The sequence below is a fragment of the Pseudarthrobacter enclensis genome (assembly GCF_001457025.1).
Taxonomy (GTDB): Bacteria; Actinomycetota; Actinomycetes; order Actinomycetales; family Micrococcaceae; genus Arthrobacter; species Arthrobacter enclensis.
Genome location: NZ_KQ758599.1, coordinates 397,705 through 453,016, shown reverse-complemented (window position 1 = coordinate 453,016; position 55,312 = coordinate 397,705). Strand labels below are relative to the sequence as shown.

Here is a 55,312-nt window from a genome sequence, read left to right as displayed (position 1 = left end):
GCAACCCGTGCCACATCATCTGCAAAGTCCGCCCGGAACAGGCCTTCGCCCGTGGGTATTTCAACCTGCGGCGTGAACCTCGTCAGGCCGAACGAGTACAGCAGCAACCTGGTTCGCGTCTCCCCCGCCGATTCAGACCGCGCATCCAAAACGTCCAGCAGGTCGGCGGCCCGCCGGCTCCCGCGCTTCACAGGGCTGGTGTCCAGCAAACGCCGCATGCCGTCCAACGACGCGCCCTTGCGCAGGGCGTGGTCACCGATCACTGCAGCCTGGGCTCGGGGCAGGATGCGGGCACAGTCCAGGACGGTCCGTTCGATGGTGGTGGTGAGGATCTCACGACCGTCCGGCGTCCATAACGAAGCCAGGTCGCCCGGTGCTAGCGGAAGCCGGTGGGTCCTGACGTCCTTGCCCGCGCTGGTCCGCGAGTTGGAGTACTGAGTTGTTACGTGGACCTTGGTCCCTGCGTTCCACACATCGCAACGGTGCAGCATTGCGGCGCTGACGTGCGAGTAGCGGGCGTAACCACCTGTGGATTCGTAGTGCGCCATCACCAGCAGCCGGTCCTGGTCCCAGGGCTTGAGCGCGCCCCAGTACGTCCGCCGGACATAGGCACCCCGCCGCAGCCGGAGGATCACGCCGGCCTCCACCGCCGCCGCAACCAGCCGGCTTTCCAGCCGGGAATCCGCCAGTTGCCCGGTGGAGGCCACCGGTCCCCGGGGCCACCGTTGTTCCACCAGGTCAGCAATTTTGTTGGGTTTCATGCGGCCAGTATGCGGAACCCGCACGCCCGGTAGCATCCCGCCAGCCCGCCTATGTGGACAACGCGCTCGCCACGAACGGCCCTGGCCCGCATGACCGGTGTTGCCCGGCACCGGTCATGCGGGGTGGGGCCGGTCTGGCGGGTAAGGGCCGGTTACGCCGGAGGGCCCGCGTGTCAGCCGGCCAGGAACCCGAGGTACCGGCGGGCGGCCCGGTCAAACGCCGCCTGCGCTGCCGTTCCCATCGGCGGGACCCCGTCGAAAAGTCCGGGTACGACGGCGGCGCTTGCGCCCGTGCCTTCCCGCGCCCAGGTGCCCACCACCTTTCCACCGGCCACCAGGGTTTTCTTGAACACGCCGTTGCCGCCGGGAACGATGCTGTTGAAGTGTTCCGGGGCCAGGACTGCGCTTCTGTCCGTGTAGCCAAGTACCAGTTCATCAAAGCCCGGCAGCAGCAGGACCGACCGGGCCCCGGGAACACCGGACTCCAGCAGCGACGCCGTCTCCGGAGACAACCAGTAGCTGGTGCCGTCGACGTCCAGCTCCACCACAGAGCCGCGGATGTCCGCCAGGGCGGCCCGGACATCGGTCAGCGGCAGCTGTGTCCACCATGCAAAGTCGCGCAGGGTGGCCGGTCCGTGGCTGCGGAGGTAGCGCAGCAGGAACTCCGCCCGTGCCTCGTCGCGCTCCAGCCGGCGGGACACCGGGATCCATGCGTCAAACGCCACCAGCAGCTGCTGGTTGCCGGAGAGCGGCCCCTGGACCAGCCACCCGTGCCGGCACAGCGTCCCGAGGATGTGGATGCCCCGCTGCCCTTGGGTGGGCTGCCCGGCAGTTTCAAACGCCCCGAAGAGTTCCTGCCGGCTCAGCGGCCCGCCGGTGGCGATCGCAGCCAGGGCCAGGTCCCGGCACTTCTCGACGTCATCCCAGGTGATGCCGAGTTCCCGGTGCCTGCCGGCGATGCTCCTGGTGAGCCGCTCGGCGGTAAGGTCCAGCATCCAGGCAAGGTCCTCGGGCGCCACCAGGTGCAGGGTTCCGCGCATGGGCCACGACCTGACGACCGAGCCGGAGTCCAGGGCCGCGCGCACCCCGGCCAAGGTGGATCCCGGCAGCCGGACACCCACCGCCCACAGTGCGGCCTGCAGGTCCTGGCCCTGCATGGCGGTCATCCAGCGCACCACATCGGCGGCAGACGCGCCGCAGCGGCCAAGGTCCAGCAGGCCCTGGGACGCCAGCCGCAGCCTGCCAAGCAGGCGCGCGTCCCGGGACTTCAGCGTCAGTGCAGCCATGCACCTCATCCTAGGGGCGGCATTCCGGGCCGGATACGCCGGATAGGGTGGAACCATGACTTTGGGGAGTTTGTGGCAGTTGTTCGCGCGTAAAACCAGGTTCTGGATGGTGGGGGGAACCGCCGGAGTCGTCGCCGGAACCGCGCTGGGCTGCCTCTCCCTCACCAAATTCATGGGCAACGGGCACTCCGAACCCCGGCTGCTTCTTCCGTCCCTGGCCCTGAGCCTCGGCGGCGGCTATGCGGTGCTGTTTCCCGCCCTCCGGGTGGGCTACCATGACCTGCGGATCCACCGCGGCTGGCGGCAGCACCCCATGCCAGGCCGGGTGCTGTGGGTCCTGTCCCTGGCCGTCGCCGCCGCAGGACTGGCCACGTGCATCGTGGCGGGGATGTCCAGTCCGCTGGCACCCGGACTGCTGGTGTGGCTCTTCATGGGCGTTTACCTTGCCCTGGCCGGCTGGTCCGTGGCCCTCATGGGTGCCGCGCAGTCCCTGCGCCAGGTACCGGCGGATGCTCCGCCGGGAACGGTTACAGCTGCAGGCCGATAAGCAGCGGCTCGGGGTGGAGCCGGATGCCAAACTTGCCTTCGACGCCGGCACGCACCTCGCGGGCCACGGCCACCATGTCCTCGGCCCGCGCCGGGCCCCGGTTCGTGATGGCCAGCGTGTGCTTGGTGGACAGCGATGCCCGGCCGCCCGAGACGCTGTCCGGTTCAAGTCCGAAGCCCTTGCCGAAACCGGCGTGGTCAATCAGCCAGGCGGCGGACAGCTTCACCATGCCGTCCCGTCCTGCCGGGTAGCGCGGTGCGGTTTCCGGCAGGGACCCGGCCACATCCTCCGGAACGATCGGGTTGGTGAAGAACGATCCCGTGGAGAAGGTATCCCGGTCAGCCGGATCCAGGACCATGCCCTTGGAGGCACGCAGCCGCAGCACTTCGCGGCGGACGTCGTTGGCGTAGGCCCGCTGGCCCGTTTCCACGCCAAGGGACCGGGCCAGTTCCGCGTACCGGATGGGCGCGCTCATGCGGCCCAGCGGCAGCTGGAACTCGACCGTGAGGACGACGTAACGGGGTGACCCGTTCACGGTGGTCTGCTTCAGGATGGAGTCCCGGTAGCCGAACTTGAGCTCGGAGTTGGTGAAGGTCTGCACGGCGTTCCGCTCACGGTCCCAGGTCCGGACCGCTGCGATGGTCTGTGAGACGTCGGCGCCATAGGCACCCACGTTCTGGACCGGCGTCGCACCCGTGGAACCGGGGATCCCGGAGAGGGCTTCGATTCCGGACCAGGCGTGGCGGACGGCGTGGTCCACCAGTTGGTCCCAGTTGTGGCCGGCCTGCACCACCACGGCCACTCCGCCGCAGGAGTCTTCGGCGTTCACGGTGAACCCCTCGGAGGCGATCCTGATGACTGTCCCGGGGAACCCGTCGTCGGAGATCAGCAGGTTCGAGCCGCCGCTGATGATCAGGACCTGCTCCCCTGCGGCGTCGGCGGCACGGACCGCGTCGATGATCTCAGACTCGGTCCGGGCCTCGACATACTGGCCGGCAGGGCCTCCGACGGCGGACGTGGTCAGGGAGGAAAGCAGCGTGGAAGTCACCTGTCCACGTTACTTGAAGATACTTGCCTGACGCAGTTCCGCTAAGTACCGGCAGGCTTCCGGGCCACCGGTGACAGGACGAAGCTGACGGCCAGCATCACCATGACGGCCAGCAGGGAGTGCAGGATGCCCACGTGCTCGGCCAGCAGGCCCAGGAGCGGCGGACCGCAGAGGAAAGCACCGTAGCCGATGGTGGACACCACGGACACCCGGGCTGCGGCCTTGGCGGGGTCGTCGGCGGCGGCGGACATGCCTACCGGGAATCCCAGGGACGCGCCCAGGCCCCAGATCGCCAGCCCCACGAAGGCCAGCCAGGGCGACGGGGCGAACACGAACAGGCCCAGCCCGAAGACCGCCAGCGCGGCGCACCAGCGCATCACCGGAACCCTGCCGTAGCGGTCGAGCACCAGTGTTCCGGCGAACCGTCCAATGGTCATGAACGTGACGAACAGTCCGTACCCGGCGGCGCCGGCTGCGTCCGTCTGGCCATGGCCGTCCGCCAGTGCAAGGGCCACCCAGTCCCCCGCTGCCCCTTCCGCCAGGGCGAGGCCGAGGACCAGCACCCCCAGCAGCAGTGTGCGGCGGTCGCGCCAGGCCTGGGCGATCTTGCGCTTGTTGTCGAGCGGGGCGTCTCCCGGGCTTCCCGCCTGGATGATGGGGATTGGCCCGGTGGTGGGGTCCTCGAAGTGGTCCGGGGTGTAGGTCCGCTCGGCCGCGACGGGGGTGCTGTCGGCACGGAACCAGGAGGCCGCCGTGGCTACCGAGACGGCGACCACCAATCCCGCCGCACCGAGGTGCCAGGCCACCGGCAGCGACACGGCGGCGGCAGCGGCGCCCAGCCCCGCCCCTGCCACGGTGCCCAGGCTGAAGGCGCCGTGCAGCCGGGGCATGATGTGCCGGCCCACGGCCCGCTCCACGGCCGCGCCTTCCACGTTCGAGGCCGTGTTCCAGCTGCCGGTCCCCAGCCCGATGACTGCCAGTCCGGCCGCTGTGGCCACCGGACTGGCCAGGACGGTCGTTCCCAGGCCGGCGAGCAGCAGGCCGCAGCCCACCATGATGCTGCCGGTCCGGATGGTCTGCTTTGAGCCGAGCCGGAGCACAATCAGCCCGGAGGCGGACACGGAGGCGAAGGACCCCAGCGTCATGCACAGCAGGAGGACGCCGACGTTGCCCGGGGTGAGGTCCAGCGCGTCCCGGATGGCAGGGAGCCGCGATACCCAGGAGGCGAAGGCGAGGCCGCTGGCGCCGTAGGCCACCACGACGGCGTTGCGCCACCGGGTGACGTCGGGTGAAACGGTGGCGGCTGCTGTCTTGGCCAAAGGGGGACGGCTAGGAGAGCTTGACGAGGGCCTGGGCCTTCATCAGGACTTTTTGGCCCGCCGAGACCACGGTGAGGTCCACCCGGGCGGTGCCGGCATCGGCGTCGAGCTTTCCAATGGTTCCGCTGACCTCGATGGTGGCGCCCGGTTCCGTGGTTCCGGTGGTATCCGCCACGACCACCGGTTTGGTGAAGCGGGTCTGGAAATCGACGACTGCGGCGGGATCGCCTGCCCAGTCGGTCACCAGCTGCACGGCCGCGCCCATGGTGAACATGCCGTGCGCGATCACGCCGGGCAGTTCGACGCCCGTGGCGAAGGCCTCGTTCCAGTGGATGGGGTTGAAGTCGCCGGATGCGCCGGCGTACTTGACCAGGTCGGTGCGGGTGACGTCCACGGTGCGGGCGCCGATGTCCTGGCCGGCTGCCAGGTCGGTGAATTTCGGGCTCATGGTTACTGTCCCTCTCCGCGGACCAGGATGGATGAGGTGGTGGTGGTGACCGCTTCGCGGGCATCGCCGTCGCCGAGGGCAAAGATTTCCGAGCGGGTGGTGATCATCGCTCCCCCGCCCATGGCGCGGACGCCGTCCACGTGCAGCTCTGCGACGAGGCGGTCCCCGGCAAGGATCGGCCGGTGGTGGGTAAAGCGCTGGTCGGCGTGGACCACGCGGGAGAAGTCGATGCCGGCTTCGGGATCCTCGATGAGCTGGGCGTCGGCGCGCTGGGCGATGATGATGGCGAAGGTGGGCGGTGCCACGAGGTCGCTGTGCCCGAGGGCCTTGGCGGCGTCCACGTCGAAGTGTGCAGGGTGGGTGGCCTTCACGGCCCGGGCGAACTCGCGGATCTTCTCGCGGCCAACGTCGTACACCTCTGCGGCAGGGTAGCTCCGGCCCTGCAGATCCGGATTGATAGTCATGGCCTCAAGCCTATCGTCCGGGTTGTGGCGGGCCGAAAACGGGTCCCGCTTCCCCGGGCCGTCGGCTCCTAGCGGCGGATGTTCTTGCGGATGGCCTGCCCGCGGACCACGATGCCTGCCACGTGCAGGACCAGTCCCAGCCCGATCAGCGGCAGCGAGGCCATGGCCAGGCCCTGGTTGCCGCTGGTGTTGCCCACCAGGTTCAGGATGATTCCGACGGCGATCAGCCCCATGGCGCCGAAGACCAGGACTTTGTAGCGGGTTGGCGCGGTGGCCCAGAATTCGTTCAGCACCCAGCCAGTTTACCGGGCTGCCGGCCCTGCAGGCGCGGCTCCCGCCGGCCGCGGCCAGGCCGCACGGGCGTGCTAAAACAGCGGCTCCTGCACGGCGGGCACCGGTGACGCGAAGTGTCCCGGTTCGATGGTGCGGCCCGCCAGCTGTGCCAGGCCCACCACAAACAGTGCGTCGGTGCCGTCCAGGCGGGCCAGGACGTTGGCTCCGCTGATCGCGGCGACCGTGAACCCGTGCCCGCCCGAGTCCAGCGGATAGGGGTAGGCGTGGCGCTCCGCGGCACCGTAGAGCCCCGCCGCCTGGGCCGGCCGTGCCCAGGATTCGTCCCGCACCGTGAAACCGTCGTTACCGGCGCCGGCCAGCAGCTGCCGGACCGCGGCCGCATGCCGGCTGTTGATGGCGTCCAGTTCAGCGGCTGTGCGCGGCTGCAGCAGCGCGGCGGTCTTGGCTGCCGAGCGGACCTGCTGGGTCAGCCCAAGCCCCGCAGTCACCAGGTCCTCGAGGATCCGCACCACCCGGCCGTCGTCGGTCTTCGCGACATAGCGGGCCACGGCCGCGCCTTGTTCGGCCAGCCTGTTCCATTTGCGCGGGCCCGAGGCGGTGCCCACCTTGGTGGCGCCGCCAGCGAACGTGGCCACGTACAGCCAATGCTCCTGCATCAGGTACTCCCGCAGCCCGGGGGTCACCCGGCCGCCGCGGTGGAAGTCGTGCATCAGGCGGGACTCGTCCAGGACGAAGCACCGCCCACACTGCCTGCCCTTGACCGCAGGTGCGGCGGCCGTGCACAGGATGTGGTCCCGCCGGGTGGACGAACGGACCACGACGTGGCCCAGGCAGGACGTGGCCGGGCCCGCCACCCGGAACCCGAGCCGCGCGCCCGGATGGAGGGCAAGCTGCGTCAGGCCCCGGTCAGGCGACTGGAGCCGAAGCACCGGAGCCCCGGCGTCGTCCGCGGCTTTGGCGGCGGGAGGTCCATCCCAAAAGACCCCGTGGACCAGATGCGGGGCATCGGTCACGGGGTCCGTGGGCAGGGCGGCTGCGGACACTACAGTGCCGGCTTCACCCCGAAGGCGACCGCGAGCTTCATGATCTTTTCGGCGCGGCCCAGGCGGGGCAGGTCCGAGCCGTCGCGGATAACGCGGCCGTTGGCTTCGAAGTCGTTCATGAAGTCGGTGGCCCAGGCGACGTCCGACGGGGTGGGGCTGATGACCTCATTGATGACCGGGGTCTGGTCGATGGCCAGGCACAGCTTGCCTGTCATGCCCATCATCACGGTGATGCCGGTCTGTTCCCGCAGGATCGGGTGGTTGGTGCCGACGGTGGGACCGTCGATGGGACCGGGCAGGTTGCCCACGCGGCTGGCAACCACCAGCTTGGCTCGCGGGTAGGCCATGGCCTCGGGGGTGGCGGCCATGCCGGTGTCGCGGCGGAAGTCGCCGGAACCGAAGGCAAGGCGGAACGCGCCCTGGGCCTTGGCGATGTTGTTGGCTTCCTCGATGCCGACGGCGGATTCCACCAGCGGGATGACCGGGGTCTTGCCGTCCATGCGGTGGAAGCTCTCGGTGACCTGGTCAGCCGATTCCGTCTTGGCGAGCATCACGCCCAGCAGGCCGGGGGTGCCGCGGAGGCCGGCGAGGTCGTCAGCCCAGAACGGGCTGGTGGCGTCGTTGATGCGGACCCAGGCCTGGCCGCCGCTGGACAGCCAGTCCACCACGTTGGCCCGCGCGGTGTCCTTCTGTGAGGGATCGACGGCGTCCTCGATGTCCAGGATGATCGAATCTGCGCGTGAGACGGCGGACTGGTCGAAGAGTTCCGTTTTCATGGCGTTGACAAGGAGCCAGGAGCGGGCGATCTCTGCGGGAATGCTGCGTTCAGGCCGTACAGTCTCGGCGGCGGTGGTAGACGTCATGGTTTCTACAGTATCTGCCCCGCAACCGGCGCACCGAAGAAAAGGGCCCCCTTGTGAGGATCAATACGAACTAAACCCGATATGACCGCTTTCCCCGTGACAGCAGGTAGCAGCAAGTGCCGTTACGGGGCCCCATAACGGCACTTGCTGCTACCCAGTTGGGCAGGCCCCTCAGGAACTGCTCAGGGGATGTTGCTGCCCCGTGCGGTGACCCAGAGCCGGTACCAGTCGGCCCGGCTCAGTGCCTGCGCCACCCTCGGGGCGTCGGAACAGGCGCTGATCCTGCGCGGATTCACCGTCCCGACTACCGGCGCGATCCCGGCCGGATGCTTCATCAGCCACCCGAGCAGGATCGCCTCGCCCGTAGTGTTGTGCTGCTCGGCAAGCCCACCGACCAGCCGGGCCGTGGCGGCCTCCGCCGTCGTGGGGTTCTCCGGCTCCGCGCCCGTGTAGGTGCCGCGGGCCAGCGAGCCGTAGGCCTGGAGCGTGATGTTGTTGCGGGTGCAGTACTCCACCGTCCCGTGCGGGAAGCTGTAGTCCAGGTGCTCGGCATGGTTGACCAGGACCTGGCTCTCCAGCCACGCCCGCTTGAGCAGGCTCATCTCCAGCTGGTTGGCCACCACGGGCGTCTCCAGCCGGTCCTGCAGTGCCTCAATCTGCGCCGCGGACATGTTGGAAACGCCCAGGTGCCGGACCTTGCCTTCGGACATCAGCTGCCCGACGGCGGAAGCCACCTCCGCGGGGTCCGCCAGGGGATCCGGGCGGTGCAGCAGGAGGACGTCCACATAGTCAGTCCGCAGCCGCCGCAGGCTGCCGTCCACCCGTTCAAGGATGGCGTCCCGGCTCAGGTCGTAGTGCGTCTGCAGCCCGCGCTCATTGAGCCTGATGCCGCACTTGGTCTGCAGCCGGATCCGGTCCCGCAACCCGGCAGTGCCCGCAAGGACCTCGCCGAAGACGGCTTCGGACTTTCCGTTCCGGTAGATGTCCGCATGGTCGAACAGGGTGATGCCGGCGTCGAGCGCCGCCTGGACGGCAGCTGCTGCCTCGTCCACGTGGCCGGGGCCATGTGGTTCGTCGGTCCAGCTGCCGCCCAGGCCCATGCAGCCGTAAATCAGTTCCTGCATGCCGGCTTCCTGGCCGCGCCGGGCAGCGGCATCAGCGCAGCCACGCCGTGGTGTTGGCCGGCAGCTTTCCGTCCTCCAGCGGCGCGCTGGTGACCAGCACGTCCCCGGCGGGCAGTTCTACGGGGGTGCCGCCGAAATTGGTCACCGACTGCCAGCCGTTGGGACGCTTGAAGTGCAGGACGTCCGGGGCACCGTTGTCCACCCACTCGAGTTCCTCGCCGGTCTGCAGCTCCCGGCGGAGTTTCAGCGCGGTGCGGTACAGCTCAAGGGTGGAGCCCTGCGTCCCGTCCTGGGCCTCGACGGCGTACTTGCTGAACCAGTCCGGCTGCGGCAGGTGGGATCCGCCGTCGCCGAAGCCGAAGGACGTTCCCTCCACCTTCCAGGGCAGCGGGACCCGGCAGCCGTCGCGGCCGATCTCCACGCCCTTGTTGCGGAAGAAGGTGGGATCCTGGCGCTCGGACTCCGGAATGTCGGCGACTTCCTGCAGTCCGAGTTCCTCGCCCTGGTACAGGTAGGCGGATCCCGGGACGGCGAGCATCAGGAGCGTCGCTGCCCGGGCCCGGCGTTCACCGAGTTCCGCGTCCAGCTGGTCGGCGGGGCCGCCGGCGAGCAGCCAGTCCTTGCCGTCCTGGCCCTTGGCGCCGGCCTTCTCCTTGGCGATCTGCGGCAGGCCGTAGCGGGTGGCGTGCCGGACGACGTCGTGGTTGGAGAACACCCAGGTGGAGGAGGCGCCGGTGGCCGCGGCCTCAGCCAGGTTCCTGGTGATGATCTCCTTGTACTCGGCGGCGTCGAAATCGGCCTGCAGCAGGTCGAAGTTGAAGGCCTGGCCCAGGCCCTGCGGGCTGGCGTAGCGGGCGCGCCGGGTCGCGTGCACCCAGGCTTCGGCAACAGCGGTGCGCGGCGGGTTGTACTCGTTGAAGACCTCGCGCCATTCGGCGTAGACCTCGTGGACTTCGTCGCGGTCCCAGAACGGGTGGGTGCCGTCGTCGAAGCCGTCCACGCCGGTGTTGGCGGCGCTCAGCTCCAGCTTGGACAGCAGCGGTTCGGTGAGGTCCTTGGTGAGCGCGTGCGCCACGTCAACACGGAAGCCGTCAACGCCGCGGTCGGACCAGAAGCGCAGGGTCTTGAGGAAGTCGTCGCGGATTTCGCGGTTGGACCAGTTCAGGTCCGGCTGTTCCTTGGCGAAGATGTGCATGTACCACTGGCCGGGGGTCCCGTCGGGTTCGGTGATCCGCTCCCAGGCCGGTCCGCCGAACACCGAATCCCAGTCCGACGGCGGGAACTCACCGTTGGGGCCCTTGCCGTCACGGAAGATGTAGCGGTCGCGCGCCGGGGAGCCCTTGGGCGAGGCAAGGGCTTCCTGGAACCAGCGGTGCCGGTTGGAGGAGTGGTTGGGGACGATGTCCGCGATGAGCTTGATGCCCGCGCCATGAAGGGCGGCCGCCATCGCGTCGAAGTCCTCCAGCGTGCCGAGCTTGGGGTCCACGTCGCGGTAGTCGTCCACGTCGTAGCCGCCGTCGGCGAGGGCCGAGGGGTAGAACGGGCTCAGCCAGACGGCGTCGATGCCCAGCGCTTTGAGGTAGGGAACCTTGGCGGTGATGCCTTTCAGGTCGCCGATGCCGTCGCCGTTGGAGTCGGCGAAGCTGCGCGGGTAGATCTGGTAGACGGACGCCTGCCGCCACCAGTTGGGGTCGGCCAGGCGGTCGGAGTCGGACAGGGTTGCCAGCGTGGCAGTGGTGGACAAGGAACGATCCTTTTCATCGGTTCGGATGTTTTTATTTTGAATCTAAATTTACTTCCCCAGCCATTATCTGTGCGGTGCAGGCTGAGGTCAACAGCCCTGCCCGGCCGCGGCGGGAGGCTGCCGCGCGGGCCACGCAGCGGTGGCGCGTGTTCGGCACGGCAGCTCCCGCCCCCGGCTAGGCCCGGGGCTCCAGCGCCGCGGCCACGGGAAGCGATCCGTCGCGGAACCCGATGGTCCGGCCCGCGGTTTCGGGCAGGTCCAGCACGGCCGCAGCCACGATGGCGGTGTTGGCGCGGGAGGTCTCCCCGCCGCCTTCCTTCGGCGGGTCGACGTCGATGCGGCCCGTGCCCGCCTTCTCCGTCAGCGTCCCCGGCCCCAGGATGGTCCAGTCGAGCCCCGTTCCGCGCAGGTACTCGTCCGCCGCCGCCTTGGACTCGGCGTAGGCGAAGAAGCTGTTGTCCTCCGGCACGCCGTGGTCCCTGCCGGCTCCAAGGTAGGACACCATGACATACCGGTTGACGCCGGCCTGGGCCGCTGCGTCCATGGATCGGATCGCCGCGTCCCGGTCCACGGCGTAGGTTCGTTCGGGATTTCCGCCGCCGGCACCGGCTGACCACACCACGGCGTCGTGGCCCTGGAGCGCCTCGGCGATGGCCGCCGTCGGAGCGTTCTCGATGTCGAGGATCCCCGGCGTTGCGCCGGTGGCGGCGACGTCGGCGGAGTGGTCCGGGTTGCGGATGAAGGAGGTGACGCTGTGGCCTTCGCCGGTGAGGATGGTGGACAGGAGCAGGGCCACTTTGCCGTGGCCGCCGATGATTGCGATTCGGGTCATGGACCCATTCTGCCCCTAGGCCAGGCAGCGGTAGCGGAGATAGACAACGCCGTTGCCGAACCGGCGTTCATCAAGGAGTTCCAGCCTGGTCACCAGACCCTGCGGGAAGAACGGCACTCCTCCCCCGACCGCCACCGGGTTGAGGAACAGCGCACACTCATCCACGAGGCCCGCACGGAGGGCCTGCGTCGCGAGGGTGGCCCCGCCGATGCTGATGGTCCGGACAGCCGTGGCTTTCAAGGCCCGGATGGCTTCCGGATCGAAGCGGCGCTCAACCCGGGTCCGCGGTGTGGCGGCCTGGCCCAGGGTGGCCGAGTAGACGATCTTGTCCGCAGCCTTCCAGATCCGCGCATAGTCCCGGATGACCGGCGGATCCTCCCGGGTGCCCAGGGTTTCCCAGGCGGACATCACCCCATACATGCGCCGGCCGTACAGGTACGTTCCGGTATCCCGCTCCAGGTCGTTGACGAACGCATGCACTTCCTCGTCCGGGGTGCTCCAGTCGAAGTTTCCGTTGCTGTCCGCCACATACCCGTCCAGGGAGGCGATGCCGCCGTAAACCAGTTGTGCCATCGGCTAGTGTTCCGCCGCCCGGAACGGGAGGGGTTCCAGCAGCGCCGCCTGGAGGTCCGGGCTGAGGCCTGCCGGGATGTCAAGGTCCACGTTCAGGGCCAGCAGGGCACGGCTGAAGAAGTTCCGGGCAGCGGCGGCCAGCGTGATGTCTGCGATGGCGCGGTCCGTGAAGCCCAGGTCCCGCAGCTGCCGGGCGTCCTCGTCGGTCATGGCCACGGGGTCGGTGCTGAGCCTGACCGCGTAGTCCATCATGGCCACTTCATCGTCCGGCAGGCCGGCGTGGCGGTAGTCCCTGGCGATGGCGGCGAGTTCCGACTCCTCCATGATGGACAGCGTTTTCTTCCCGTGCGCCAGGCGGCAGTGGGTTGACCCCAGGGCCTGCGCCGCCGCCAGCGTCACCAGCTCGTAGCGCCGCAGGCCCAGCGAGGAGCTGATGGCCCCGGTCAGGGCTTCCCAGGCAAGGTAGGCCTCGGGGTTGAGGCTCATGGCCCTGGTGTGGCTGGGCACGTATCCGAGGGACCGGATGTCCTCCGCGTAGATGCCGGCCTGCGGGCCGTCCGCTTCGGCGTCGGGGATCAATCTGAGAATGGTCATGGCTGGTCCTGGAGGGCGGGGCGCTGGCTGGTGCGCCCATTGTTGTCCTGCTCCCGGTATTTGTAAACAGGCCGTCAGCGCATCAGGTACGCCGCGTCACCACGTATTGCTGGGCCAGCGTCCAGAGGTTGGAAACAGTCCAGTAGACCAGCACGCCAAGGGGGAAGAAGACGCCGCCGGTGGCGAACACCACGGGCAGGACCACCAGCAGGATCCGCTGCTGCCGGACCAGCGGGTTGTCCGGGTCCCCCGCGGTGAAGGTGCGGGCAGCCACGAGCTTTTGCGTAAGGAACTGGCAGAGGGTCATCAGCAGGATCATGGCGACGGCCAGGACGGCGACGGCGGCCGGGTCGCCGCCGCCGTGCAGCAGCGACGCGGACAGGGGTGCCCCGGCGATGGTGGCCGCGTCGAACTGGCGCACCAGGTCCTGGCCCATCGCGGCGATGCCTGCCCCCTGGCGGGCCGCGTCCGGGATGCCGGCGAGCACCTGGAAGAGGCCCAGGAAGAACGGCGCCTGGATGAGCAGCGGCAGGCAGGCGGAAAAAGGGTTGGTGCCGTGCTTCCGGTACAGGGCCATCTGCTCCTGCACCATGGCCTGCCGCGACTGCTGGTCGGTTTTGCCCTTGTACTTCTCCTGCAGCGCCACCAGGTCCGGCTGCAGCTGCCGCATCCGGCGCTGGGCGCGGACCTGCGCGAGGAAGACGGGGATCAACGCGGCCCGGACCACCAGCACCAGTCCCACGATGGCGAGCGTCCAGGCGATGCCGGAATCCGCCGGGAGGCCCAACGATGACAGCCCGCCGTGGAAAGCCACCAGGATGGCGGACATCAGCCATCTGAAAGGCTCCATGACCTGCGTGATGAAGTCCATCGAATCCCCTGTCCGCCGGTTGCTGCCAAGCTACTGCGGATCCGGGAAACAGGAAAGCCCCCTGGATCCGTGATCCGGGGGGCTTGTCCTGTAGCGGTGGGGAGGCTCGATCTCCCGACCTCACGATTATGAGTCGTGCGCTCTAACCAACTGAGCTACACCGCCACGAATGAGAAAAACCTGCGTCAAGCCGGTCAAAACCGCCTTGACGCAGGCCCTCATTCAGAGCCCCCCACCGGAATCGATCCGGTGACCTCGTTCTTACCAAGAACGCGCTCTACCACTGAGCTAGGGGGGCAACGAGTAAATACTCTACCGGAAGATTTGCGCACCAACAAATCGGGGCTGCGGGCCCCTGGGGCGGCGTCCCACGGCCGTGCAGTTCGCCGTCGCACGCCCCTTTTTCCGCGGATTTCCGCGGTTTTCAGCCCTCGTGAAGAAGCCCTCGAGAGGCCGCGGGAGGAACCTTCCGGGCGGCCCGCCCGGCGGTTCCGGCCCGAATGTGTCCATCACCACACTCCTCCCGGCCCTGTCTGCAGGCCGGCATGGGCGTCACGCACCTGGAGGCCTGCCCAACGCTTCGCGGCCCTCCGCGGCGTTAAACGACGGCGACGGGCCGGCTCGAAAGCCGGCCCGTCGCCGTCGCGCATGGTTTACCTTGCGGTGGGCTTACCACTTGCCCTTGCGGTTGTAGTCGCGGTGCCCGCCGTCAGCGCCGTGGCGCGGCTTGCGCGAGCCGTCGCCGTGGCCGAAGCTGCGCTCGGACCGTTCGCTGTAGGAGCGGCCGCCGCGGTCAGCGGAGGACCGCTCGCCGTCGTTCTTCCGGAAGTCCTTCTTGAACCCGCCGTTGCCCTTGAAGTTGCCACGGTTGCCCTGGTAGCCGCCGCGGTCGCCACGGTCCCCGCCGGAGGGGCGGCGTCCGGAGTCCAGCTCCAGGTGGATCAGCTCGCCGCCGATCCGGGTCCGGGACAGGGCGCGCAGCTGCTCCGGGCTCAGGTCCGCCGGCAGCTCCACCAGAGAGTGGTCCGAACGGATGTCGATGCCGCCGATCTGCGAGGACGAAATGCCGCCCTCGTTGGCGATGGCGCCCACGATCGAGCCGGGCATGACACGCTGGCGGCGGCCCACCGCGATGCGGTACGTGGCGTTGCCCTCGGTCAGCGGGCGGGAAGGCCCGCGGGAGCCGAAGCCGTCCTTGCTGCGCTCGCGCTTCTGGAAGTCCGGAGCCGCCGGCAGTTCCTTGACCAGCAGCGGCTGGCCGCCCTGGGCCATCACGGCCAGTGCCGCAGCGATTTCTGCTGCCGGCACCTTGTGCTCCTCCTCGTAGGAAGCGATGAGGTCGCGGAACATGGCCACGTCCTCGGAGGCGAGGGTCTCGGTGATGCGCTCGGCGAACTTGCCCAGGCGGAGGGTGTTCACGGTTTCGGCCGTGGGCAGGTGCATCTGCTCCACCGACTGGCGGGTGGCCTTCTCGATGGCGCGCAGCAGGTACTTCTCGCGCGGCGTCATGAACAGGATGGCGTCGCCGTTGCGCCCCGCGCGGCCGGTCCGGCCGATGCGGTGCACGTAGGACTCGGTGTCGTGCGGGATGTCGTAGTTGATGACGTGGCTGATGCGTTCCACGTCCAGGCCGCGGGCGGCGACGTCCGTGGCCACCAGGATGTCGATCCGGCCTTCCTTCAGCGCGTCGACGGTGCGCTCGCGCTGCTGCTGCGGGATGTCACCGTTGATGGCTGCAGCCTGGAAACCGCGGGACTTCAGCTTGTCCGCCAGGTCCTCGGTGGCCATCTTGGTGCGCACGAAGGCGATGACGCCGTCGAACTCTTCCACCTCGAGGATGCGGGTCATGGCGTCCAGCTTCTGCGGGCCCATGATCTGCAGGTAGCGCTGGCGGATGTTCGATCCGGTGGAGGTCTTGGTCTTGACCGAGACCTCTTCGGGGTCGTTCAGGTACTGCTTGGACATGCGGCGGATCTGGCCGGGCATGGTGGCGGAGAACAGCGCCACCTGGCGGTCCTCGGGGGTCTGCTGGAAGATCTGCTCCACGTCTTCGGCGAAGCCCATCCGCAGCATTTCGTCGGCCTCGTCCAGCACCAGGTACTGGAGCTCGGACAGGTCCAGGGAGCCCTTGGCGATGTGGTCGATCACGCGGCCGGGGGTTCCCACGACCACCTGGGCGCCGCGGCGCAGGCCGGCGAGCTGGGGGCCGTAGGCGGAGCCGCCGTAGACGGGCAGCACGGTGAAGTCGTCGATGTGCTTGGCGTAGGAGGTGAAGGCCTCGGCCACCTGCAGCGCGAGCTCACGGGTGGGTGCCAGGACCAGGGCCTGGGTTTTGCGGGACGGGCCGTTCAGGTCGTGGAGTTCGGCCAGGCGGGACAGGGCCGGCACTGCGAATGCTGCAGTCTTGCCGGTACCGGTCTGGGCCAGGCCGACGACGTCGCGGCCTTCGAGCAGCAGCGGGATGGTGGCTGCCTGGATGGGGGAAGGCTTTTCGTAGCCGACGTCCTGCAGGGCGGCAAGGACACGGCCGTCGATGCCGAGGTCAGCGAACTTGACGCCGCCCTCGTCCTCGCCCTGCGGGGCGGCGGGTGCCTCGGCCGCAACGGCGGGAGCTTCGTCGATCACGGTGGTGTCGTTCTGGTTTTCGGGCATAGGGAGATGTTCCTCATCCATAGGGGGCCAGGCGGCACTACCCGTGGGTGAGCGGAGCCGCAGTACATGTGCCGGGATGCCGGGCAAACATTGACCGGCCGGTCACAGAAGTCCGGCGCTTTCGCAATCCCGTGGCAGGACTTCGCGCTGCATCTCTTGGCTGCTATCCCAGCAGTCTGTACAGCGTTTTCTTCAGCCGGCTCTCCCTATGAAAATGCCCGCCGGTTCGCGGGCCCCAACACTTGCCAGTCCTGCCTCAAGAATTGGGCAGGAAAAAGGGATTTCCGGAGTGGGGGATGTATCCAGTGTAAGGTACCCCCCGCCGTTGCCGGTAATTAAGCGGACGACGGCGGCGGTGAGGTTGGGCACACTCCCGCCATCCGCCGGGCTGCTTCCGGTCCGGGCTACTGCCCCAGCCGCCGCAGCAGGGCCTCGAACTTCTTTCCAAACTCGGGCTGCTGCAGCCGGATCTCGCCGTCGGCCTCGGCGTCCCTGAGCGCTTCCATGGCCTCAACGTCCGGGTCGCTGAACCACTTGCCCACGGTAACCCCGTGACGCGGAACGAAGACGCGATGGATGTGGTCCCCGGCCTGGATGCTGCCGGTCCTGACCACCCTGAGGTAGGCGCCGACGCGCCCCTCGTCGGTGAAGCGTTTGACCCACTGGCGCTCCCCCAGCCGCCGCTGGAAGGTTGCGCAGGGAGTCCGCGGCGACGTGACTTCCAGCTCGACGTCGAGCCCGATCCGCCAGCGTTCGCCGATGACCGCACCGGTGGCATCAATGCCGGCGACGCGCAGGTTTTCCCCGAATTCTCCCGGCGGCACGTCCCGCTGCAGCACGCCACTCCAATAGTCGGCGTCGGCCTGGGAATAGGCGTAAATGGCTTGGTCGGGTCCGCCGTGGTGGGCCCGGTTGGCCTGGATGTCGCCCGTCAGGCCCAGCCGGTGCACCTTCACGGGGCCCTCCGCCGGGCGCTTGTCGATTGCGGTCACACCTACGCTTGAGGCATCCGGCAGGAGCTGGTGGACACGGCAGACGGCCAGCAGTGAAGCGGTTTCCATGGCATAAGTCTAGGGTCAGGCCGCCAACGCTCCGCCGTGGGCAGTTCTCCCCCTCTTGAGGCTCGCAGCCGGGCACCGGCAGCGGCTACGCTGATGTGCAGATCACAACTTGGGGTGCAGCGCTGTGCCCAATTCACGTGGATGACTAAGGGGGACGCCGTGGATCAAGATGATAAGGATCCCAAGGACGGGCAGGACCAACGCCCGCAGGACGGGCCGGCCGGTGACGGTGCTGCGCCCGCCGGCGGCGCCAACGCCCCCAAGCCTCCCCCGTGGCAGGTGCCCAAACCGGACCTGCGCCCCGACCTCCTGAACCAGCCCGTCACCCCGGTGGACCCGTTTGCCCGGGACCGGGAGAAGCAGCGCCAGGAAGAAGCGGCCCGGAAGAAGCGCTCCCAGCGGCGGACCGTCGTCGTGGGCCTGGGCGTGACAGCACTGCTCGCAGGAACCATCACCGCGGTCGTGGCCAGCAACCAGGACGATCCTGAATACGCGCAGGTGTGCTTCAACGACGAAACCGGCGAGCGCGTCGAGGACCGCAACTGCGACAGCTCCGCCGGCCGCAGCGGCGGGCTGTACGCCTGGTACTTCTACTCCCGCGGCGCCGCGGTCCCGGCCGTTGGCCAGAACCGGTCCACCGCGCCCAACTACACCAGGACCGTTCCCAGCGGCGCCAAGGCCTCCACTGGGTACAGCTCCAAGGGCGGCACGGTGAGCCGCGGCGGATTCGGTACCAGCGCCAAGAGCGGTACCAGCGGCGGCAAGAGCTCGGGAGGCTGAGGGTGAAGCGGTTGCCGGCAGCCCCCCGCCCGGGCTGGAAACAGAAAATCGAAGAGCAGGGCCTGGTCTTCTCCACCACCACCATGGACGACGGCCGGAAGATCGAGTACTGGAACGAGTCCGCCTACTACGAGTTCACCGAGGCGGAGGTGGAAACGCTGGAGAATACGGCCGAAGAGATGCACCGTATGTGCCTCGAGGCGGCCAAGTTCCTTGCCACCGGCGCCATGGGGCCCATCGGCATCGGCCCCCAGGCCCTGGAGCTCGCCGCAGCATCCCTGCAGGCCGGTGACGTGGATGTCTACGGTCGCTTCGACTTCATCTATGACGGGCAGGGCGGTCCCGCCAAGATGCTCGAATACAACGCCGACACCCCCACGGGCCTGATCGAGGCCGCCGTAGCCCAGTGGTTCTGGCTGCAGGACGTCTTCCCGGAGAAGGACCAGTGGAACGGCATCCACGAGGCCCTGATCCGGCAGTGGAAGAAGTTCCAATACCGCACCGGCATGTCCACGCTGCACGTGGCCCACTCCGAGGTGGAGGAATCCGGCGAGGACTGGATGACGGCTGCCTACATGCGGGATGTGGCCAGCCAGGCCGGGTGGACCACCATCGGCATCAACATGTCCGATATCGGCTGGGACCCCAACCTGAACCGGTTCGTGGACATGGACAACTTCATGATCAGCACCATCTTCAAGCTCTACCCGTGGGAGCAGATGGTGAAGGAGCCGTTCGGTCCGCGGCTGCTGGAACGCGCCCACAACCCGCGCTGGGTGGAGCCGGCCTGGAAGATGCTGCTCTCCAACAAGGCGCTGCTGGCCGCGCTCTGGCACCTCTACCCCAACCACCCCAACCTGTTGCCGGCGTACCTGGACAATCCCGGCCCGCTGACCGAGTGGGTGGCCAAGCCGCTGCACGGCCGCGAAGGGGACAACATCAAAATCCACGCACCGGGACTCAGCCTGGAGCAGCCCGGCGGGTACGGACGCGAAGGCTGGTGCTACCAGCAGTACCACCCACTGCCCGACTTCGACGGCAACCACCCTGTCCTGGGCCTGTGGGTGGTGGACGGCGAGTCCGTGGGCTGCGGCATCCGGGAATCGGATGGCCCCATCACGGACTACTTCTGCCGCTTCGTGCCCAACACCATTGACGCGCCCGCACCGCTGGGCGCCGGAACTTCCTCCAGCAAGGCAGGTATCACGCTATGAGCACTGACATGACGACGGCGGATGGCCCGGGCGGTCCGTCCGGCGCCACGGTCCAGGCCAAGGGGCTGCGCGCCGGCATCCTGGACCTGGGCGACTCCGTCATGCTTGGCTTGGCCTCCACGGCACCGGTGTACTCCCTGGCGGCGACGTTGGGCCTCATCGTCTCCGTCAACGGAAACTACACGCCGTTCATCCTGCTGCTCGGCTTCATCCCGGTCCTGTTCATCGCCTATGCGTTCCGTGAACTGAACAGCGCCATGCCAGACTGCGGCACCACCTTCAACTGGTCCCGCAGGGCCTTCGGCCCCTGGGCGGGCTGGTTGGGCGGCTGGGGCGTGGCGCTCGCCGGGATCGTGGTGCTTGCCAACCTGGCCCAAGTGGCCGGGCAGTACCTGTGGCTGCTCATCGGTGACGGATCACTGGCCCAGAACAAGTTGCTGGTCACCGGCACGGGCGTGCTCTTCATCGCGCTGATGACCCTCGTGAATTACCGGGGCATCCGGCTGGGCGAGCACGTCCAGCGGGTCCTGACCTACGTGCAGTACATCGCCCTGGGGATTTTTGCGCTGGCGATCGTGATCAGGATCGTGGGCGGCCCGCCGGAGGGACAGGCGTTCGACTTTGAGTGGTTCAACCCGATAGGCGCCTTCGCCGATCCCGGGGCCGTGGTGCACGGGGCCCTGCTGGCCCTGTTCATCTACTGGGGCTGGGACACCTGCCTGGCCCTGAACGAGGAAACCGAAAACCCGTCCACAACGCCTGGCCGGGGCGCCGTGATCTCCGCGTTCGTCCTGGTGGCCATCTATGTTTCCGTTGCGCTGCTGGTCATGATGTACGCCACCGTGGGCAGCGACGGCATCGGCCTGGGCAACGAGGCCAACCAGGACGACGTCTTCCTGGCCATGAAGGACGTGGTGCTGGGCCCGTGGGGCTGGCTGATCGTCGTCGCGGTCCTGGCCTCCGTGTTGTCCTCCACCCAGACCACCATCCTGCCCACGGCCCGCGGGACCCTGTCCATGGGAACCCATGGGGCGCTTCCGCCCAAGTTCGGCGAGGTGCACCCGAAGAACCAGACTCCGGGCTTCTCCACCAAGGTGATGGGCATCGCGGCCGGGGCGTACTACGTGGCCATGAGCTTCCTCAGCGAGAACCTGCTGGCGGATTCCATCAGTGCCATCAGCCTCTTCATCGCGTTCTACTATGCACTGACCGGGTTCGCCTGCTTCTGGTACTTCCGGGGCACCCTCCGCGCATCGGCCCGCAACCTGTGGTTTCGTGGCATCTTCCCGCTGCTGGGCGCGCTGCTCCTTACTGCGGCCTTCTTCATCTCGGCGGTGCAGATGTGGGACCCCGCCTACGGCGACACGCAGATCTTCGGCGTCGGCGGCGCCTTCGTCAGCGGTGTGGTGCTGCTGGCCCTGGGCGTGGTGCTTGCAGCCGTCTGCCGGTTCCTGCCCTCCACCCGCGGCTACTTCCTGGCCAGGACATGACAGACCTGCCGGGCGCATCCGACGTCCTGGATCTGGATTCCCTGCTCAGCGACGATGAGCGTGCCCTGCGGCAGAAGGTCCGTGACTTCACCGTCCAGCGGATCAAACCGGACATTGCGCGGTGGTACGAGGATGGCGTGTTCCCGGTGGAACTTGCCCCGGAACTGGGTGAGCTGGGTGTCCTGGGCATGCACCTGGACGGCTATGGCTGCCCGGGCCGGTCCGCCGTCGACTACGGCCTGGCGGCGATGGAACTGGAAGCAGGAGACTCCGGGATCCGTACTTTCGTTTCCGTGCAGGGGTCGCTGGCCATGACGGCCATCCACACCTGGGGCTCCGAGGAGCAGAAGCAGGAGTGGCTGCCGCGGATGGCCGCCGGCGAGCTGATTGGCTGCTTTGCCCTGACGGAGCCGTCTGCCGGGTCCGATCCGTCCTCGATGGCCACCACCGCTGAGCGTGACGGCCGCGGCGAGGATGCTGGGTGGGTGCTCAACGGCTCCAAACGCTGGATTGGGCTGGCGTCCGTGGCAGGGGTCATGGTGGTGTGGGCGATGACCGGGGACGGCGTCCGCGGCTTCCTGGTGCCGGCGGGAACGCCTGGCGTCACCGCCACACCCATCACGCAGAAGCTGTCCATGCGCGCGTCCATCCAGTGTGACGTGGAGTTCGACGGCGTCAGGCTGGGTCCGGAGGCCCTGCTCCCGGGCGCGTTCGGGCTCCGGGGCCCGTTCACCTGCCTGAACGAAGCCCGCTACGGGATCGCGTGGGGCGCCATGGGGGCGGCCCGCGACTCCTACGAAGCGGCCCTGGCCTACTCCCAGGACAGGCAACAGTTCGGCAGGCCGCTGGCCGGGTACCAGCTCACGCAGGAGAAACTGGTGAACATGCTGGTGGAGGTCCAGAAGGGAACCATGCTGGCGCTGCACCTGGGCAGGCTGAAGGATGCGGGTAAGCTCCGGCCCGAGCAGATTTCGCTGGGCAAGCTGAACAACGTGCGCCAGGCCATCACCATCGCCCGCGAGGCCCGCACCATCCTGGGCGGCAACGGCATCACCCTGGACTATCCGCCGCTGCGGCACGCCGCCAACCTGGAATCCGTGCGGACGTACGAGGGAACGGACGAGGTCCACACCCTGATCCTGGGCCAGCACATCACCGGCCTGTCCGCCTTCCGCTGACCGCTTTCGGGGCCCTACATTCCCCAACCAGGTAGCAGTAAGTGCCGTTTTGGGGGCTCAAAACGGCACTTGGCGCTACCTAGTTGGGAGGGGAGCCGGGAAGGGGGCCCGGGCACCTAGGCCGAGAAGCCACCGTCGGACTTGATCAGCTGCCCGGACACCCAGCGGCCGGCCGGGGACAGCAGGAACGCCACCGTCCCGGCGACGTCTGCGGGGGTGCCGAGGCGGCCGGTGGGCTGGCGTTCGACGGCGGACTTCCGGATGTCGTCGTCCATCCAGCCGGTGTCAACGGGGCCGGGGTTGAGGACGTTCGCGGAGATTCCCTGCGGGCCGAGCTCGCGCGCCGCGGCAATCACGATCCGGTCCAGTGCCCCCTTCGACGCGCCGTAGGGAAGGTTGAACGCAGTGTGGTCACTGGTCAGCGCAACGATCGCGCCGCCGTCGTCCGTTGCCTGCCGGGCGAACGCGGCAATCAGCTGCCAGCTGGCCCGCGTGTTCACGGCGAAGTGCCGGTCAAAGGACTCAAGGCTGGTGTCCAGGATGCCGGAGTCCACTGACTCCGCATGGCTGAGCACCATCCCCTGCAGCGGTCCGGCGAGCTGCACGGCCTCAGCCACCAGCCGGTCCGGCACTCCCGGATCCTGCAGGTCGGCGGACAGGACGTGGACCTGGGCGCCGATCGCCTCAAGCTCGGCGGTCAGGCGGACGACGTCCTCGGGTTCGCTCCCCCACGGCATCCGCTCGTCATACTCCTGCCAGTAGGCCAGCACCAGGTCCCACCCGTCGGCCGCGAGCTTGCGGGCGATCCCGGCGCCAATGCCGGCCAGCCGCCCTGCCCCGGTGATGAGGGCAACGTTGCGGGCAGGTGCTGGCGGCGTGGATTCCATGCTTCCCAGCCTAGCCGCGCGTGCGGCCTCCTTGAGCGCGCCGCCCTCACGCAGCTGCGGGCTCTGTCTCCGCCTTCGCTTCCCCGGCGCCATGGTGCTTCCGGATGGTGGCGCTGATGATGGCCGCGATGGTGCACATGGCCGCGGCCCCCATCCACGCGTAGGTGTAGTGGCCGGTGGCATCGCGGAGAGCGCCGGCGGCGAGGGCTGCCGCGGCCGCGCCGAGCTGATGGGCGGCGAAGACCCAGCCGAAGACCACGCTGCCGTCCGCGCCGAACACCTCGCGGCAAATGGCGGCGGTGGGCGGGACGGTGGCAACCCAGTCCAGGCCGTAGATCACCACGAACACGATCATGCTGGGCCGCACCTCGGCGCTCAACAGCAGCGGCAGGACCAGCAGGCCGATCCCCCGGAACTGGTAGTAGACGGCCAGCAGGATCCGCGGATTGAAACGGTCGGTCAGCCAGCCGGAGGCGATGGTGCCCACGATGTCGAAGATTCCGACGACGGCGAGCAGGCCCGCCGCGGTGGTTTCGGGCATTCCGTGGTCGTGGGCGGAGGGGATGAAGTGGGTGCCGATGAGTCCGTTGGTGGTGGCGCCGCAGATCGCGAACCCGGCGGCCAGCGCCCAGAAGGTCCTGATTTTGCTGGCCCGGCGCAGCACCTGCAGCGCGCGGACAGCTGCGTTGGCACGCGGCCCGGTGTCCGGCGCGGCGGCCGGCGGTGGAGTTGCGGCCGGTTCGGCGCCGTAGGGCAGGACCCCGACGTCGGCCGGGGAGTTCTTGAGGAACTTCAGCACCAGCGGGACCACCGCCAGGGCCCCTGCGGCGATCAGCAGCGACGCCTGCCGCCAGCCCGGATCCTGCGCGAGCACGGCGATGAACGGCAGGAAGACCAGTTGGCCCGCGGCGCTGCCGGCGGTCAGGATGCCGATCACCAGGCCGCGGCTTTTGGTGAACCAGGTGTTGGCGATGGTGGCCGCGAAGACCAGCGCCATGGACCCGGTCCCCAGGCCGATCAGCAGGCCCCAGGTCAGGAGGATCTGCCAGGACTGGTTGACCAGCACGGTGAGGGCGCTGCCCATGCCGATGAGCACCAGTGCCGTGGCGGTGACTTTCCGGATCCCGAAGCGCTCCATCAGGGCAGCGGCGAAGGGGGCGGTCAGTCCGAAGAGGACCAGGTTGATGCTGACGGCCGCGGACAGGACCGTGGTGGACCAGCCGAACTCCTGCTGCAGCGGCACCATGAGGACGCCCGGAGCTGCCCGGAAACCTGCGGCTCCCACGAGGGCCAGGAAGGCCACCGCGGCCACAATCCATGCCGGGTGCAGGCGCCGCCGCGGTGTCCGGGGGCCGGAAGCTGCGACCTGCTCGTCGGGAACAGCCGCTTCGTCGGGGAGGGTGCTCATGCGGCAGCCTCCCTGCCACCGGCCGCGGTCAAGCGGATGGGCTGCTCTGACCTGGCGCGGCTGTGCCAGCTGGTGTTGGCCGCGGTCAGCCGCTCGCCGCACTCCGTGCAGGTGTCTGCCGACGTGGTGCTTTTGCCGCAGCCGGCATGGATGACGTAGAGGTGCGCCTGGTCGGACGGGGCGGCCAGGTGCTTCTCGGCCCAGATGGTGACCGCGTTGAGGACCGGGAGGGTGTCCTCGCCCATGGCGGTGAGGACGTACTCCTGCCGGGTGCGGCCGCCGTCGCCATACGCCCTTTTCTCCAGCAACCCCGCCTCAACCAGGCCTGCGAGGCGCTTGGTGAGCACGGAGTCCGCCACCTTGAGCCGGCTCTTCATCGCATCGAAGCGGCCGTTGCCGAAAAACAGCTCGCGGAGGACAAGAATGGTCCAGGGGTCGCCCAGGATGTCCATGCCGCGGGCAATGCTGCAGCTGTGGCCGGACCAGTCGGATCGAAGTGGCATGCGCAACACCCTAGCTGGCTTTCTTGAAGAAAGCCAGCATTCGGGGTGGTGCGCGGCCGTGCTACGGAATCGAGCTGAAAGCCTGCTCCAGGTCAGCGATCAGGTCTTCCTTGTCCTCGATGCCGCAGGAAAGGCGGAGCAGGTTGACCGGGACGGCCAGCTCGGTGCCCTTGACGGAGGCATGGGTCATTTCGGACGGATAGTTCATCAGGGATTCGATGCCGCCCAGGGACTCGGCGAGGGTGAACACGGACGTGGACTCGGCCACCTTCCGGGCAGCTGCCTCACCGCCCTTGAACTGCACCGAGACCATTCCGCCGAAGCTGCGCATCTGGCTCTTGGCCAGTTCATGCCCGGGGTGGGACGGCAGACCCGGATACAGGACGGCCTCAACTTCGGGGCGTTCCAGCAGCCATTCGGCCACAGCCTGGCCGTTCCCGCTGTGCCGGTCCATCCGCACGCCCAGCGTCTTTAGGCCGCGGGTGGTCAGGAACGCGTCCATCGGCCCGGACACGGCGCCCACCGCAAACTGGACGAACCCGATCTTCTCCGCCAGCTCGGCGTCCTTGACCACCACGGCGCCGCCCACCACGTCGGAGTGGCCGCCGATGTACTTGGTGGTGGAGTGGACCACGACGTCGGCTCCCAGGGCGAGCGGGTTCTGCAGGTAAGGAGAGGCGAAGGTGTTGTCGACCACCAGGAGGGCCCCGGCGTCGTGCGCTATGCCGGCGAGCGCGGCGATGTCGGTGATCTTCATCAGCGGGTTGGAGGGGGTCTCCACCCAGACGAAGCGGGTCTTGTGGGCAGCCACGGCACTGCGGACGGCATCCAGGTTGGCCATGTCCACCGGCGTGTTGCCGATCCCCCAGTCACCCAGCACCCGGCTGATCAGCCGGTACGTGCCGCCGTAGGCGTCGTTGCCGAGCACGATGTGGTCACCGGGCCGGGTGAGGGCACGGATCAGGGCGTCCTCCGCGGCCAGGCCGGAGCTGAAGCTGTAGGCGTGCGTGCCCAGTTCCAGCGCTGCCAGCTGCTCCTGCAGGGAATCCCGGGTGGGGTTACCTCCCCGGCCGTATTCGTAGCCGCTGCGCAGGCCGCCGATGCCGTCCTGCGCATAGGTGGAGCTGAAGTGAAGCGGCGGGACCACGGCGCCGGTGCGGGGCTCGAAAGCCTGGCCGGCGTGCACGGCGCGGGTGTTGAAGCCCTGGTGTTCAGAGGTTGTCATGATGCTCCTTCCAAACGGCGGCTGGGCTTGCCGAAGCGGGTTTCGACAAGCCCAACCACCGGAATCTAATGGCTGAGGTAGGCCAGCAGGTCGTGCCGGGTGAGGATGCCGATGGGGGCGCCGACGAACGTCACCATGACGGTGTCCACGTCGGAGAGCAGTTCGCGGGCCGCCGAGATGCTTTCCAGCGAGCCGATGACGGGCAGCTTGGGGCCCATGTGTTCGGCGATCTTGTCCGTCAGTTTGGCCTCGCCGCGGAACAGCTTGGCTGTCAGGGTCCGTTCGTCCACGGCTCCCAGGACCTCGCCCATCACCACCGGCGGCTCCTGCGAGAGGACCGGGATGTGGCTGACGCCGAACTCGTTCATGATGTTGATGACGTCGCGGACGGACTCATTGGGGTGGATGTGCACCAGGTCCGGCAATTCACCGTTCTTGGACTTGATCACCTCGCCCACGGAGGTTTCCTCGCCGCCGGAGAGGAACCCGTAGGAGCGCATCCACTGGTCGTTGAAGATCTTGGCCAGGTAGCCGCGGCCGGAGTCGGGCAGGATGACGACGACGACCGCTGACTCGGGCAGGTCCCTCGCGGCCTGGAGGGCAGCCACCACGGCCATTCCGGAGGATCCGCCCACCAGCAGGCCTTCCTCCCGGGCGAGCCGGCGGGTCATGGCGAAGGAATCGGCGTCGGTGACGGCGATGACCTGGTCCGGGACGGACTTGTCGTAGTTGGCCGGCCACATGTCCTCGCCCACGCCTTCAACGAAGTAGGGCCGTCCGGTGCCGCCCGAGTAGACCGAACCTGCCGGGTCCGCGCCGATAATCCGGACCACGCCGCCGTCGGACTCCGGCCTGCCTGCCGATACCTCCTTGAGGTAGCGCCCGGTACCCGTGATGGTGCCGCCGGTGCCCGCGCCGATGACCACATGGGTCACCCTGCCGTCCGTGTCCTGCCAGATCTCCGGGCCGGTGGTCCGGTAGTGGCTTCCGGGCGCAGCCGGGTTGGAGAACTGGTCCGGCTTGTAGGCACCCGGTGTTTCCCGGACCAGGCGGTCCGAGACGCCGTAGTAGCTTTGGGGGCTGTCCGGCGGAACGGCGGTGGGGGTCACCACCACTTCGGCGCCGTACGCCTGCAGGACGGCGCGCTTGTCCTCGCCCACCTTGTCAGGGACCACGAACACGCACTTGTAGCCCTTCTGCTGCGCCACCAGGGCCAGGCCCACGCCAGTGTTGCCTGAGGTGGGCTCGATGATGGTGCCGCCGGGCTGCAGTTTGCCCTCCCGTTCGGCGTCCTCGATCATCTGCGCCGCGATGCGGTCCTTGATGGATCCGCCCGGATTCAGGTACTCCAGTTTGACCAGGACCGTGGCCTTGATGCCCTCGGTGACGTGGTTCAGTTTGATGAGCGGGGTGTTGCCGATGAGGTCCAGGATGGACTGGGCGTACTTCATAGATACAAAGCTACCGCTTCCTCCCGGCGCGGCCCCGCCCGGGATGCGACGATAGGGCGGTGAAGCAGTTCGCGTGGGCCAGGGCCGGCCGCAGTTACCTGCTGCCCGGCGCCGCGCTTGCGGCAGGCCTGGCAGCCCTGGCCACAGGCATCCTCCCCCTTCCGGCGTTTGCCGGACTGGCCGGGCGGACGGTGCCCATCCTTGCCTTCGTCCTGGCGATGTCCCTGGTGACCGAGCTGGTGGACGAAGCAGGCCTGTTCCGTGCCGTGACCGGCCGCCTTGCCGCCTTGGGCCGGGGCCGGGTCTTCACGCTGTGGCTCCTGGTGATTGCCCTGGCCACGGTGTCCACGGTGTTCCTGTCACTGGACACCACCGCAGTCCTGGTCACGCCGGTGGTGGTACTGCTGGCCATGCACGCAGGGATTCCGCCGCTGCCGTTTGCGCTGACCAGTATCTGGCTGGCCAACACGGCCTCGCTGCTGCTGCCGGTGTCCAACCTGACCAACCTGCTGGCCCAGGAGCGGCTTGGCCTGAGCCCGGTGCAGTTCGCCGGCCTGGTGTGGGCGCCTGCGCTGGTGGGGCTGCTGGTTCCCATCACCCTGCTGTGGCTGGCGTTCCGGCGGGACCTGCGGGGGCTGTACCGGCCCCGGCCTGTCCGGCCGGCCTCGGACCGGCCCCTGCTGCTGCTCGCCGCCGGCACGCTGGTGGTGCTGCTGCCCGCCCTGGTCTCCGGCCTGCCGGTCCAGTACCCCGCCCTGGCGGCCGCGGTGTTCCTCCTTGCCGTTTTTCTCCGCCGCCGGCCGCAGGCCCTGCGCTGGTCCATGGTCCCGTGGCGTCCGCTGATGCTCACGGCCGGACTGTTCATGCTCATGGAGGCCCTGCACGCCAACGGGCTCACGCAACTGCTGGACGGCGTCGCCGGGTCCGGTGAGGCCCTGCCGGCGCTGCTGCAGCTGGCAGGGGTCGGGGCGGGCGCCGCGAACGCGGTCAACAACCTGCCGGCCTACCTGGCCCTGGAACCGGTGGCGGACTCCCCCGCCCGGCTGGCCGCACTGCTCATAGGCGTCAACCTTGGCCCGCTGGTCAGCCCGTGGGCTTCACTGGCCACGCTGCTGTGGCACGAGCGTCTCCGGGTCCTCAACGTACCCGTCCGGTGGGGCGGCTTCGCCCTGGCCGGACTGGTGGCGCTGCTGTTGACCCTGCCCCTGGCCGTGCTGGCGCTGTGGGCCGTGTCCGGGATGCAATGATTCGTCCGTTGCCCTCCCCGGACGGCGGCGTCCTAGCCGGTGAAGATGAGCCACAGAATGACCAACGGCAAGAATGACTGGCCGATGCCGCTGAGCCAGAGCCGCGGCTCACTGATCACCAGGACGATGCCCAGGATGGCGTGCGCTATGCACATCATGGTCACGATGGTCCGGCCTGTCGCAACGTCCCCGGAGTTGGCGATGAGCACACCGGCAATCCCGAACAGGCCCCAGACAATGTTGTAGAACCCTACGTTCACCGTCCACAGCCGAACCGCTCCGGTGTCTTCAGGCCTGATCAGGAAGATAGGGTACAGCCGCTGGTTCTTGTAGGCGAAGGCTTCCAGCAGGCCCACCGAAACGAGGGTCAGCCCGGTGATGCCCGCCAGAACCTGGATCACGGCACTCATGGCCTTGGCCGGGCTTCACTGACCCGCACTGCCGGCGGGCAGGTTCTCCCACAGCCCCATTACGTTTCCCTCGGTGTCCTTGAAGTAGGCGAAGTGGCCCATTCCGGGGATGGTTTCCTTGGGGCGCACCACCGAACCGCCCAGTGATTGGACCGTCTTCAGGGTGGCGTCGATGTCCGGCACGTCCACGGTGATGACCGGGGACGCCAAGTCCGGTTCACGGTCCATCATGCCGCCGTTGATCGCGCCTGGTTCTGTGGGCCTGCCCTGGGCGTCCATCGGCGTGGTGGTCACGTTGGTGTAGTAATCCATGCCCGGAACCGGCTCCAGCGTCCAGCCCAAAGCCTGCCGGTAGAACTCCGCGGCCCGTTCACGGTCGTCCGCGGGGATTTCGAAATGCACTACTCCGCCCATGGCGTTCTCCTGCCCTTCCATCCGGGCGCGGCGGCTCCGCACCACAGCCTGGATTTTAGTCCCGTCGAGCCCGGGTTTTAAGCGGTGGGCCCCGCCCGTCCGGGCGCCGTTGTCAGGGGGCCGTGGGACCATGGAAGACATGACCATCGCAGAAGCACCGCCCCGGCTTGCCGCCGGCGCCGACGTGTCGCTGTGCTGGTACCCGGACGCCCCCTACAGCCTGGCCCGTACCGTGGGCCCCTTGCTGCGGGGCAACAGCGACCCCTCCTTCAACGTCCAGGGCAGCGTCATCTGGAACGCGGTGGCGACGCCGGACGGTCCGGCCACGCTGCGGTTCAGCGCGGTGGGGGGTGCGGCAGGAACAGGGCACGACGCCGGGCGGCCGGTCCGTGACCGCGTGGACATCCAGGGCTGGGGACCCGGCGCGGGGCACGCCGTGCGGGCGGCGCCCCGGCTGCTCGGAGCGGATGACGACTGGTCCGGGTTCGATGAACCCGGCTTCCACGCCACCCTCCCCCGGATGGTCCGCGAGGCACGGCGGAGGAGCATGGCGTTGCGGCTTCCCGCCAGCGGCCGGATGGTGGACCAGCTGGTGCCCATCATCCTGGAACAGAAGGTGACCGTCATCGAGGCCCGGCGCGGCTACCGGTACCTGGTCACGAAGTTCGGGACCCCGGCCCCGCCGGCCGGGGCATCGACACCGGCGGACCTGCTGGTGCCGCCCACTGCCGCCGGGTGGCTGGGCATCCCCAGCTGGGAGTGGCACCGGGCGGGCGTGGGGCCCCAGCGCTCGGCGACGGTCATGAGGGCGCTGCGTTCCGCCGTCGCGCTTGAACGGCTGGCGGCACTTCCCGCCGTGGAGGCGGGCGCGAAGCTGCAGACCATACCGGGAATCGGAATCTGGACGGCGGCGGAAGTGGTGCAGCGGACCCACGGCTGCCCGGACTCGATCGCCGTCGGCGACTACCACCTGGCAGCCTATGTGGGGGCGGCGCTCACGGGGCGCCGTACCGACGACGCCGGGATGATCGAACTGCTGGCGCCCTGGAGCGGCCACCGGCAGCGCGTGGTGCGGATGATCCAGAGCACCGGTTTCCGGAAGCCGACGTTCGGGCCGCGGATGACCATCCAGGACCATCGCCGGCACTGAACGCCCGCGGGAACTCACCCACTGCGCGGACGCGTGATCCGCGGCCCCGGTGGGTACCTTGCCACCATGGACGCGGCAACGAACGGAAACAACGGCAACCACGGCACCGAAGCGGACAGCAATGTCCAGCTCCAAATGGCCATCTTCGAGGTGACGCGCGATTCCCAGGGCAAGGACCTCGAGGACATCAAGGACAGGCTGCGGGCCGAATTCGCCCGCCGCGGCGTCGAGCCCCCGCCGCCCACCTGGCTGGACTCGGTGGCGTCAGCCGCCTTCTACGGAAAGTCCTACATCATCGACTTTCCCGCCGCGCTGGCTGCCGATGACGCGGTGCCCGCCCCGAACGAGGAGGTCCGCGAACAACTCGAAACCCGGCGCAGGCTGCGGCAGGAGAAGCTGCCGCCCGGCATTCTCCCCGACCCGTCCGAGTGGGAGCTGTCGCCGCGGGAGGTCACCGCCGGCGGAACCCCGGGGACGGCGAGGAAGGATTCGCCGGGGCCGTCGCTGGGCGGCCGCAGCACCAGGCTGCTCCTGGCGGTGGCGGGTGCAGCAGCCGCCCTCGCCCTGGCCATCCTGGCGGTGCGGGCTTCCCGCCGCGGCCCCCAAGGCCGCTAGGGAAGCCGCAGCCCGTGCCGCCGTCACCGGGCCCGGGGAGTTCCTCCCTTACAGCCCCAGCCGGGCCACCGCTTCCTCGCGCATCTCCACTTTGCGGATCTTCCCGGACACGGTCATGGGAAAGCTTTCCCGGATGTCCACGTAGCGGGGGATTTTGTAGTGCGCCAGCCTGCCGCGGCAGAACTCCGCCAGGGCCGCAGGGCCAAAAGGCTCCGACCCCGGTTTGAGGATGATGCACGCCATCAGCTCCTCGCCGTATTTGTCGTCCGGCACCCCGATGACCTGGACGTCCTGGATGGCAGGGTGGGTATACAGGAACTCCTCGATCTCCCGCGGGTAGATGTTTTCGCCGCCCCTGATCACCATGTCCTTGATCCGGCCCTCAATGACAACGTAGCCGTCCCCATCCATCCGGGCGAGGTCGCCGGTGTGCATCCAGCCCTCGGCGTCAATGGCTTCCGCCGTTTTCTCCGGCTGGTTCCAGTACCCCTCCATCACCGCATAGCCGCGGGTACACAGCTCACCGATCCCTCCCCGCTCCAGGACCTCTCCCGTGCCGGGGTCCACGATCTTGCTTTCCAGGTGCGGCATGGTCCGGCCCACCGTCTGCGTGCGGTGCTCCAGGGTGTCGCCCTGCCGGGTCATGGTGGACACCGGGGAGGTTTCGGTCATGCCATAGCAGATGGCCACGTCCTTCATGTTCATGTCCGCGATGACGTGGTTCATCACCTCGAAGGGGCACAGCGAACCGGCCATCACCCCGGTGCGGAGCGTGGAAAGGTCGTAGGAGCCGAAATCGGGCAGGGCCAGTTCGGCGATGAACATGGTGGGCACCCCGTACAGGGAGGTTCCGCCGAAGTCCTGCACGGCCTCCAGTGCCGCGGCGGGCGAGAACCCGCGGCCGGGAATGATGGTGGCGGCGCCGTGGCTGAGGGCGTTGAGGTTGCCGATCACCATTCCGAAACAGTGATAGAACGGCACCGGGATGACCACCCGGTCGTGTTCGGTGTAGCCGAGCAGCTCACCGATGGCAAAGCCGTTGTTGAGGATGTTGTGGTGGGTCAGGGTGGCGCCCTTGGGGAATCCCGTGGTGCCGGAGGTGTACTGCAGGTTGATGGGATCGTGCGGGTCCAGTTCCGCCATGCGGGCCTTCAACGCGTCGTGTCCGACGGCGTCAGCCCGCTTGAGCAGCTCGGCGTACGTCAGCTCCGCGTCGCTGAGCGGGGACACGGCGTCGTCCAGGCCGGCGCCGGGGTCCGGCAGGAACACCAGTTCCCGCAGGTCGGGGCAGCCGGCGAGCGCCTGGCGGGCCATGCCGACGTAGTCGCTGTTCCGGTCCGACGGCGCCACCACGAGCGTGCGCATGCCGTTCTGCTTCACCACGAACTCGAGCTCATGGCTGCGGTACGCGGGGTTGACGTTGACCAGGATGGCACCGGTCTTGGCGGTGGCGTACTGCAGCAGCGTCCACTCCGCGCAGTTGGGGCTCCAGATCCCCACCCGCTCCCCTTTGCCGACGCCGAGGGCGAGGAGCGCGCGGGCCAGCCGGTCGACGTCGTCGTTCATCTTGCTGTAGCTCCAGCGGCGGGCGTCGGCCCCCGGCACCGGAGCCGCCTCGATGAGCGCGACGTGGTACGGGAACCTGGCCGCCACACGCTCGAAGTTCGCGCCGATGGTCTCCTCAAGCAGCGGGACGCCGGTGTCCCCGGCCGTGTATGCACGCATGCTGGCACGCTACCAACCGGCGGGCGGCCATGTCAGCATCCGCGGTGCATGTCCGCCGCGCAACACGGCGGGAGCAGGCGGCCGCTGCCGGTAAGGTGAAATCCATGAGTGAACCGATCGACCTGCAGGCAACCTTCATCCCCAACGAGGGCGAGTTCTTCCGCGTGAAGCTCGCCCTGGAAATCGCCATTGATGAGGTGGTGAACGAGCCTGGCTGCATCCGCTATGAACTGACGGAGGCCACCGAGGAGAAGCTGGTGCTGACCGAACAGTGGGCCTCCGAAGAGGACCTGGAGAAGCACTCCAAGGGCATCGCGGTGCAGGACCTGAATGAATCGCTGAGCGCGCTGCTGGCCGAGCCGGTCAAGGTGGAGCGCATCTGATTCTGCGTTAATGCACGAATGCGGCGCCTCCCCGGGGAGGCGCCGCATTCTTTTAAGCCGTTTACAGGTCCGGGATCTGCGAGCCGTCCTGCGTGCCGGAGGACTTGGCGGCAGCCTCTTCGCGCTGCTTGGCCACATGGGCGTGGACTTCCTCCATGTCAAGGGCCTTGACCGCGTCCACCACCTGTTCCAGCTGCTGGGCGTTCAGCGCGCCGGGCTGGGAAAACACCAGGACCTTTTCACGGAAAGCCATCAGCGTGGGAATGGATGTGATGCCCGCTTCCGCCGCCAGCTGCTGCTCGGCTTCGGTGTCCACCTTGGTGAACAGGACGTCGGGGTGCTTCTCGGAAACCGCCGAGTACGTGGGGCCGAACTGTTTGCAGGGGCCGCACCACTCTGCCCAGAAATCGACCAGGACAATGTCGTTGCCTTCGATCGTGGATGCGAACTGTTCACCTGTGATGTCAAGGGTAGCCATGGAACAACGGTACGCGTGATGGCGCCCCTGCAGGCCGCTGTTCGCTCCCCGCGTCATTGGGAATAACCCGGCCGGGTGCATATACACCGGCGCCGGGGCGGCCTACCCTATGGTCAACAGTCCCGGTGCGGCATCCAGGAGAGCACATGGCCATCGCTGTTTCGGCGCGGTCCCTGACCAAGAGCTTCGGCCGCCGCGAAGTCCTGCATGGCGTGGACTTCGAGGTGCAGGCCGGCAGCGTCTTCGGCGTCATCGGGCCCAACGCCGCCGGGAAGACCACCACCATGCGCTGCCTCCTGGACATCATCCGCCCCACCGGCGGCGAGGTGCGGGTGCTGGGCGTGGACCCCAGGACCGGCGGGCCCGAACTCCGGCGGCGCATCGGTTACCTCCCCGGAGAGCTGTTCCTGGAGGGCAGGGTGACCGGACGCAAGCTGCTCTCCCACTACCAGGCCATCAGCGGGCCGGTGCCGCCCGGCAGGATCGACGAACTGGCCCAGCGGCTGGGACTGGACCTGGACCGGCACACCCGCAAGCTGTCCAAGGGCAACAAGCAAAAGCTCGGGCTGGTCCAGGCCTTCATGCACCAGCCCGAACTCCTGGTCCTGGACGAGCCCACCAGCGGACTGGACCCGCTGGTCCAGCAGGAGTTCCACAGCATGCTGCGCGAGGCCCGCCAGCGGGGCCAGACGGTGTTCCTCAGCTCCCACGTCCTCAGCGAGGTGCAGCAGACCGCTGACACCGTGGCCATCCTCCGCGGCGGCCGCATCATCGCCGTCGAGTCCGTGGCCGGGCTCCGCGAGGGCGCCGTGCGGCACCTGCGCTTCACGGCCACCGGCACAGCAGCGGCCGACGCCGTGGCGCTGCTCGGTACGGTGCCCGGGGCCGGGAACGTCGAGGTGCTGGAGTCCAACGGCACGGTCACGCTGTCCGCGGTCCTGGAGGGCCCCATCCAGCCCCTCCTCCAGGCGCTGGGGCGGCTTGAGCTGACGGACTTGGTGCTGGAGGAACCGGACCTGGAGGAATCGGTGCTGAAGATGTACGCCGGGCCCGGGGAGGGAGTCCGGTGAGGCAGCCGGTGCGCACCCGCCTTCCGCTGTTCCGGCGGGCATTCGTGGACTCATGGCGGTCCACCCTCGCCTGGGCCGCCGGGCTGGCCGCGGCAGCGTTCCTGTACCTGCCCCTGTACCCGTCCATCGGCGGCAGCGAGCAGATGCAGGAGATGGTCAACGCCCTGCCGGCGGAGATGACCCGGGCCCTGAACTATGACCAGATCGCCTCCGGGCCGGGCTACACGCAGGCAACCCTGTTCGGCCTGATAGGTTTCCTCCTCCTGAGCATCGCCACGGTGGCCTGGGGCGCTGCGGCCGTGGGCGGCGATGAGGAGTCCGGGCAGCTGGAGCTCACCCTCGCGCACGGGGTGCGGCGCGTTCAGGTGGTCCTGGAACGGGCGCTGGCGCTGCTGCTGCGGGTCCTGCTGCTGGCCGCCCTCGTCTTCGTGGTCATCTCGCTGCTGAACGGGCCGTCACAGCTGGACATCGATGCAGGGAACCTCTTCGGGGCCGTGGTGCTGTTTTCCGGGCTGGGCCTGCTGAGCGGCTCGGCGGCCCTGTGCCTGGGCGCGGTGACGGGACGCCGGACGTACGGGCTCGCGGCCGGTGCGGCCGTGGCGGTCCTGGGATATGTCTTCAACGCCGTCGGCCGGCAAAGCCCTGACGTGGACTGGCTGCTCAGCCTCAGTCCCTACCACTGGGCCTACGGCAACTCACCCGTGGCCAACGGTGCGGACTGGGCTGCGGCCGGTTGGCTGTGGGGCCTGTCCGCGGCACTCGTGGCGCTTGCCGCCGTCGCCCTGGAGCGGCGCGACGTCGGCGCCTAGCCTGCCAGGGGCAGCCCGGCTCCTTGCCGGAACAGGCACGCCTGCCACCTAAGGCCAGGCGTGCGGGGCCGGGGTCCGGGCGCCGGGCAACTGGCCGGCCTCGCGCCAGTCGTGGATCCAGGCGGGCAGCACCAGGTCTGCGGGAGGAGCGCCGAACTCGGCCAGGATCTGTTCCTGGCTGACCGGCCCTGTCTTGGTGACCAGGCGGGTGGCGATGTAGGCACGTGCGTAGATCTCGCCGTCGGCCACCATCCGCTGCTCGAAGAAGATCGCCTTGGCATCCAGCCCGATGACGCGGGTTTCGATGGTGTATTCCTGCCAGAGCTGGAGGGACTTGCGGAACGAGATGGTCTCTGCCGCCACCACCGGACCCCAGCCGCGCCGCCGCATGCGCTTCCACACGCCGCTGCGCACCATCAGGTCGAACCGGCCAAGGTCCATCAGGGACAGGTACATGCCGTTGTTGACGTGCATCGCGATGTCGATGTCCGTGGGCAGGACCCGCAGGGGAAGGGACGCGCTGTCCCAGACAGTCAGCGGACGGCGCCGCGCGGAACGGAAGAGCAGGAGCAAGGTCCTCAGGAGCAGGTGCATGCCCCCATGTTACCCGCTGGTAACTTACGCCCGGGCAGGCCGGAGCAGGTTCCGGGAACCGGCCATGCACGTAGGATTTCCAGCATGACGCAGCAACGCTACCGGGACCTGGCGGAGTGGCCGCTGATGGGCACGGCGCTCATCTTCCTGGCAGCCTACGCCTGGCAGGTGATCGGCCGGGTTGAGGGCAGCGCGGCAAGCTGGCTGGAAGCGGTCATGTGGGCCACCTGGATCGTGTTCGCCATCGACTACGGCGCAAACCTGTGGCTGGCCACCCGCCGCCGTGAGTGGTTTATCCGGAACCTCCATGAGCTGCTCATCGTCGCCCTGCCTTTCTTCCGGCCGCTGCGCCTGCTCCGTCTGGTCACGCTGCTGTCCATCCTGCACCGCACCATCGGTGAAACACTGCGGGGCCGGGTGGTCACCTACGTGGCCGGGTCGGCGGCGCTGCTGGTGTTCGTCGGGGCCCTGGCCGTCCTGGATGTGGAGCAGTCCGCGCCCGAGGCGAAAATCGTCACCTTCGGCGACGCCCTGTGGTGGGCCATCACCACCATCACCACCGTGGGCTACGGAGACCTTTACCCGGTCACCCCCATCGGCCGGATGGTGGCCGCCGCCCTGATGATGAGCGGCATCGCCGTCCTGGGCGTTGTCACCGCGTCCATCGCCTCCTGGCTGGTACAGAGGGTCGAGGACACGGCCGAAACCGTCGCCGAAGCCGTCGAGGAGCCCGTCCGCGCGGAGGTGGCGGAGCTCGTGGCCGAGATTTCAGCGCTCCGCCGGGAGATCGCCGAACTCCGGGAAAACCGCCCGCTGTAAGCCTGTGGGGGCCAAGTATGGGCGCCCCGCCGACTGAGTAGGCCACCCGGCGGCGGCCAAGTACCGGGCCTGGAAATTCGGGTAATTGCTACTGATGCCGGGCTGTTCAGGCTCTTCCTAGACTCGGGATTCCTAGGACAGAACCACGCACCGGCGGGTTCCCGGGCCGGCTCCCCGGGCATTCCGCCTCCACGCGAAGCCTCCGTATTTTCTGGGTATGCGGCCGGCTTCATCCGCGCGCCCCTCGCGGTTCCCGGCTGACGGGAGCGGCAGTGCGCCACATCCTGATTCTTCCCGCCGCGGGCGCACCAACAACAGGGTTAATGCAGCCGGCGCCGCCTGCCGCAGCTGGACTGCCGGCACCCGCGGCCCGGCGGCTCCAGGCGGCGGGAGCCTACCCGGACGGTCCACCATGAACCAGCCTTACGCCAGCGCCGAAACCGACGGCGCAGATCTCACCACAGACCCTGCCAGCAGGAGCTTCGCCACCGACGAACCCCGGGCCGGCATCACGCCCGGCCGCCCCGCCATCAGCAACAGGCTGTGGGCCGGCATGGCCACCGCCGCCGTCGTTGCCGCCGTCGGCGTGGGCGCCCTGGCCGGGCCGTCCTCGCCGGTCGGCCAGGGCAGCATCCCGGACCAAAGCTCCGCCGGGCAGGTCGCGGCAGCTGCCGCCCGGCCGGCTCCGGCCCCCGAGGCCCCTCAGGCCCCGGCCGACGCAGGCCCAGCCGACGCAGGCCCGGCCAGCGCGGCAGCCGACGCGGCCGAGCCCGCCGGCAATGAGCCCGCCCCCGCGGAACCGGCACCCGCGGAACCAGCTCCCGCCGTTCCCGCCCCGGAACCGGCGCCCGCGCCTGCACCCGCGCCTGACTCCAACCTGTATACCGTGGCCGCCGGCGATACGGTGGGGGCCATCGCGGCCCGGTTCGGCGTGGACATGAATGCCATGCTGGCGGCCAACGGCCTGGGTGCCTACAGCATCATCCATCCCGGCCAGACGCTGGTCCTTACCGGCCCCCCGGTGGCAGTTGCGGCACCGGCTCCTGCCGCGCCGGCCGCCAACCAGGTGCCCGCGGCCCCGGCCCCGGCCCCCGCCCCGGCACCTGTGGCGGCGCCGGCCCCCGCCGCCCCTGCCGCCCCGGCGGTCCGGACGATCTACGTGGCGGGCGCAGGAGGCCAGTCCATGGTGGACGCCTGCATCGGCCCCATCCACTACACGCCCAACGACGGATACTCGCTGTTCATCACCGAACACGACTTCTGCGGCGGCTGGGCCCGGTTCTCGGGGATCGGCGTGGGGGAAACGGTGAGCATCCCCGGCTACGGAACGTACAAGGTCACCGCCCGTGGGCAGGTGCCCAACCCGGGAACCACCAACGATGTCATTGCCGTCTTTGGCGGCTTCCCGCGGGCCATCCTGCAGACCTGCATCCCGGGCACCAGCCAGATGCTCTTGATTGCCCTGAACTAGGACGCGTGCGTCAGAAGCTTGTCCGCGGATCCGCACCCTCACGGCGGGGATCCGCGGACAAGGCCATGATGCGGCGGCGTGCTACACGCCGTGGCGTTCGGAGATGTGTTCCACCATCTCGCCCACGCGCTGCTCGGAGTAGTTCCTGGCAATGTCGCCCTGGCTGATGATGCCCACCAGTTTGTGGTCGGCGATCACGGGCAGCCTGCGCACCTGGTGCTGCTCCATCATGTCGATGGCAGCGTCAACGTTGGCGTCGGCGTCGATCCAGTGCGGCGTGCCGGATGCCAGGTCGCGCGCCATCATGTCGCCGGGATTCCGTCCGGCGGCAACGCACTTGAGCACAATGTCACGGTCCGTAATCATGCCTTTGAGCCTGCCGTCGTCTCCACAGATGGGGAGTGCGCCGCAGTCCAGGTCCCGCATCAGCCGGGCCGCTTCCACGAGGGACTCGTTTTCCCTGATGCACCGCGCATCAGTGGTCATGAATTCGCGTACAGCACTCATTGAATCCTCCTTCATCGATGAATATCGACGCAGGGCATCGGGGCACGTGCGCCGATGCTGCCACATTACGCCCGGCCCCTTGCCGTGTCGACGGCGCGCAGCAGCCTGTCCGGAAGGGGCCCGCAGATGCTGTCCGGGCACGAAAAAGCCTCCGGAACCTGGTGGTTCCGGAGGCTTTTCCTTGGGTGGCAGATGAGGGATTCGAACCCCCGTAGGCGTTGCCAGCTGATTTACAGTCAGCCCCCTTTGGCCGCTCGGGTAATCTGCCGAACTTCAAAAGAAGTACCCGCCGATGCAGTCTGCAGGACGTTCCGTTCTGTTTCCAGTCCGTTCCGTTCCGCTTCCAGTAACCGCGGGCAAGACAACTTTACAGAACTTCCGCCTAAGAATCGAATCGGGCCTCCGGGGGCGCCGAAAACCCCGGAACGGCGGGGAAAATCCGTGGCGGCTCAGCCCTGGCCGAGGATCCTGCCGGCCAGCCGCGCCTCGAATTTGATGGCCTGCTCCTCGGTGATCTGGTTGAGCTGGACGGCCCGCAACAGGTCCTCGCTGATCCCTTCCATACGGGAGGAAGCGTCGGCCACCGGCGTGAAGATGATGGAGGCCGCCACGGCCGCCGCCGCTACGGAACTGGCCGCCGTGGCCACAGCCCCTGCTGCTGCCGAGGTGGTTTTGGCGACGTAGCGGGCGGCCTGACGGTGCATGGTGTTCCTTCCAACTGCTGTACGGCTGGTACAACTCTCCCCAGCCATCCTTCGTTCCCCCGGGGTGTCCGCTGAGAGGGAACTGTGAATCCTCCACCTCCACCAGCCGGGGCATCCGTACTAGTCTGGAATGCAGCGATCAACGCCCCGCCCACGCGCAGGGCACCACCGGAACAAGGAGAGTCATGGCAGGCGAGTCAACGTTCGACGTCGTAAGCAAAGTGGACAAGCAGGAAGTGGCCAACGCGCTGAACCAGGCCCAGAAGGAAATCGCCCAGCGCTACGACTTCAAGGGCGTCGGCGCCGAGATCGACTTCAGCGGCGAGAAGATCCTTATGAAGGCCAACTCCGAGGAACGCGTCAAGGCCGTCCTGGACGTCTTCCAGTCCAAGCTGATCAAGCGCGGCATCTCGCTGAAGTCCCTGGACGAAGGCGAGCCGTACGCCTCCGGCAAGGAATACCGGCTGGAAGCCTCCATCAAGGAAGGCATCGCGCAGGACCTGGCCAAGAAGATCAACAAGATCATCCGTGACGAGGCTCCCAAGTCCGTCAAGTCCCAGATCCAGGGCGACGAACTGCGCGTCACCTCCAAGTCCCGTGACGACCTGCAGGCCACCATGGCCCTGCTCAAGGACTTCGAGGAAGCCGACCTGCAGTTCGTCAACTTCCGCAGTTAGTTCTCCGCCGCCGTCGTTCTCGGCGCGCGAAAAATTGGATGACACGCACAGAGGCTGGCGCACCTCAAATCCACGGTGCGCCAGCCTTTTTGCGGGTCATGGGCGAATTTGCGCGTCTGAGCAGTTGCGCGTCCCGGACGGGCGTCCGACGGCGGTCCCTGGCTATTGCAGGGGCCGGCCGGCCATCCGTTCCAGCCGGGCGATGCGGTCCCGCATGGGCGGATGGGTGGCAAAGAGTTTGTTCATCGCTCCGCCGCGGAACGGGTTGGCGATCATCAGGTGCGAGGCGTTGACCAGCCGCTGGTCCTGCGGCAACGGGGCGATGGAGACGCCGCGCTCAATCTTGGCCAGGGCCGAGGCGAGCGCCAGCGGGTCTCCCGTGAGCTGCGAACCGTCCTCGTCGGCGTCGTACTCCCTGGTCCGCGAGATGGCCATCTGGATCAGGGACGCCGCGAACGGCGCCAGCAGCGCCATGGCGATCATGGCCAGCGGGTTCGTGTTCCGCCGGTCCCCGCCGCCAAAGATCAGCAGCATCTGCCCCACCGAGGTGATCACACCCGCGACGGCGGCAGCCACGGACGAGGTGAGGATGTCACGGTTATAGACGTGCATGAGTTCGTGGCCCAGGACTCCCCGGAGTTCGCGGGCGTCCAGCAGCTGCAGAATGCCCTCGGTGCAGCAGACCGCCGCATTTTGCGGGTTCCGGCCGGTGGCGAATGCGTTGGGGTTCATGGTGGGCGAGACATAGATCCGCGGCATCGGCTGGTTGGCCCGGGCCGAGAGCTCGCGGACGATCTGGTACAGCTGTGGCGCCTGAGCTTCGGAGACCTCAAAAGCCTGCATGGAGCGGATGGCGATCTTGTCGCTGTTCCAGTAGCCGTAGAACGTGGTTCCCACGCCGATCAGCGCCATGATCCAGATGGGCGCGGAACTGCGCGTCCCGGCCCCGATCAGGGCGCCGAGGGCCAGCAGGACCGCCCACAGGACACCGAACAGGGCTGCCGTCTTCAGTCCGTTGTGATGGTTGTGCACTTTTCCTCCCTGTCCAAGGAACGCCCCGCTGGGGCGTGGGGTTCCGGGCGTCGTACCTGCGGAAACCCGGCTGCAGGGCGGCGGCAATCCAGGCTCCCGCGATGCAGAGCAGCCCGCCGAACAACAGGACCCAGCCCTCACTGACGATCTTAGTCGCGCCTCCGGCCAGCAGGTCGCCCACCCGCGGCCCGCCTGCCACCACCACGATGAACACCCCCTGGAGCCTGCCGCGCAAATGGTCCGGGGTGGCGGCCTGCAGGATGGTGTTGCGGAAAACGCTGCTGATCGAGTCGGCAACGCCGGCCAGGACGCAGCAGAGGGCAGCGGGCAGCAGCCAGGGCAAGGCGGTCCCGCCACCGTCCCCGCCGGCGAGCACCACCACCAGTCCGAACGCAGCGATCGACGCACCCCACCCCATGACGGACACGACGACGGCGGCCCCTTGCCTGCGGACCGACCCCAGCGGACCCGAGAACAGCCCGGCGAGGAACGCGCCGACCGCGGTGCAGGCGAGGAGCACGCCGACGGTGGCTTCGCCGCCGCCGATCATGAGGGCGGCGACGGCCGGAAGCAGCGCGCGGGGCTGGGCCAGCACCATGGCCACCAGGTCGATGACGAAGGTCATCCGCAGGTTCGGCCGGGTTCCCAGGAACCGGAAGCCCTCAGTGACGGACCTGATGCCGGCTTTCCCGCGGGCACCCGTCGGGGCCAGCGGCGGCAGGCGGTACACGGCCCACAGGACGAAGGCGAAGCTCAGGAAGTCGATGGTGTAGGTCCAGCCGAAGCCGAGCCAGGCCACCAGGACGCCGGCCAGCAGCGGGCCTGCGGTCATGGCCAGGCCGAACACCAGCATGCTGAGCGCGTTCGCGGCGGGCAGCAGTTCCTTGCGGATGAGCATGGGGATGATGGCGCTGCGCGCGGGCTGGTTGATGGCCTGCGCGCCGCTCTGCAGGGCCACCAGCAGGTAGAGCACCCAGACGCTGCCCACATTCAGCCAGGACTGCAGTGCGATGAAACCCGTGGTCAGCCACAGCACCGAAGTAGCCAGCAGGGCCACCCTGCGGCGGTCGTGGGAGTCGGCGATGGAACCGCCCAGCAGGCCGCCGATCACCAGGGGAACCAGCGCGAAGATGCCCAGCAGCCCCACGTAGAAGCTGTCCTGGGTCAGCCGGTAGACCTCCAGGCTGACCGCCACCAGGGTGAGCTGGCTGCCGACGGCGGATACCGCCGAGCCCAACCAGAGCCGGCGGAATGCCGGGCTTTCGCGCAGCGGTGTGATGTCGGCCAGCAGTTTCCCCACCCTGCAACCCTAGTGGCCGGGCACTTCCGCGCCTGGCTTTGGCGCCACGGAACGAAACTAAGCCAGACCTTATTGTGAGACAGTCAAAATAAGTGGTCTAATGGGTTCCATGACGGAACACTTTGACGGCCAGGACGCTTGGGCTGCAGCCCTGCGCGCCCACGGCCGCAGGGTGACCAAGCAGCGGCTCGCTGTACTCGCCGCCGTCGAACGCCACCCCCATTCCCCCGCCGAAAGCATCCTGGCTGCAGCCCGCGCCGAGCTTCCGGAACTGACGGCCCAGTCCGTGTACGTGGTGCTCGGAGACCTGACGGACCTGCACATGCTCCGCCGGTTCGAGCCTCCCCACTCCCCCGCCCTGTATGAAACGCGGGTGGACGATAACCACCACCACGCCATCTGCATCAGCTGCGGGCGCGTGGAGGATGTGGACTGCGCCGTGGGCCACGCCCCGTGCCTGACCCCGCACTGGGACGAAAAGTCCAAGCCGATGACCATCCAGATCGCCGATGTCATGTACCAGGGCATCTGCCAGGACTGCCAGCAGTCCCAACAAAAGACTTCCAATCCTCCCCTACAGATGAAAGAGAAATAGGAGAACAATGACTGCCATTTCGACGACCCAGTCTGGCGCGCCGGTAACTTCCGATGCCCACTCGAAGTCAGTTGGTGCCGACGGTGCCATCATCCTGACCGACCACTACCTGGTCGAAAAGCTCGCCCAGTTCAACCGCGAGCGGGTTCCGGAGCGCGTAGTGCACGCCAAGGGCGGCGGCGCATTCGGCACCTTCAAGGCCACCGAGGACGTGTCCAAGTACACCAAGGCCGCGTTCCTGCAGCCGGGCGCGGAAACCGAGATGCTGATCCGCTTCTCCTCGGTTGCCGGCGAGAACGGTTCCCCGGACACCTGGCGCGACCCGCGCGGTTTCGCGGTCAAGTTCTACACCTCCGAGGGCAACTACGACCTCGTGGGCAACAACACCCCGGTGTTCTTCATCCGCGACGGCATCAAGTTCCCGGACTTCATCCACTCCCAGAAGCGCCTGCCCGGCACGCACCTGCGCGACGCCGACATGCAGTGGGACTTCTGGACCCTGTCCCCCGAGTCCGCACACCAGGTCACCTGGCTGATGGGTGACCGCGGCCTGCCCGCCTCCTGGCGTGAAATGCAGGGCTACGGCTCGCACACCTACCAGTGGATCAACGCCGAGGGCGAGCGCTTCTGGGTCAAGTACCACTTCCACTCCAACCAGGGCGTGAAGAACATGACGGGCGAGCAGGCTGAAGCACTGGCCGGCTCCGACGCCGACTTCTACATTCGCGACCTGCACGAGAACATCGAAGCCGGCAACCTGCCCTCCTGGGACCTGCACGTCCAGGTCATGCCGTACGAGGATGCCAAGACCTACCGCTTCAACCCGTTCGACCTGACCAAGGTCTGGCCGCACGCGGACTACCCGCTGATCAAGGTCGGCACCATGGAGCTGAACCGGAACCCGGAGAACTACTTCGCGCAGATCGAGCAGGCCACCTTCGCGCCCTCGAACTTCGTTCCGGGCATCGCCGCTTCCCCGGACAAGATGCTGCAGGCCCGCATTTTCTCCTACGCGGACGCGCACCGCTACCGCGTGGGTACCAACCACGCCCAGATCCCGGTGAACCAGCCCAAGAACCAGGTCAACAACTACAGCCAGGACGGCGCCGGACGTTACCTGTTCAACGCCCCGTCGGTTCCGGTGTATGCACCCAACACCTTCGGCGGCCCGGCTGCCGTTGAGCCGCAGAACCCGGCCGGCGGTTGGGAGAACGACGGCGAGCTGACCCTCGCCGCGCACTCCCTCCACGCTGAAGACGGCGACTTTGTCCAGGCTGGCACCCTGTACCGCGAGGTCTACGACGAAGCCGCCAAGGCACGCTTCCTCGAGACCATCACCGGTGCAGTGGGCGGCGTGAAGCGCTCGGACATCAAAGAACGGGCCATCCAGTACTGGACCAACGTCGACGCCGAGCTCGGCGCCAAGCTGCGCGCCAACCTGGGCGCCGGCCAGCCGGAGTCCGACGCGGAAGCGGCCACCAAGTACTAAGACCCGCCTCGGGGAGCTCCGGCTTCCCGCAGGCAAGCACCCCGTCGCGGCCTGGCCGCGGCGGGGTGCTGTCTTTTGTGCCATACGGGTCCGTTGCGCCGCGGCCCTGCCGGCGGTTTTGCACATAGCCGGCACGGCCCTGGTCCGCCCGGGCGGCGCGGTCCTAGGCTCCGTACATGAACACTTTTGCCGGCATTCCCCAGGAGGCCTTCCTCTTCTACGGGGAGCTTGAAAACAACAACACCCGGGAGTGGTGGCTGGAGCACAAAGGCACCTACGAGTCCGCGGTCCGGGAGCCACTGGCGGCGCTCCTGGCCGGCCTGGAACCGGAGTTCGGGCCCGCCAAGCTGTTCCGACCCTACCGGGACGTCCGGTTCTCGCCAGACAAATCCCCGTACAAGACGGCCCAGGGTGCGTTCGCCACACGGCAGGAAGGCGTGGGGTTCTACCTCCAGGTCAGTGCCGACGGGCTCCTGCTGGGCGGCGGCTACCATTCCCACACGCCTGCCCAGCTGGGGCGCTACCGTGCCGCGGCGGACGCGTCAGCCAGCGGAGCTGCCCTGCAGGACATCGTGGATGCACTGGCGGCCGCAGGCTTCAATGTCGGCGGAGAAAAGCTCAAGACGGTGCCGCGGGGGTTCGACCGCACCCATCCGCGCGCAGAGTTACTCAAGCACAAGTCGCTGTCAGCGGGCGTCGAGCTGGGACGCCCGGACTGGGTGTCCACTGCAGCCGCCGGGGAGGAAATCGCCGGCAGGTGGCGGGCCCTGCGCCCCCTGGTCGAATGGGTGGGCCGGTACGCGGCCCCCTGACGCTACTGCCCGGCGTTCGCCAACCGCGTTTCAAGGTTGTTGAAGAAGACGGCCAGCATCAGCTCGAAGGCCTTGGTGGCGGCCTCGGGTTCATTCATCACCACGAAGTCGAACTGCAGCCCGTAAAAGGTGGAAGTAAAAAGCCGGGCGTCCGTATCGGCGAACTCCTCCGGGACGCCCTGCACCATCAGCCAGTCCCGGGTCTGGTGGTGCAGCTTCCGGAAATGCTCCTGGGACGTCCCGCGCGGTTCGGCCGCCACGATGTCCTGGGCTGTCGCTTCAAACTCCAGCCGGGTCAGGTGCCGGTTGCGCTGGGCCATGGTCCACCGCCAGGAATCCAGCAGGAACTGCCGCCACGCCGCGCGGTCGATGTCCCGCACATCGGTGTCGCGCATGCTGTCCAGCCGGGATTCGATGGACACCACAATGTCGTTGATCAGCTGGTCCCTGCTGCCGAAGTGGTACACCAGCACGTAGGAGCTCATGCCCAGTCCGTCGGCCAGGCTGCGGAAGGTCAGTTCCGCCAGGGTCTTGTCCATGAGGTAGTCCAGGATGGCGCCCAGCAGTTCGGTCTTGCGTTCAGGTCGGGTGGGGCGTGCCATGCTTCCATCCTATGAGCGGGTTGCCCAGCGGCCGGACACGCGAATGCCCGCCCGGAGCGGGTCCGGGCGGGCATTCAGCGTGGCAGGTCAGGCTCGCGTGTACTCGTCGTCGCCGTCGGGCTTGCCGGCAGCAGCACCGGAGGAGGCGGGTGCGGAACCGTTCACCGCGGCGTTCGCGGCACTGAACCGCTCGTTGAGGCGGGAGTGCCGCTGGCCGTAGGCAAAGTAGATCGCCAGGCCGATGGCCAGCCAGATCGCGAAGAAGATCCAGGTCTCCACCGCGAGGTTGGTCATCAGGTAGAGGCAGAGCACGGCGGAGAGGACCGGGAGGACCTTGCCGAACGGCACGCGGAAGGCGGGCTTGAGGTCTGGGCGCTTCCTGCGCAGCACCAGGATGCCCAGGCTCACCACCACGAACGCGGACAGGGTGCCGATGTTGATCATTTCCTCGAGCAGGTCAACATTGGTCAGGCCCGCCACCAGGGCCACAGCGGTGCCGCAGATGATCTGCAGGCGGGCCGGGGTGGCGTGCTTGTCGCTGGTCCGCGAGAGCGCGCGGGGCAGCAGGCCGTCGCGGCTCATGGCCAGGACCACGCGGGACAGGCCCATCAGCAGCACCATGATCACGGTGGTCAGGCCAATCAGCGAGCCGAACGCGATGATCTTTGCTGCTGAGGTGTCTCCGACGGCTTCGAAGGCCGTGGTCAGAGTGGGGTTCTCCGCCTCGGCCAGCTGGGTGTAGGAGACCATGCCGGTCAGGGCCAGCGAAACCAGGATGTACAGCAGGGTCACCAGCGCCAGGCCGCCGAAGATGCCGCGGGGCAGGGTTTTCTGGGGGTTCTTCACTTCCTCCGCGGAGGTGGCCACCACGTCGAAGCCGATGAAGGCGAAGAACACCAGCGCGGCACCGGCGAAGATGCCCAGGGTGCCGTACTGGGCCGGCGCGGCGCCGGTCAGGAAGCCGAAGAAGGACTGCTTGAGGACATCGGCGGTTCCGGTGCCGCCGGTGGGCTCGGCCGCCGGGACGAACGGCGCGTAGTTCTCGACCTTGACGTAGGTGAAGCCAACCACGATCACGAACAGCACAACGCCGATCTTGATCAGGGTGAAGACGTTGCCCACGCGGGCCGAGAGCTTGGTGCCCAGCACCAGCAGCACGGTGAAGATGGCCACGATGAGGAAGGCGCCCCAGTAAAGGTCCACGCCCCCGATGGTCAGGGCCGCCGGAATGTCGGCGCCCATCAGCGCGAACACCTTGCTGAGGTAGATGCCCCAGTACTTGGCGATCACGGCCGCCGCGGTGAAGAGCTCCAGGATGAGGTTCCAGCCGATGATCCAGGCAAGAAGCTCACCCATGGTGGCGTAGGTGAACACGTAGGCGGAGCCGGCCACCGGGATGGCGGTGGCAAACTCGGCGTAGCACATGATGGCCAGCGCGCAGGTCACGGCGGCGATGGCGAAGGAGAGGGTCACGGCGGGGCCGGCAAAGTTGGCGGCAGCCTTGGCACCCACGGAGAAGATGCCGGCGCCGACAGCAACGGCAACGCCCATGATCATCAGGTCCCAGGTGCTGAGGGAACGCTTGAGCTTGCGTCCGGGTTCATCGGCGTCCGCAATGGACTGCTCGATGGATTTTGTCCGGAGAAGGTTCATAGGGATCACAATCCTGATGTGTGATGGAAACAGACCTGTCAACCTTAGTGTCCATCCACTGGACGGCCACAATCGTCTCATATCATGAGACAGCGGTTTGGCGGGCCTTGTGCCGTTCCACAGAATTTTGTGCAGCAGAACGCCCCCGGGGCCCTCCAGCGGAGTGCCCCGGGGGCGTTCGGACTGAATACCGTGGCCAAGCCCCTGACCTGCGGGAAGGCTAGCCCGGCCAGTCCATGAGGGTGGAGCGGATCAGGAACCGCTTGCCTTCCGGCGCTTCCACCGAGAAGCCGCTCCCCCGCCCTGCCACCACATCGACGGTCAGGTGGGTGTGGCTCCAGTAGGCGAACTGCTCGCGGGACATCCAGAACTCCAGCGGCTGCGGTTCGAGCCCCTCCGACAGGTCGAACAGGCCCAGCAGGATGTCCGAGTCGCCGGTCTGGAAGTCCCCTGCGGGGTAGCACATGGGTGCGGACCCGTCGCAGCAGCCGCCGGACTGGTGGAACATCAGCGGACCGTGCCGCCGCCACAGGACACGCAGCAGGTCCGCGGCGGCGGCGGTGAGCGCCACCCGGGAGAAGTCCTCCCCGGGCAGCGTCACTGCAGCCGCCAGGCTGTCCGGCGCCATCAGAACCTCAGGACCACGCGGCCGTCGATCTTGGCATGCTTCATCTCGTCGAACACGGCGTTGACCTCGGAGAGCTCCCGGACGGAGACGGTGGGATGGATCTTCCCCCGGGCGTAGAAATCCAGCGCTTCCTCCATGTCCTGCCGGGTGCCCACGATGGAGCCGCGGACCGTGAGGCCCTTGAGCACGATGTCGAAGATCGGGGCGGGAAAGTCCCCCGGCGGCAGGCCATTGAACACGATGGTGCCGCCGCGGCGCGCCATGCCGATGGCCTGGCCGAACGCTGACGGGTGCACCGCCGTGACCAGGACACCATGGCACCCTCCAGTTTCCCGCTGGATGACTTCCGCCGGGTCCTCGTGCAGGGCGTTGACGGTCAGTTCAGCGCCGTGCGCCCTGGCAAGGGCCAGCTTGTCGTCCGCGATGTCCACGGCGGCAACACGCAGGCCCATGGCCACGGCGTACTGCACGGCGATGTGGCCCAGGCCGCCGATGCCGGAGATGGTGACCCACTGGCCCGGCTTCGCCTCCGTCATCTTCAGTCCCTTGTAGACGGTGACGCCGGCGCACAGCACCGGCGCCACCTCGACGGGGTCGGATCCCGCCGGTATGCGGGCGGCGAAACGGGCATCGACGAGCATGTACTCGCCGAAGGACCCGTCCACGCTGTAGCCGCCGTTCTTCTGCGCCTCGCACAGGGTTTCCCAGCCGGAGCCGCAGTACTGGCAAGTGCCGCAGGCGGACCACAGCCAGGCGTTGCCCACCAGGTCGCCCACGGCGAGGCCGGTGACGCCGTCGCCGAGGGCCACCACTTCACCCACGCCCTCATGGCCGGGCACGAAGGGCGGAGCCGGCTTGACCGGCCAGTCGCCCTCGGCGGCGTGCAGGTCCGTGTGGCAGACGCCGGTGGTGAGGACCTTGACCAGGGCCTCACCCGGCCCCGGGGTGGGGATGGGCAGGCTGCGGACCTGCAGGTCGGTGCCGAATTTTTCCACTACTGCTGCTTGCATTGTCGTCGTCATTGGCGATCCTTGCGTTGATGGAGCGATGGACGGGCCTAGAAGAAGCCCAGTTTGTTTTCGTTGTAGCTGACCAGCAGGTTCTTGGTCTGCTGGTAGTGGTCCAGCATCATCGCGTGGTTTTCGCGTCCGATGCCTGAGGACTTGTAGCCGCCGAACGCGGCCCCGGCCGGGTAGGCGTGGTAGTTGTTGACCCAGACTCGGCCGGCCTGGATTTCGCGGCCGGCGCGGTAGGCGACGTTGCCGTTGCGGGACCAGACGCCGGCGCCCAGGCCATACAGGGTGTCATTGGCGATGCCCATGGCGTCGTCGTAGTCGCTGAACTTCGTCACCGCCACGACGGGACCGAAGATTTCCTCCTGGAAGATCCGCATCCTGTTGTGCCCCTCGAAGACCGTGGGCTGGACGTAGAAGCCGCCGGCCAGGTCGCCGGGCAGCTCGGCACGGGCCCCGCCGGTGAGCACCTTGGCGCCCTCCTGCTTTCCAATGTCGATGTAGGAAAGGATCTTCTCGAGCTGGTCGTTCGACGCCTGCGCCCCCACCTGCGTTTCGGTGTCCAGCGGGTTGCCCTGCACCATCTTCTCCACCCTGGCCACGGCGTCGGCCATGAACGACTCGTAGATGTCTTCCTGGACCAGGGCGCGGGACGGGCAGGTGCACACTTCGCCCTGGTTGAAGGCAAACAGCGCAAAGCCTTCCTGGGCCTTGTCATAGAAGGCGTCGTCGGCCTGGGCCACATCGTTGAAGAAGATGTTGGGGCTCTTGCCACCCAGCTCCAGGGTGACCGGAATGAGGTTGTTCGACGCATACTGGCTGATGAGCCGGCCGGTGGTGGTTTCCCCGGTGAAGGCAATCTTGCGGATCCGCGAACTGGACGCCAGCGGCTTGCCGGCCTCGACGCCGAAGCCGTTGACCACGTTCACCACGCCGGCGGGGAGCAGGTCGCCGATGAGTTCCATCAGCACCAGGATGGAGGACGGCGTCTGTTCGGCCGGCTTCAGGACCACGGCGTTGCCGGCGGCGAGCGCCGGGGCCAGCTTCCAGACCGCCATCAGGATGGGGAAGTTCCACGGGATGATCTGGCCCACGACGCCGAGCGGCTCGTGGAAGTGGTAGGCGGTGGTGTCCTCGTCGAGCTGCGAGAGCGAGCCTTCCTGGGCGCGGACGGCGGAGGCGAAGTAGCGGAAGTGGTCTGCGGCGAGCGGAAGATCCGCGTTGAGGGTCTCCCGGATTGGCTTGCCGTTGTCCCACGTTTCGGCAACCGCGAGCATCTCGAGGTTTTCGTCGATGCGGTCGGCGATCCTGTTCAGGATCGCGGCCCGCTCCGCCACGGACGTTTTGCCCCAGGACGGTGCCGCCTTGTGTGCGGCGTCCAGCGCCAGCTCAATGTCCTCCGCCGTGCCGCGGGCAACCTCGCAGAACGCCTTCCCCGTCACGGGCGTGATGTTTTCGAAGTACTGGCCCTTGACCGGGGCGACCCATTCGCCGCCGATCCAGTTTTCGTAGCGGTCCTTGAAGGTGACCTTCGAGCCGTCGGTTCCGGGCTGTGCGTAAACGGTCATTGCGTAGCTCCTTTGCTGTGCAGCGGGCTGTCCCGTATGGGATCCAGCCAATGCAGCCAGCGTAGGAGCGGGCAGGTTGCAGCCAGGTTGCAACCCCGAGCCTAGGTGCCCAGTTCGGCCTCCAGCCGTTCCAGTTCGGCGACGACGGCGGCCCGCTTGGGTGAGCGCGGCGGCAGGAGGCGGAGCGCGGCGCGGCGGATTCCGACGTCGTCCCTTGCCTCGGGCAGCGCGGCGAACTTCAGCATGGACTCGGCGCTGCCGTCCGTCAGGATTGCCTCGCGGAGCAGGCCGGAGACCTTGTCCCGGAGCTCGACGATGCCCGGCGCCTCGGACCGGGGCAGCACCGCGCCCCGGTAGATTTCCAGCGCGATGCGGTGCGCGCCGCGCTGCAGGCAGCTGAGCACCTGGCTGCTGTCCGGCACCAGGTCCACGGGCAGCCGGTAGGGCCGCGAGCCCGGGACGGCGTCAGGGTTGAGCTGCTGCAGGACCTTGCGCAGGCGCACCATCTCGGCGCGGAGGGTGATGGTGGACCCCTCGCCGGGGTACAGCAGGGAGCTGAGTTCGTCGGCGCTGAGCCCCGCCGGGTGGATGCTGAGCAGCGCCAGGATTTCGCTGTGCCGGGCCGAGAGCACCACGGTCCTGCCGTCAAGGCTGAGCAATGCCTGGTCCCGGCCCAGCAGCTGCAGGCTGTCGCGGTAAAGGCTGCCCTCCCCGGCGCCGGTGCGGTGTGGCGCCGCGGCGGTTGCCGGTGCCCGGCGGCGCGCGTGCCCTGACGCGAGCTCCGCGGCGCGCTGCAGCCGTTCCACACGCAGCTGCGCCTGGGCGGCGGCAACGGTGGCTTCCACGAGCGAGAGGGTATGCGGCGCCACGGCCGTGTCCGTGCCGGTGATGTCCACGACCCCCAGGACCGCGCCGGAATCGGGATCGTGGAACGGGACTGCGGTGCAGCTCCAGGGGTGGACTGCCCGCTGGTAGTGCTCGGCGCCGGAGATCTGGATGCCGCGGCCCAGGGCCAGGGCGGTTCCGGGTGCGCTGGTTCCCACGGTGGCCTCGGACCAGTCCGCGCCTGCCACGAACATCATGCCTTCGGCTCGGCGCTGCAGGGCGGGGTCGCCGTCCACCCAGAGCAGGCGGCCCACCTCGTCGCCCACCGCCACCAGGAGGCCGGAGTCGTGGCTGGGCTGGACCAGGAGCCTGGTGATGACGGGCATGATGGCGGCCAGCGGATGCCGGTTCCGGTAGTCCTCCAGCTCGTCCCGGTCCAACGCCAGGGGTGCGGCAGGGTTGTCCGGGTTGGCCTTGAAGCCCGCGGAACGCAGCCAGGATTCGCGGATCAGGGAGCGCAGGCCCGGGACCTCGCGGACTTCGGCGAAAGCGCCGACGTCGAGCGATTCATGGGCGGCCAGGGCGCTGCGCTGCAACGCTCCCGGCGGGGTCAGGTTCTTCATCGAACTCCTGTGCGGCCTGCGGCACGGCGCCATCGCGCCGGCCAGGGGATGCTGGCCATTGTAGCCCGGGCCGGTCCGTGGACGGCAGTGGCGGATCAGCCGCGCGAGATGCGGATCATTTCCTCGCGCGGAACCACCTTGATGCGCTCGCGGACCACATGGTCCAGACCCTCCGGCCCGGTCCAGGCGGCCCCGAGTCCGGCTTCGTGGGCGTCCAGCTTGTTCCAGCCTTCCCACGTGGTGTATTCGATGCCGCGTCCCTCCAGCAGGTCGATGATGGCCTGCGGGTCCGGGTTCTGCGCCGGGGGCAGGGTGAGCCGGTCCTCCAGCAGGAACCCGATGGTTTCGAGGGCGTCGCCCTTGGTGTGGCCGATGAGGCCCACCGGGCCGCGCTTGATCCATCCCGTGGCGTAGATCCCCGGCACGGGCTTCCCCCCGGCGTCCAGCACCCGCCCGCCCTCGTTGGGGATGACACCGCGCCGGGCATCGTATTCCAGTTCGTCCAGTGCCGAGCCGTGGTATCCAATGGCCCGGTAGACCGCCTGTACCGGGTACTCGACGTACTCCCCCGTGCCCTTGGCGTTGCCGGTTCCGTCCAGCTGCATGCGTTCGAACTTGAGGCCGCCCACCTTGCCCGTGCCGTCGTCGAGCACTTCCACCGGGTTGTGCAGGAAGTGCAGGTGCAGCCGGCGCGAGGACGGGTTCTCGGATTCGGCGTGCTCCTCCACCAGCCAGTTGGTCAGGGTATTCACCATGGTCTTGGTCTGGTTGTTGCTGCGGATGGCCTCATCCGAGGCGTCGTCGAATTCGAAGTCCTCCGGGTACAGGACGATGTCCACGTCATTCATGTGGCTCAGCTCGCGCAGCTCCAGCGGCGTGAACTTCACCTGGGCCGGGCCGCGGCGGCCAAAGACGTGCACGTCGGTGACCGGCGAGGACTTCAGCCCCTGGTAGACGTTGTCCGGGATTTCGGTGGTAAGGAGTTCTTCGGGGTGCTTGACCAGCATGCGGGCCACGTCCAGGGCCACGTTGCCGTTGCCGATCACGGCGATCTCCTTGGCCTCCAGCGGCCACTCCCGCGGCACGTCCGGGTGGCCGTCGTACCAGGAGACGAAGTCCGCGCCGCCGAAGGAGCCCTGCAGGGTGATCCCCGGAATGTCCAGGTCCGCGTCCTTGACGGCGCCGGTGGAGAAGATCACCGCGTCGTAGAAGGCCCGGAAGTCGTGCAGGGTGAGGTCGCGGCCGTAGGTGACGTTGCCCAGGAAGCGGATGTCGCCGCGGTCCAGGACTTTGTGCAGCGCGTTGACGATGCCCTTGATGCGGGGGTGGTCCGGGGCGACGCCATAGCGGATCAGGCCGTACGGGGCCGGGTACGCCTCGAAGAGGTCGATGCTGACCTCGAAGTCGCCGTCCTTCACGCCGCTGGACTTGGTGAGGATATCCGCAGCATAAACTCCGGCCGGTCCAGCGCCCACAATGGCGACGCGGAGGGGACGGGTGGTGCTGGTCTCGCTGGAAGTGGACACCGGAAGCCCTTCTGGCCTGATCATCTGCATCATTAACGGGCTGCGCCGGGTTGGGTGGCGCAACAGCTTCCCATTCTAGGGCTCAACCGCTTTTGGCCAGCGGCACCACGTCACCTTCGCGGTAGAGCAGGGCCCGGAGTTCGGCCTCCGCGGAGTCGGTGCGGTGCGGGTCGATGGTTTCGCCGTCGTTGTAGTGGTCCACGACGCGCGGGTCCACGTAGCTCTTGCGGGCAATTGACGGCGTGTTACCCAGCACCTCGGCCGCATCCATCATGGCCCGGCTGATGGCGCGCTTGCGCTTGGCCACCGTGGGCAGGAGGCCGGTCCGGGCCAGGCTGACCGCGGCGGCCACGGTGCCCCGCAGGGTGCGGAAATCCTTGGCCGTGAAGTCGGAGCCGGTCCGCTCCTTGACGTAGGCGTTGATGTCCGCGCTGGTCACCGGCCGCCACGTCCGGCCGTCCTTGTAGGCGAGCAGCCGGGCGTTGCCGCCGCGCCGCTTCAGCAGCCGCACCAGGGCGGCCAGGTCCGGGTCCCGGATCTCCGATTCCCAGTCCTTGCCGCTCTTGGCCGGAAACCTGAGCATGATCCGGTCCTTACGCACCTGGACATGCGCGCAAAGCAGGGTTGCCAGTCCCCTGCTGCCGTTCTCGTTGGTGTACCGCTCGGACCCCACCCGCAGGGAGCCGGTGTCCAGCATCCGGAACGCCCCGGCCAGGACGCGCTCACGGGTGAAGCCGTCGCCGCGCAGGTCCATCGTGACGCGGCGGCGGGCGCTGGGCAGCGACTCGGCCAGCTGCAGCGACCTGTCGAACTTAGCCCGGTCCTTCCGCTCCCGCCATTCCGGGTGGTAGATGTACTGCCGGCGCCCCACCGCATCCACGCCGGTGGCCTGGATGTGCCCGTTTTCGAACGG

The 55,312-nt window shown here is 68.1% G+C and carries 55 protein-coding genes, 3 tRNA genes and 1 pseudogene (2 of these 59 running past the window's edge); 17 read left to right on the top strand and 42 right to left on the bottom strand.

Features of this window, described 5'->3' with window-relative positions; all coding sequences use genetic code 11:
- Positions 1-761: the 5' portion of a type IV toxin-antitoxin system AbiEi family antitoxin domain-containing protein gene (locus AS031_RS02035; RefSeq protein ID WP_058266467.1), read on the bottom strand. It extends 217 nt beyond the left edge of the window; 761 of the gene's 978 nt are visible here — the first part of the coding sequence; the start codon lies at positions 759-761; its stop codon lies beyond the left edge, outside the window.
- Positions 762-934: 173 nt separating this feature from the next.
- Positions 935-2,047: a winged helix DNA-binding domain-containing protein gene (locus tag AS031_RS02030; protein ID WP_058266466.1), complete on the bottom strand. Its 1,113-nt coding sequence runs from the start codon at positions 2,045-2,047 to the stop codon at positions 935-937.
- A 55-nt stretch (positions 2,048-2,102) separates the two neighbouring features.
- Between AS031_RS02030 and AS031_RS02025 the strand changes: the two genes are divergently transcribed.
- Positions 2,103-2,594, top strand: a complete 492-nt coding sequence (locus tag AS031_RS02025) for a hypothetical protein (RefSeq protein ID WP_141688734.1) — start codon at positions 2,103-2,105, stop codon at positions 2,592-2,594.
- Here the strand turns inward: AS031_RS02025 and AS031_RS02020 are convergent.
- The 17 genes from AS031_RS02020 to AS031_RS01940 all read right to left on the bottom strand — a co-directional run bounded on the left by AS031_RS02020 (position 2,575) and on the right by AS031_RS01940 (position 17,524).
- A complete protein-coding gene (locus AS031_RS02020; RefSeq protein WP_058266464.1) occupies positions 2,575-3,642 on the bottom strand; it encodes a UDP-N-acetylmuramate dehydrogenase in 1,068 nt (355 codons plus the stop codon). The genes AS031_RS02025 and AS031_RS02020 overlap by 20 nt on opposite strands.
- 41 nt (positions 3,643-3,683) lie before the next feature.
- Positions 3,684-4,961: an MFS transporter gene (locus AS031_RS02015; protein WP_058266463.1), complete on the bottom strand. Its 1,278-nt coding sequence runs from the start codon at positions 4,959-4,961 to the stop codon at positions 3,684-3,686.
- Between the two features lie 10 nt (positions 4,962-4,971).
- Positions 4,972-5,409 (bottom strand): MaoC family dehydratase, encoded by a 438-nt coding sequence (locus tag AS031_RS02010; protein WP_058266462.1) that lies wholly within the window; start codon positions 5,407-5,409, stop codon positions 4,972-4,974.
- Between the two features lie 2 nt (positions 5,410-5,411).
- Positions 5,412-5,873 carry an FAS1-like dehydratase domain-containing protein gene (locus tag AS031_RS02005; protein WP_058266461.1) on the bottom strand — a complete coding sequence of 154 codons (462 nt, stop codon included), beginning with the start codon at positions 5,871-5,873 and terminating at the stop codon, positions 5,412-5,414.
- A 68-nt stretch (positions 5,874-5,941) separates the two neighbouring features.
- Complete coding sequence (locus AS031_RS02000; RefSeq protein ID WP_058266460.1) at positions 5,942-6,166, bottom strand: DUF3188 domain-containing protein; 225 nt, start codon at positions 6,164-6,166, stop codon at positions 5,942-5,944.
- 72 nt (positions 6,167-6,238) lie between these two features.
- The gene (locus AS031_RS01995) at positions 6,239-7,180 is read right to left on the bottom strand and encodes a DUF2797 domain-containing protein (RefSeq protein WP_082641949.1); all 942 of its coding nucleotides are present in this window, start codon (positions 7,178-7,180) and stop codon (positions 6,239-6,241) included.
- Positions 7,181-7,209: 29 nt separating this feature from the next.
- Positions 7,210-8,073, bottom strand: coding sequence for an HpcH/HpaI aldolase/citrate lyase family protein (locus AS031_RS01990; protein ID WP_058266459.1), 864 nt, complete (start codon positions 8,071-8,073; stop codon positions 7,210-7,212).
- A gap of 182 nt (positions 8,074-8,255) precedes the next feature.
- On the bottom strand, positions 8,256-9,197 hold the full coding sequence (locus AS031_RS01985) for an aldo/keto reductase (protein WP_058266458.1): 942 nt from the start codon (positions 9,195-9,197) through the stop codon (positions 8,256-8,258).
- Between the two features lie 31 nt (positions 9,198-9,228).
- Positions 9,229-10,941, bottom strand: a complete 1,713-nt coding sequence (locus AS031_RS01980; protein WP_058266457.1) for a glycoside hydrolase family 13 protein — start codon at positions 10,939-10,941, stop codon at positions 9,229-9,231.
- 175 nt (positions 10,942-11,116) lie between these two features.
- On the bottom strand, positions 11,117-11,773 hold the full coding sequence (locus AS031_RS01975) for an SDR family oxidoreductase (protein WP_058266456.1): 657 nt from the start codon (positions 11,771-11,773) through the stop codon (positions 11,117-11,119).
- 15 nt (positions 11,774-11,788) lie between these two features.
- Positions 11,789-12,346, bottom strand: coding sequence for a dihydrofolate reductase family protein (locus tag AS031_RS01970; protein WP_058266455.1), 558 nt, complete (start codon positions 12,344-12,346; stop codon positions 11,789-11,791).
- 3 nt (positions 12,347-12,349) lie between these two features.
- On the bottom strand, positions 12,350-12,940 hold the full coding sequence (locus AS031_RS01965) for a carboxymuconolactone decarboxylase family protein (RefSeq protein ID WP_058266454.1): 591 nt from the start codon (positions 12,938-12,940) through the stop codon (positions 12,350-12,352).
- Between the two features lie 82 nt (positions 12,941-13,022).
- Positions 13,023-13,811 carry a membrane protein insertase YidC gene (gene yidC / locus AS031_RS01960; protein ID WP_058266453.1) on the bottom strand — a complete coding sequence of 263 codons (789 nt, stop codon included), beginning with the start codon at positions 13,809-13,811 and terminating at the stop codon, positions 13,023-13,025.
- A gap of 91 nt (positions 13,812-13,902) precedes the next feature.
- A tRNA-Met gene (locus AS031_RS01955) sits at positions 13,903-13,976 on the bottom strand.
- A 61-nt stretch (positions 13,977-14,037) separates the two neighbouring features.
- A tRNA-Thr gene (locus tag AS031_RS01950) sits at positions 14,038-14,109 on the bottom strand.
- 371 nt (positions 14,110-14,480) lie between these two features.
- Positions 14,481-16,463: a DEAD/DEAH box helicase gene (locus AS031_RS01945; RefSeq protein WP_058266452.1), complete on the bottom strand. Its 1,983-nt coding sequence runs from the start codon at positions 16,461-16,463 to the stop codon at positions 14,481-14,483.
- 404 nt (positions 16,464-16,867) lie between these two features.
- On the bottom strand, positions 16,868-17,524 hold the full coding sequence (locus AS031_RS01940; RefSeq protein ID WP_058266451.1) for an MOSC domain-containing protein: 657 nt from the start codon (positions 17,522-17,524) through the stop codon (positions 16,868-16,870).
- 141 nt (positions 17,525-17,665) lie between these two features.
- Here AS031_RS01940 and AS031_RS01935 point away from each other — a divergent pair, with 141 nt between their 5' ends.
- From AS031_RS01935 to AS031_RS01920, 4 genes are read left to right on the top strand one after another with little or no spacing between them, the layout of a single operon-like run.
- Positions 17,666-18,304: a hypothetical protein gene (locus tag AS031_RS01935; protein ID WP_058266450.1), complete on the top strand. Its 639-nt coding sequence runs from the start codon at positions 17,666-17,668 to the stop codon at positions 18,302-18,304.
- Positions 18,305-18,306: 2 nt separating this feature from the next.
- Complete coding sequence (locus AS031_RS01930) at positions 18,307-19,518, top strand: glutathionylspermidine synthase family protein (protein WP_058266449.1); 1,212 nt, start codon at positions 18,307-18,309, stop codon at positions 19,516-19,518.
- On the top strand, positions 19,515-21,008 hold the full coding sequence (locus AS031_RS01925; protein WP_058266448.1) for an APC family permease: 1,494 nt from the start codon (positions 19,515-19,517) through the stop codon (positions 21,006-21,008). Before AS031_RS01930 ends, AS031_RS01925 begins: the two co-directional genes overlap by 4 nt.
- Complete coding sequence (locus AS031_RS01920; protein ID WP_058266447.1) at positions 21,005-22,186, top strand: acyl-CoA dehydrogenase family protein; 1,182 nt, start codon at positions 21,005-21,007, stop codon at positions 22,184-22,186. Before AS031_RS01925 ends, AS031_RS01920 begins: the two co-directional genes overlap by 4 nt.
- 116 nt (positions 22,187-22,302) lie before the next feature.
- On the opposite strand, the gene AS031_RS01915 is transcribed toward AS031_RS01920, so the two are convergent.
- The 5 genes from AS031_RS01915 to AS031_RS01895 all read right to left on the bottom strand — a co-directional run bounded on the left by AS031_RS01915 (position 22,303) and on the right by AS031_RS01895 (position 27,660).
- Entirely contained in the window at positions 22,303-23,073 is a 771-nt protein-coding gene (locus tag AS031_RS01915; RefSeq protein WP_058266446.1) for an SDR family oxidoreductase, read from the bottom strand.
- A 46-nt stretch (positions 23,074-23,119) separates the two neighbouring features.
- Complete coding sequence (locus tag AS031_RS01910; RefSeq protein WP_058266445.1) at positions 23,120-24,481, bottom strand: MFS transporter; 1,362 nt, start codon at positions 24,479-24,481, stop codon at positions 23,120-23,122.
- Positions 24,478-24,984 carry a winged helix-turn-helix transcriptional regulator gene (locus tag AS031_RS01905; protein ID WP_058266444.1) on the bottom strand — a complete coding sequence of 169 codons (507 nt, stop codon included), beginning with the start codon at positions 24,982-24,984 and terminating at the stop codon, positions 24,478-24,480. The genes AS031_RS01910 and AS031_RS01905 overlap by 4 nt, the downstream gene beginning before the upstream one ends.
- Before the next feature lie 61 nt (positions 24,985-25,045).
- Positions 25,046-26,209, bottom strand: a complete 1,164-nt coding sequence (locus AS031_RS01900; protein WP_058266443.1) for a cystathionine gamma-synthase — start codon at positions 26,207-26,209, stop codon at positions 25,046-25,048.
- Positions 26,210-26,274: 65 nt separating this feature from the next.
- Positions 26,275-27,660: a cystathionine beta-synthase gene (locus AS031_RS01895; protein ID WP_058266442.1), complete on the bottom strand. Its 1,386-nt coding sequence runs from the start codon at positions 27,658-27,660 to the stop codon at positions 26,275-26,277.
- A 59-nt stretch (positions 27,661-27,719) separates the two neighbouring features.
- On the opposite strand from AS031_RS01895, the gene AS031_RS01890 reads away from it, so the two are divergent.
- The gene (locus tag AS031_RS01890; RefSeq protein WP_058266441.1) at positions 27,720-28,907 is read left to right on the top strand and encodes an SLC13 family permease; all 1,188 of its coding nucleotides are present in this window, start codon (positions 27,720-27,722) and stop codon (positions 28,905-28,907) included.
- Between the two features lie 32 nt (positions 28,908-28,939).
- On the opposite strand, the gene AS031_RS01885 is transcribed toward AS031_RS01890, so the two are convergent.
- Together AS031_RS01885 and AS031_RS01880 are read right to left on the bottom strand one after the other, a co-directional pair.
- Positions 28,940-29,317, bottom strand: a complete 378-nt coding sequence (locus tag AS031_RS01885; RefSeq protein WP_058266440.1) for a DUF1304 family protein — start codon at positions 29,315-29,317, stop codon at positions 28,940-28,942.
- Positions 29,318-29,332: 15 nt separating this feature from the next.
- Complete coding sequence (locus tag AS031_RS01880) at positions 29,333-29,731, bottom strand: VOC family protein (protein ID WP_058266949.1); 399 nt, start codon at positions 29,729-29,731, stop codon at positions 29,333-29,335.
- A 139-nt stretch (positions 29,732-29,870) separates the two neighbouring features.
- Between AS031_RS01880 and AS031_RS01875 the strand changes: the two genes are divergently transcribed.
- Positions 29,871-30,881 carry a DNA-3-methyladenine glycosylase family protein gene (locus AS031_RS01875; RefSeq protein WP_058266439.1) on the top strand — a complete coding sequence of 337 codons (1,011 nt, stop codon included), beginning with the start codon at positions 29,871-29,873 and terminating at the stop codon, positions 30,879-30,881.
- A gap of 66 nt (positions 30,882-30,947) precedes the next feature.
- Positions 30,948-31,496, top strand: coding sequence for a hypothetical protein (locus AS031_RS01870; protein WP_141688733.1), 549 nt, complete (start codon positions 30,948-30,950; stop codon positions 31,494-31,496).
- A gap of 48 nt (positions 31,497-31,544) precedes the next feature.
- Here AS031_RS01870 and AS031_RS01865 read toward each other — a convergent pair whose 3' ends face one another.
- A complete protein-coding gene (locus AS031_RS01865) occupies positions 31,545-33,221 on the bottom strand; it encodes an AMP-binding protein (protein WP_058266437.1) in 1,677 nt (558 codons plus the stop codon).
- A 104-nt stretch (positions 33,222-33,325) separates the two neighbouring features.
- Between AS031_RS01865 and AS031_RS01860 the strand changes: the two genes are divergently transcribed.
- Entirely contained in the window at positions 33,326-33,604 is a 279-nt protein-coding gene (locus AS031_RS01860) for a putative quinol monooxygenase (RefSeq protein ID WP_058266436.1), read from the top strand.
- 61 nt (positions 33,605-33,665) lie between these two features.
- Here AS031_RS01860 and AS031_RS01855 read toward each other — a convergent pair whose 3' ends face one another.
- Positions 33,666-34,082, bottom strand: a complete 417-nt coding sequence (locus AS031_RS01855; RefSeq protein WP_058266435.1) for a thioredoxin family protein — start codon at positions 34,080-34,082, stop codon at positions 33,666-33,668.
- Positions 34,083-34,228: 146 nt separating this feature from the next.
- On the opposite strand from AS031_RS01855, the gene AS031_RS01850 reads away from it, so the two are divergent.
- Together AS031_RS01850 and AS031_RS01845 are read left to right on the top strand one after the other, a co-directional pair.
- Positions 34,229-35,152 (top strand): ABC transporter ATP-binding protein, encoded by a 924-nt coding sequence (locus tag AS031_RS01850; protein ID WP_058266434.1) that lies wholly within the window; start codon positions 34,229-34,231, stop codon positions 35,150-35,152.
- Positions 35,149-35,961, top strand: a complete 813-nt coding sequence (locus tag AS031_RS01845) for an ABC transporter permease subunit (protein ID WP_371325968.1) — start codon at positions 35,149-35,151, stop codon at positions 35,959-35,961. Before AS031_RS01850 ends, AS031_RS01845 begins: the two co-directional genes overlap by 4 nt.
- 48 nt (positions 35,962-36,009) lie before the next feature.
- Here the strand turns inward: AS031_RS01845 and AS031_RS01840 are convergent, their stop codons facing one another.
- Positions 36,010-36,555 carry an acyl-CoA thioesterase gene (locus tag AS031_RS01840; RefSeq protein ID WP_058266433.1) on the bottom strand — a complete coding sequence of 182 codons (546 nt, stop codon included), beginning with the start codon at positions 36,553-36,555 and terminating at the stop codon, positions 36,010-36,012.
- Positions 36,556-36,639: 84 nt separating this feature from the next.
- On the opposite strand from AS031_RS01840, the gene AS031_RS01835 reads away from it, so the two are divergent.
- Positions 36,640-37,374, top strand: coding sequence for a potassium channel family protein (locus tag AS031_RS01835; protein WP_058266432.1), 735 nt, complete (start codon positions 36,640-36,642; stop codon positions 37,372-37,374).
- Positions 37,375-37,786: 412 nt separating this feature from the next.
- The gene (locus AS031_RS01830) at positions 37,787-38,845 is read left to right on the top strand and encodes a LysM peptidoglycan-binding domain-containing protein (protein ID WP_058266431.1); all 1,059 of its coding nucleotides are present in this window, start codon (positions 37,787-37,789) and stop codon (positions 38,843-38,845) included.
- A gap of 81 nt (positions 38,846-38,926) precedes the next feature.
- Here AS031_RS01830 and AS031_RS01825 read toward each other — a convergent pair whose 3' ends face one another.
- The 3 genes from AS031_RS01825 to AS031_RS01815 form a co-directional block, all read right to left on the bottom strand.
- The gene (locus AS031_RS01825; RefSeq protein WP_058266430.1) at positions 38,927-39,352 is read right to left on the bottom strand and encodes a CBS domain-containing protein; all 426 of its coding nucleotides are present in this window, start codon (positions 39,350-39,352) and stop codon (positions 38,927-38,929) included.
- Positions 39,353-39,538: 186 nt separating this feature from the next.
- A tRNA-Tyr gene (locus AS031_RS01820) sits at positions 39,539-39,620 on the bottom strand.
- Between the two features lie 181 nt (positions 39,621-39,801).
- On the bottom strand, positions 39,802-40,056 hold the full coding sequence (locus AS031_RS01815; RefSeq protein ID WP_058266429.1) for a hypothetical protein: 255 nt from the start codon (positions 40,054-40,056) through the stop codon (positions 39,802-39,804).
- 185 nt (positions 40,057-40,241) lie between these two features.
- Between AS031_RS01815 and AS031_RS01810 the strand changes: the two genes are divergently transcribed.
- The gene (locus tag AS031_RS01810; RefSeq protein ID WP_058266428.1) at positions 40,242-40,733 is read left to right on the top strand and encodes a YajQ family cyclic di-GMP-binding protein; all 492 of its coding nucleotides are present in this window, start codon (positions 40,242-40,244) and stop codon (positions 40,731-40,733) included.
- A gap of 162 nt (positions 40,734-40,895) precedes the next feature.
- Here the strand turns inward: AS031_RS01810 and htpX are convergent, their stop codons facing one another.
- Positions 40,896-41,765 carry a zinc metalloprotease HtpX gene (gene htpX / locus AS031_RS01805; protein ID WP_058266427.1) on the bottom strand — a complete coding sequence of 290 codons (870 nt, stop codon included), beginning with the start codon at positions 41,763-41,765 and terminating at the stop codon, positions 40,896-40,898.
- Positions 41,766-41,796: 31 nt separating this feature from the next.
- A pseudogene (locus AS031_RS01800) lies at positions 41,797-43,065 on the bottom strand (MFS transporter); the annotation flags it as partial.
- A 109-nt stretch (positions 43,066-43,174) separates the two neighbouring features.
- Between AS031_RS01800 and AS031_RS01795 the strand changes: the two are divergent.
- The 3 genes from AS031_RS01795 to AS031_RS01785 all read left to right on the top strand — a co-directional run bounded on the left by AS031_RS01795 (position 43,175) and on the right by AS031_RS01785 (position 45,961).
- The gene (locus AS031_RS01795) at positions 43,175-43,660 is read left to right on the top strand and encodes a Fur family transcriptional regulator (RefSeq protein ID WP_058266947.1); all 486 of its coding nucleotides are present in this window, start codon (positions 43,175-43,177) and stop codon (positions 43,658-43,660) included.
- 7 nt (positions 43,661-43,667) lie between these two features.
- On the top strand, positions 43,668-45,149 hold the full coding sequence (locus AS031_RS01790) for a catalase (RefSeq protein ID WP_058266426.1): 1,482 nt from the start codon (positions 43,668-43,670) through the stop codon (positions 45,147-45,149).
- A 176-nt stretch (positions 45,150-45,325) separates the two neighbouring features.
- Positions 45,326-45,961: a DUF2461 domain-containing protein gene (locus tag AS031_RS01785; protein WP_058266425.1), complete on the top strand. Its 636-nt coding sequence runs from the start codon at positions 45,326-45,328 to the stop codon at positions 45,959-45,961.
- A gap of 2 nt (positions 45,962-45,963) precedes the next feature.
- Here the strand turns inward: AS031_RS01785 and AS031_RS01780 are convergent, their stop codons facing one another.
- The 8 genes from AS031_RS01780 to AS031_RS01745 form a co-directional block, all read right to left on the bottom strand.
- Positions 45,964-46,563, bottom strand: a complete 600-nt coding sequence (locus tag AS031_RS01780) for a TetR/AcrR family transcriptional regulator (RefSeq protein ID WP_058266424.1) — start codon at positions 46,561-46,563, stop codon at positions 45,964-45,966.
- An 87-nt stretch (positions 46,564-46,650) separates the two neighbouring features.
- Positions 46,651-48,216 (bottom strand): amino acid permease, encoded by a 1,566-nt coding sequence (locus AS031_RS01775; protein ID WP_058266423.1) that lies wholly within the window; start codon positions 48,214-48,216, stop codon positions 46,651-46,653.
- A 220-nt stretch (positions 48,217-48,436) separates the two neighbouring features.
- Positions 48,437-48,844 (bottom strand): DUF779 domain-containing protein, encoded by a 408-nt coding sequence (locus AS031_RS01770; protein WP_058266422.1) that lies wholly within the window; start codon positions 48,842-48,844, stop codon positions 48,437-48,439.
- The gene (gene adhP / locus AS031_RS01765) at positions 48,844-49,866 is read right to left on the bottom strand and encodes an alcohol dehydrogenase AdhP (RefSeq protein WP_176716491.1); all 1,023 of its coding nucleotides are present in this window, start codon (positions 49,864-49,866) and stop codon (positions 48,844-48,846) included. Before adhP ends, AS031_RS01770 begins: the two co-directional genes overlap by 1 nt.
- 35 nt (positions 49,867-49,901) lie before the next feature.
- On the bottom strand, positions 49,902-51,425 hold the full coding sequence (gene exaC / locus AS031_RS01760; RefSeq protein ID WP_058266420.1) for an acetaldehyde dehydrogenase ExaC: 1,524 nt from the start codon (positions 51,423-51,425) through the stop codon (positions 49,902-49,904).
- A 101-nt stretch (positions 51,426-51,526) separates the two neighbouring features.
- Positions 51,527-52,873, bottom strand: a complete 1,347-nt coding sequence (locus AS031_RS01755) for a GAF domain-containing protein (RefSeq protein ID WP_058266419.1) — start codon at positions 52,871-52,873, stop codon at positions 51,527-51,529.
- A 95-nt stretch (positions 52,874-52,968) separates the two neighbouring features.
- Positions 52,969-54,399, bottom strand: coding sequence for an FAD-dependent oxidoreductase (locus tag AS031_RS01750; RefSeq protein ID WP_058266946.1), 1,431 nt, complete (start codon positions 54,397-54,399; stop codon positions 52,969-52,971).
- Positions 54,400-54,481: 82 nt separating this feature from the next.
- Positions 54,482-55,312, bottom strand: the 3' portion of a protein-coding gene (locus tag AS031_RS01745; RefSeq protein ID WP_058266418.1) for a DNA topoisomerase IB. Its footprint extends 168 nt past the window's final position; the window shows 831 of its 999 coding nt (coding positions 169-999); its start codon lies off the right edge, out of view — the gene reads right to left on this strand; its stop codon occupies positions 54,482-54,484.

Coding starts and splice junctions, on each gene's coding strand:
- AS031_RS01965 (WP_058266454.1), bottom strand. CDS start 12,940: ATGACCATTCTCAGATTGATCCCCGACGCCGAAGCGGACGGCCCGCAG.
- adhP (WP_176716491.1), bottom strand. CDS start 49,866: ATGACGACGACAATGCAAGCAGCAGTAGTGGAAAAATTCGGCACCGAC.
- AS031_RS01755 (WP_058266419.1), bottom strand. CDS start 52,873: ATGAAGAACCTGACCCCGCCGGGAGCGTTGCAGCGCAGCGCCCTGGCC.
- AS031_RS02025 (WP_141688734.1), top strand. CDS start 2,103: ATGACTTTGGGGAGTTTGTGGCAGTTGTTCGCGCGTAAAACCAGGTTC.
- AS031_RS01875 (WP_058266439.1), top strand. CDS start 29,871: ATGACCATCGCAGAAGCACCGCCCCGGCTTGCCGCCGGCGCCGACGTG.
- AS031_RS01785 (WP_058266425.1), top strand. CDS start 45,326: ATGAACACTTTTGCCGGCATTCCCCAGGAGGCCTTCCTCTTCTACGGG.
- AS031_RS01920 (WP_058266447.1), top strand. CDS start 21,005: ATGACAGACCTGCCGGGCGCATCCGACGTCCTGGATCTGGATTCCCTG.
- AS031_RS02005 (WP_058266461.1), bottom strand. CDS start 5,873: ATGACTATCAATCCGGATCTGCAGGGCCGGAGCTACCCTGCCGCAGAG.
- AS031_RS01795 (WP_058266947.1), top strand. CDS start 43,175: ATGACGGAACACTTTGACGGCCAGGACGCTTGGGCTGCAGCCCTGCGC.
- exaC (WP_058266420.1), bottom strand. CDS start 51,425: ATGACCGTTTACGCACAGCCCGGAACCGACGGCTCGAAGGTCACCTTC.
- AS031_RS01940 (WP_058266451.1), bottom strand. CDS start 17,524: ATGGAAACCGCTTCACTGCTGGCCGTCTGCCGTGTCCACCAGCTCCTG.
- AS031_RS01790 (WP_058266426.1), top strand. CDS start 43,668: ATGACTGCCATTTCGACGACCCAGTCTGGCGCGCCGGTAACTTCCGAT.
- AS031_RS01780 (WP_058266424.1), bottom strand. CDS start 46,563: ATGGCACGCCCCACCCGACCTGAACGCAAGACCGAACTGCTGGGCGCC.
- AS031_RS01885 (WP_058266440.1), bottom strand. CDS start 29,317: ATGAGTGCCGTGATCCAGGTTCTGGCGGGCATCACCGGGCTGACCCTC.
- AS031_RS01775 (WP_058266423.1), bottom strand. CDS start 48,216: ATGAACCTTCTCCGGACAAAATCCATCGAGCAGTCCATTGCGGACGCC.
- AS031_RS01935 (WP_058266450.1), top strand. CDS start 17,666: ATGACTAAGGGGGACGCCGTGGATCAAGATGATAAGGATCCCAAGGAC.
- AS031_RS02010 (WP_058266462.1), bottom strand. CDS start 5,409: ATGAGCCCGAAATTCACCGACCTGGCAGCCGGCCAGGACATCGGCGCC.
- AS031_RS01810 (WP_058266428.1), top strand. CDS start 40,242: ATGGCAGGCGAGTCAACGTTCGACGTCGTAAGCAAAGTGGACAAGCAG.
- AS031_RS01825 (WP_058266430.1), bottom strand. CDS start 39,352: ATGAGTGCTGTACGCGAATTCATGACCACTGATGCGCGGTGCATCAGG.
- AS031_RS01860 (WP_058266436.1), top strand. CDS start 33,326: ATGAGTGAACCGATCGACCTGCAGGCAACCTTCATCCCCAACGAGGGC.
- AS031_RS01870 (WP_141688733.1), top strand. CDS start 30,948: ATGGACGCGGCAACGAACGGAAACAACGGCAACCACGGCACCGAAGCG.
- AS031_RS01880 (WP_058266949.1), bottom strand. CDS start 29,731: ATGGGCGGAGTAGTGCATTTCGAAATCCCCGCGGACGACCGTGAACGG.
- AS031_RS01830 (WP_058266431.1), top strand. CDS start 37,787: ATGAACCAGCCTTACGCCAGCGCCGAAACCGACGGCGCAGATCTCACC.
- yidC (WP_058266453.1), bottom strand. CDS start 13,811: ATGGACTTCATCACGCAGGTCATGGAGCCTTTCAGATGGCTGATGTCC.
- AS031_RS01865 (WP_058266437.1), bottom strand. CDS start 33,221: ATGCGTGCATACACGGCCGGGGACACCGGCGTCCCGCTGCTTGAGGAG.
- AS031_RS01945 (WP_058266452.1), bottom strand. CDS start 16,463: ATGCCCGAAAACCAGAACGACACCACCGTGATCGACGAAGCTCCCGCC.
- AS031_RS01905 (WP_058266444.1), bottom strand. CDS start 24,984: ATGCCACTTCGATCCGACTGGTCCGGCCACAGCTGCAGCATTGCCCGC.
- AS031_RS01840 (WP_058266433.1), bottom strand. CDS start 36,555: ATGCACCTGCTCCTGAGGACCTTGCTCCTGCTCTTCCGTTCCGCGCGG.
- AS031_RS01850 (WP_058266434.1), top strand. CDS start 34,229: ATGGCCATCGCTGTTTCGGCGCGGTCCCTGACCAAGAGCTTCGGCCGC.
- AS031_RS01815 (WP_058266429.1), bottom strand. CDS start 40,056: ATGCACCGTCAGGCCGCCCGCTACGTCGCCAAAACCACCTCGGCAGCA.
- AS031_RS01900 (WP_058266443.1), bottom strand. CDS start 26,209: ATGACAACCTCTGAACACCAGGGCTTCAACACCCGCGCCGTGCACGCC.
- AS031_RS01970 (WP_058266455.1), bottom strand. CDS start 12,346: ATGGCACAACTGGTTTACGGCGGCATCGCCTCCCTGGACGGGTATGTG.
- AS031_RS01925 (WP_058266448.1), top strand. CDS start 19,515: ATGAGCACTGACATGACGACGGCGGATGGCCCGGGCGGTCCGTCCGGC.
- AS031_RS01915 (WP_058266446.1), bottom strand. CDS start 23,073: ATGGAATCCACGCCGCCAGCACCTGCCCGCAACGTTGCCCTCATCACC.
- AS031_RS01910 (WP_058266445.1), bottom strand. CDS start 24,481: ATGAGCACCCTCCCCGACGAAGCGGCTGTTCCCGACGAGCAGGTCGCA.
- AS031_RS01835 (WP_058266432.1), top strand. CDS start 36,640: ATGACGCAGCAACGCTACCGGGACCTGGCGGAGTGGCCGCTGATGGGC.
- AS031_RS01855 (WP_058266435.1), bottom strand. CDS start 34,082: ATGGCTACCCTTGACATCACAGGTGAACAGTTCGCATCCACGATCGAA.
- AS031_RS02030 (WP_058266466.1), bottom strand. CDS start 2,047: ATGGCTGCACTGACGCTGAAGTCCCGGGACGCGCGCCTGCTTGGCAGG.
- AS031_RS01895 (WP_058266442.1), bottom strand. CDS start 27,660: ATGAAGTACGCCCAGTCCATCCTGGACCTCATCGGCAACACCCCGCTC.
- AS031_RS01770 (WP_058266422.1), bottom strand. CDS start 48,844: ATGGCGCCGGACAGCCTGGCGGCTGCAGTGACGCTGCCCGGGGAGGAC.
- AS031_RS01975 (WP_058266456.1), bottom strand. CDS start 11,773: ATGACCCGAATCGCAATCATCGGCGGCCACGGCAAAGTGGCCCTGCTC.
- AS031_RS01985 (WP_058266458.1), bottom strand. CDS start 9,197: ATGCAGGAACTGATTTACGGCTGCATGGGCCTGGGCGGCAGCTGGACC.
- AS031_RS01990 (WP_058266459.1), bottom strand. CDS start 8,073: ATGACGTCTACCACCGCCGCCGAGACTGTACGGCCTGAACGCAGCATT.